The sequence below is a fragment of the Cytobacillus sp. IB215316 genome (assembly GCF_033963865.1).
GTDB classification, from domain to species: domain Bacteria; phylum Bacillota; class Bacilli; order Bacillales; family SM2101; genus Nanhaiella; species Nanhaiella sioensis.
Map to the genome: position 1 here is coordinate 57672 of NZ_JAXBMC010000012.1, position 57671 is coordinate 115342.

Annotated in this window: 62 protein-coding genes (2 of these 62 cut by a window edge); 20 read left to right on the forward strand and 42 right to left on the reverse strand. The window is 34.4% G+C overall.

The annotated features are described in order from the left end of the window. From SLH48_RS16910 to SLH48_RS16925, 4 genes are all read left to right on the forward strand, one after another. Nucleotides 1–320, forward strand: the 3' portion of a protein-coding gene (locus tag SLH48_RS16910; RefSeq protein WP_320259118.1) for an HD domain-containing protein. Its footprint begins 220 nt before the window's first position; 320 of the gene's 540 nt are visible here — the last part of the coding sequence; its start codon lies off the left edge, out of view; the stop codon is at nt 318–320. 216 nt (nt 321–536) lie between these two features. Then, nucleotides 537–1265, forward strand: coding sequence for an esterase family protein (locus SLH48_RS16915; RefSeq protein ID WP_320259119.1), 729 nt, complete (start codon nt 537–539; stop codon nt 1263–1265). Nucleotides 1266–1475: 210 nt separating this feature from the next. Next, complete coding sequence (locus tag SLH48_RS16920) at nt 1476–1991, forward strand: YjcG family protein (RefSeq protein WP_320259120.1); 516 nt, start codon at nt 1476–1478, stop codon at nt 1989–1991. A gap of 4 nt (nt 1992–1995) precedes the next feature. Next, entirely contained in the window at nt 1996–2421 is a 426-nt protein-coding gene (locus SLH48_RS16925; RefSeq protein WP_320259121.1) for a GNAT family N-acetyltransferase, read from the forward strand. Between the two features lie 357 nt (nt 2422–2778). Here SLH48_RS16925 and SLH48_RS16930 read toward each other — a convergent pair whose 3' ends face one another. Beyond that, complete coding sequence (locus tag SLH48_RS16930; protein ID WP_320259122.1) at nt 2779–3255, reverse strand: GNAT family N-acetyltransferase; 477 nt, start codon at nt 3253–3255, stop codon at nt 2779–2781. 1227 nt (nt 3256–4482) lie between these two features. Here SLH48_RS16930 and SLH48_RS16935 point away from each other — a divergent pair. Beyond that, nucleotides 4483–5157: a DUF421 domain-containing protein gene (locus SLH48_RS16935; RefSeq protein ID WP_320259123.1), complete on the forward strand. Its 675-nt coding sequence runs from the start codon at nt 4483–4485 to the stop codon at nt 5155–5157. Nucleotides 5158–5332: 175 nt separating this feature from the next. Further along, nucleotides 5333–5908 (forward strand): TetR/AcrR family transcriptional regulator, encoded by a 576-nt coding sequence (locus SLH48_RS16940; RefSeq protein WP_320259124.1) that lies wholly within the window; start codon nt 5333–5335, stop codon nt 5906–5908. A gap of 848 nt (nt 5909–6756) precedes the next feature. Here the strand turns inward: SLH48_RS16940 and SLH48_RS16945 are convergent. After that, on the reverse strand, nt 6757–7656 hold the full coding sequence (locus SLH48_RS16945; RefSeq protein WP_320259125.1) for an MBL fold metallo-hydrolase: 900 nt from the start codon (nt 7654–7656) through the stop codon (nt 6757–6759). 21 nt (nt 7657–7677) lie between these two features. After that, a complete protein-coding gene (locus tag SLH48_RS16950; protein WP_320259126.1) occupies nt 7678–7920 on the reverse strand; it encodes a hypothetical protein in 243 nt (80 codons plus the stop codon). 444 nt (nt 7921–8364) lie between these two features. Between SLH48_RS16950 and SLH48_RS16955 the strand changes: the two genes are divergently transcribed. Beyond that, on the forward strand, nt 8365–10635 hold the full coding sequence (locus SLH48_RS16955; RefSeq protein WP_320259127.1) for an ATP-dependent helicase: 2271 nt from the start codon (nt 8365–8367) through the stop codon (nt 10633–10635). Nucleotides 10636–11188: 553 nt separating this feature from the next. Here the strand turns inward: SLH48_RS16955 and SLH48_RS16960 are convergent. Beyond that, a complete protein-coding gene (locus SLH48_RS16960; protein WP_320259128.1) occupies nt 11189–12028 on the reverse strand; it encodes a hypothetical protein in 840 nt (279 codons plus the stop codon). Between the two features lie 664 nt (nt 12029–12692). After that, the gene (locus tag SLH48_RS16965) at nt 12693–12947 is read right to left on the reverse strand and encodes a stage VI sporulation protein F (protein ID WP_214483339.1); all 255 of its coding nucleotides are present in this window, start codon (nt 12945–12947) and stop codon (nt 12693–12695) included. 133 nt (nt 12948–13080) lie between these two features. Between SLH48_RS16965 and SLH48_RS16970 the strand changes: the two genes are divergently transcribed. Continuing rightward, the gene (locus tag SLH48_RS16970; protein ID WP_320259129.1) at nt 13081–13770 is read left to right on the forward strand and encodes a Crp/Fnr family transcriptional regulator; all 690 of its coding nucleotides are present in this window, start codon (nt 13081–13083) and stop codon (nt 13768–13770) included. 390 nt (nt 13771–14160) lie between these two features. On the opposite strand, the gene SLH48_RS16975 is transcribed toward SLH48_RS16970, so the two are convergent. The 10 genes from SLH48_RS16975 to SLH48_RS17020 all read right to left on the reverse strand — a co-directional run bounded on the left by SLH48_RS16975 (nt 14161) and on the right by SLH48_RS17020 (nt 22554). Further along, nucleotides 14161–14295 (reverse strand): YjcZ family sporulation protein, encoded by a 135-nt coding sequence (locus SLH48_RS16975; RefSeq protein WP_214483337.1) that lies wholly within the window; start codon nt 14293–14295, stop codon nt 14161–14163. 252 nt (nt 14296–14547) lie between these two features. Further along, the gene (locus SLH48_RS16980) at nt 14548–14784 is read right to left on the reverse strand and encodes a hypothetical protein (protein ID WP_214483336.1); all 237 of its coding nucleotides are present in this window, start codon (nt 14782–14784) and stop codon (nt 14548–14550) included. Between the two features lie 84 nt (nt 14785–14868). Then, complete coding sequence (locus SLH48_RS16985) at nt 14869–16296, reverse strand: dihydrolipoyl dehydrogenase family protein (RefSeq protein ID WP_320259130.1); 1428 nt, start codon at nt 16294–16296, stop codon at nt 14869–14871. Between the two features lie 15 nt (nt 16297–16311). Next, on the reverse strand, nt 16312–16893 hold the full coding sequence (locus SLH48_RS16990) for a CDP-alcohol phosphatidyltransferase family protein (protein WP_320259131.1): 582 nt from the start codon (nt 16891–16893) through the stop codon (nt 16312–16314). Between the two features lie 31 nt (nt 16894–16924). Continuing rightward, nucleotides 16925–17575: a TVP38/TMEM64 family protein gene (locus SLH48_RS16995; RefSeq protein WP_320259132.1), complete on the reverse strand. Its 651-nt coding sequence runs from the start codon at nt 17573–17575 to the stop codon at nt 16925–16927. A 194-nt stretch (nt 17576–17769) separates the two neighbouring features. Next, complete coding sequence (locus tag SLH48_RS17000) at nt 17770–18744, reverse strand: ABC transporter ATP-binding protein (RefSeq protein WP_320259133.1); 975 nt, start codon at nt 18742–18744, stop codon at nt 17770–17772. A 14-nt stretch (nt 18745–18758) separates the two neighbouring features. Beyond that, entirely contained in the window at nt 18759–19547 is a 789-nt protein-coding gene (locus SLH48_RS17005) for an ABC transporter permease (RefSeq protein WP_320259134.1), read from the reverse strand. Then, a complete protein-coding gene (locus tag SLH48_RS17010; protein ID WP_320259135.1) occupies nt 19547–20416 on the reverse strand; it encodes an ABC transporter permease in 870 nt (289 codons plus the stop codon). The genes SLH48_RS17005 and SLH48_RS17010 overlap by 1 nt, the downstream gene beginning before the upstream one ends. Beyond that, entirely contained in the window at nt 20394–21632 is a 1239-nt protein-coding gene (locus tag SLH48_RS17015; RefSeq protein ID WP_320259136.1) for an ABC transporter substrate-binding protein, read from the reverse strand. Before SLH48_RS17015 ends, SLH48_RS17010 begins: the two co-directional genes overlap by 23 nt. Nucleotides 21633–22329: 697 nt before the next feature. After that, nucleotides 22330–22554, reverse strand: coding sequence for a glutaredoxin family protein (locus SLH48_RS17020; protein WP_214483328.1), 225 nt, complete (start codon nt 22552–22554; stop codon nt 22330–22332). A gap of 192 nt (nt 22555–22746) precedes the next feature. On the opposite strand from SLH48_RS17020, the gene SLH48_RS17025 reads away from it, so the two are divergent. Then, a complete protein-coding gene (locus tag SLH48_RS17025; protein WP_214483327.1) occupies nt 22747–23058 on the forward strand; it encodes a thioredoxin family protein in 312 nt (103 codons plus the stop codon). A gap of 106 nt (nt 23059–23164) precedes the next feature. Beyond that, nucleotides 23165–23299: a hypothetical protein gene (locus tag SLH48_RS17030; protein ID WP_284730469.1), complete on the forward strand. Its 135-nt coding sequence runs from the start codon at nt 23165–23167 to the stop codon at nt 23297–23299. Nucleotides 23300–23399: 100 nt separating this feature from the next. Here the strand turns inward: SLH48_RS17030 and SLH48_RS17035 are convergent, their stop codons facing one another. From SLH48_RS17035 to SLH48_RS17085, 11 genes are all read right to left on the reverse strand, one after another. Next, nucleotides 23400–24260: a DUF421 domain-containing protein gene (locus SLH48_RS17035; protein ID WP_320259137.1), complete on the reverse strand. Its 861-nt coding sequence runs from the start codon at nt 24258–24260 to the stop codon at nt 23400–23402. A 24-nt stretch (nt 24261–24284) separates the two neighbouring features. Beyond that, entirely contained in the window at nt 24285–24491 is a 207-nt protein-coding gene (locus SLH48_RS17040) for a DUF1657 domain-containing protein (protein ID WP_214483325.1), read from the reverse strand. A gap of 12 nt (nt 24492–24503) precedes the next feature. Then, on the reverse strand, nt 24504–24860 hold the full coding sequence (gene spoVAE / locus SLH48_RS17045; protein ID WP_214483324.1) for a stage V sporulation protein AE: 357 nt from the start codon (nt 24858–24860) through the stop codon (nt 24504–24506). Next, nucleotides 24857–25873, reverse strand: coding sequence for a stage V sporulation protein AD (gene spoVAD / locus SLH48_RS17050; RefSeq protein ID WP_320259138.1), 1017 nt, complete (start codon nt 25871–25873; stop codon nt 24857–24859). Before spoVAD ends, spoVAE begins: the two co-directional genes overlap by 4 nt. Beyond that, nucleotides 25874–26356: a stage V sporulation protein AC gene (gene spoVAC, locus SLH48_RS17055; protein WP_214483322.1), complete on the reverse strand. Its 483-nt coding sequence runs from the start codon at nt 26354–26356 to the stop codon at nt 25874–25876. It abuts the gene before it with no gap. Between the two features lie 13 nt (nt 26357–26369). After that, the gene (locus tag SLH48_RS17060) at nt 26370–26846 is read right to left on the reverse strand and encodes a hypothetical protein (protein ID WP_214483321.1); all 477 of its coding nucleotides are present in this window, start codon (nt 26844–26846) and stop codon (nt 26370–26372) included. Nucleotides 26847–26929: 83 nt separating this feature from the next. Continuing rightward, complete coding sequence (locus tag SLH48_RS17065) at nt 26930–27133, reverse strand: DUF1657 domain-containing protein (RefSeq protein ID WP_214483320.1); 204 nt, start codon at nt 27131–27133, stop codon at nt 26930–26932. A 138-nt stretch (nt 27134–27271) separates the two neighbouring features. After that, nucleotides 27272–27559 (reverse strand): hypothetical protein, encoded by a 288-nt coding sequence (locus SLH48_RS17070; protein ID WP_214483319.1) that lies wholly within the window; start codon nt 27557–27559, stop codon nt 27272–27274. Between the two features lie 312 nt (nt 27560–27871). Next, entirely contained in the window at nt 27872–27994 is a 123-nt protein-coding gene (locus tag SLH48_RS17075) for a hypothetical protein (RefSeq protein ID WP_284730468.1), read from the reverse strand. An 86-nt stretch (nt 27995–28080) separates the two neighbouring features. After that, nucleotides 28081–28431, reverse strand: coding sequence for a DUF1360 domain-containing protein (locus SLH48_RS17080; RefSeq protein ID WP_320259139.1), 351 nt, complete (start codon nt 28429–28431; stop codon nt 28081–28083). Between the two features lie 94 nt (nt 28432–28525). After that, nucleotides 28526–30811, reverse strand: coding sequence for a hypothetical protein (locus SLH48_RS17085; RefSeq protein ID WP_320259140.1), 2286 nt, complete (start codon nt 30809–30811; stop codon nt 28526–28528). A 210-nt stretch (nt 30812–31021) separates the two neighbouring features. Between SLH48_RS17085 and SLH48_RS17090 the strand changes: the two genes are divergently transcribed. Together SLH48_RS17090 and SLH48_RS17095 are read left to right on the forward strand one after the other, a co-directional pair. Beyond that, nucleotides 31022–31708: a hypothetical protein gene (locus tag SLH48_RS17090; protein WP_320259141.1), complete on the forward strand. Its 687-nt coding sequence runs from the start codon at nt 31022–31024 to the stop codon at nt 31706–31708. Nucleotides 31709–32037: 329 nt separating this feature from the next. Beyond that, complete coding sequence (locus SLH48_RS17095) at nt 32038–32610, forward strand: hypothetical protein (protein WP_320259142.1); 573 nt, start codon at nt 32038–32040, stop codon at nt 32608–32610. 253 nt (nt 32611–32863) lie between these two features. Here SLH48_RS17095 and SLH48_RS17100 read toward each other — a convergent pair whose 3' ends face one another. Both SLH48_RS17100 and SLH48_RS17105 read right to left on the reverse strand, forming a co-directional pair. Continuing rightward, nucleotides 32864–33337, reverse strand: coding sequence for a hypothetical protein (locus SLH48_RS17100; RefSeq protein ID WP_320259143.1), 474 nt, complete (start codon nt 33335–33337; stop codon nt 32864–32866). A 108-nt stretch (nt 33338–33445) separates the two neighbouring features. Then, the gene (locus SLH48_RS17105) at nt 33446–34261 is read right to left on the reverse strand and encodes a UTP--glucose-1-phosphate uridylyltransferase (protein WP_320259144.1); all 816 of its coding nucleotides are present in this window, start codon (nt 34259–34261) and stop codon (nt 33446–33448) included. A 190-nt stretch (nt 34262–34451) separates the two neighbouring features. Between SLH48_RS17105 and SLH48_RS17110 the strand changes: the two genes are divergently transcribed. After that, on the forward strand, nt 34452–35612 hold the full coding sequence (locus SLH48_RS17110; RefSeq protein WP_320259145.1) for a glycosyltransferase family 4 protein: 1161 nt from the start codon (nt 34452–34454) through the stop codon (nt 35610–35612). A gap of 643 nt (nt 35613–36255) precedes the next feature. Here SLH48_RS17110 and SLH48_RS17115 read toward each other — a convergent pair. The 4 genes from SLH48_RS17115 to SLH48_RS17130 all read right to left on the reverse strand — a co-directional run bounded on the left by SLH48_RS17115 (nt 36256) and on the right by SLH48_RS17130 (nt 40148). Further along, nucleotides 36256–36495: a hypothetical protein gene (locus SLH48_RS17115; protein WP_320259146.1), complete on the reverse strand. Its 240-nt coding sequence runs from the start codon at nt 36493–36495 to the stop codon at nt 36256–36258. A 418-nt stretch (nt 36496–36913) separates the two neighbouring features. Continuing rightward, nucleotides 36914–37909: a hypothetical protein gene (locus SLH48_RS17120; RefSeq protein ID WP_320259147.1), complete on the reverse strand. Its 996-nt coding sequence runs from the start codon at nt 37907–37909 to the stop codon at nt 36914–36916. Between the two features lies 1 nt (nt 37910). After that, nucleotides 37911–38969: a CotS family spore coat protein gene (locus SLH48_RS17125; protein ID WP_320259148.1), complete on the reverse strand. Its 1059-nt coding sequence runs from the start codon at nt 38967–38969 to the stop codon at nt 37911–37913. A 48-nt stretch (nt 38970–39017) separates the two neighbouring features. Beyond that, entirely contained in the window at nt 39018–40148 is a 1131-nt protein-coding gene (locus tag SLH48_RS17130; protein WP_320259149.1) for a glycosyltransferase family 4 protein, read from the reverse strand. Nucleotides 40149–40388: 240 nt separating this feature from the next. On the opposite strand from SLH48_RS17130, the gene SLH48_RS17135 reads away from it, so the two are divergent. Next, a complete protein-coding gene (locus tag SLH48_RS17135; RefSeq protein WP_413785438.1) occupies nt 40389–41477 on the forward strand; it encodes a CotS family spore coat protein in 1089 nt (362 codons plus the stop codon). A gap of 52 nt (nt 41478–41529) precedes the next feature. Here SLH48_RS17135 and SLH48_RS17140 read toward each other — a convergent pair whose 3' ends face one another. The 6 genes from SLH48_RS17140 to mgtE all read right to left on the reverse strand — a co-directional run bounded on the left by SLH48_RS17140 (nt 41530) and on the right by mgtE (nt 48382). Beyond that, nucleotides 41530–41985: a CotO family spore coat protein gene (locus tag SLH48_RS17140; protein ID WP_320259151.1), complete on the reverse strand. Its 456-nt coding sequence runs from the start codon at nt 41983–41985 to the stop codon at nt 41530–41532. A gap of 126 nt (nt 41986–42111) precedes the next feature. After that, nucleotides 42112–42678, reverse strand: coding sequence for a hypothetical protein (locus SLH48_RS17145; protein WP_320259152.1), 567 nt, complete (start codon nt 42676–42678; stop codon nt 42112–42114). After that, nucleotides 42675–43625 (reverse strand): hypothetical protein, encoded by a 951-nt coding sequence (locus tag SLH48_RS17150; protein ID WP_320259153.1) that lies wholly within the window; start codon nt 43623–43625, stop codon nt 42675–42677. Before SLH48_RS17150 ends, SLH48_RS17145 begins: the two co-directional genes overlap by 4 nt. 529 nt (nt 43626–44154) lie before the next feature. Next, nucleotides 44155–44931: an enoyl-ACP reductase FabI gene (gene fabI, locus SLH48_RS17155; protein ID WP_214483305.1), complete on the reverse strand. Its 777-nt coding sequence runs from the start codon at nt 44929–44931 to the stop codon at nt 44155–44157. 209 nt (nt 44932–45140) lie between these two features. Further along, entirely contained in the window at nt 45141–46994 is a 1854-nt protein-coding gene (locus SLH48_RS17160; protein WP_320259154.1) for a monovalent cation:proton antiporter family protein, read from the reverse strand. 17 nt (nt 46995–47011) lie between these two features. Then, entirely contained in the window at nt 47012–48382 is a 1371-nt protein-coding gene (gene mgtE, locus SLH48_RS17165; RefSeq protein WP_320259155.1) for a magnesium transporter, read from the reverse strand. Nucleotides 48383–48768: 386 nt separating this feature from the next. Between mgtE and SLH48_RS17170 the strand changes: the two genes are divergently transcribed. Both SLH48_RS17170 and prpE read left to right on the forward strand, forming a co-directional pair. Then, nucleotides 48769–49923, forward strand: coding sequence for an FtsW/RodA/SpoVE family cell cycle protein (locus SLH48_RS17170; protein ID WP_320259156.1), 1155 nt, complete (start codon nt 48769–48771; stop codon nt 49921–49923). 836 nt (nt 49924–50759) lie between these two features. After that, nucleotides 50760–51521, forward strand: a complete 762-nt coding sequence (prpE, locus tag SLH48_RS17175; protein WP_320259157.1) for a bis(5'-nucleosyl)-tetraphosphatase PrpE — start codon at nt 50760–50762, stop codon at nt 51519–51521. A 98-nt stretch (nt 51522–51619) separates the two neighbouring features. On the opposite strand, the gene SLH48_RS17180 is transcribed toward prpE, so the two are convergent. The 4 genes from SLH48_RS17180 to SLH48_RS17195 form a co-directional block, all read right to left on the reverse strand. After that, a complete protein-coding gene (locus SLH48_RS17180) occupies nt 51620–52519 on the reverse strand; it encodes an RluA family pseudouridine synthase (RefSeq protein ID WP_320259158.1) in 900 nt (299 codons plus the stop codon). Nucleotides 52520–52526: 7 nt separating this feature from the next. Continuing rightward, nucleotides 52527–53321, reverse strand: a complete 795-nt coding sequence (locus SLH48_RS17185; protein WP_214483299.1) for an NAD kinase — start codon at nt 53319–53321, stop codon at nt 52527–52529. A gap of 31 nt (nt 53322–53352) precedes the next feature. Next, entirely contained in the window at nt 53353–53988 is a 636-nt protein-coding gene (locus SLH48_RS17190) for a GTP pyrophosphokinase family protein (RefSeq protein ID WP_214483298.1), read from the reverse strand. Between the two features lie 95 nt (nt 53989–54083). After that, nucleotides 54084–54461, reverse strand: a complete 378-nt coding sequence (locus tag SLH48_RS17195) for a hypothetical protein (protein WP_320259159.1) — start codon at nt 54459–54461, stop codon at nt 54084–54086. Between the two features lie 126 nt (nt 54462–54587). On the opposite strand from SLH48_RS17195, the gene SLH48_RS17200 reads away from it, so the two are divergent. The 4 genes from SLH48_RS17200 to SLH48_RS17215 form a co-directional block, all read left to right on the forward strand. Continuing rightward, nucleotides 54588–55175: a CYTH domain-containing protein gene (locus tag SLH48_RS17200; RefSeq protein WP_214483296.1), complete on the forward strand. Its 588-nt coding sequence runs from the start codon at nt 54588–54590 to the stop codon at nt 55173–55175. A 391-nt stretch (nt 55176–55566) separates the two neighbouring features. Beyond that, on the forward strand, nt 55567–56175 hold the full coding sequence (locus tag SLH48_RS17205) for a lytic transglycosylase domain-containing protein (RefSeq protein WP_413785439.1): 609 nt from the start codon (nt 55567–55569) through the stop codon (nt 56173–56175). A gap of 367 nt (nt 56176–56542) precedes the next feature. Next, nucleotides 56543–56956, forward strand: coding sequence for a globin (locus SLH48_RS17210; RefSeq protein ID WP_214483295.1), 414 nt, complete (start codon nt 56543–56545; stop codon nt 56954–56956). A gap of 20 nt (nt 56957–56976) precedes the next feature. After that, nucleotides 56977–57671, forward strand: the 5' portion of a protein-coding gene (locus SLH48_RS17215) for a ClpXP adapter SpxH family protein (protein WP_214483375.1). It continues 157 nt past the right edge of the window; only the first 695 of its 852 coding nucleotides appear in the window; the start codon lies at nt 56977–56979; its stop codon lies off the right edge, out of view.

Genomic DNA, 57671 nt, shown 5'->3' on the forward strand with positions numbered 1-57671 from the left:
GCCAAAATGATATACATGCGATCAAAGGAGCTGAACGTGCACATAAACTATTAATCCGATTAGGAGAAAAACCTACGAATGCCAAGCAAATTGCATTAGCAGTGTTGCTACACACAGATTCTTACCTTCCTGAAGGCAAGCTAAATACAGATGACTTACAACAGGTTGTAAAATTAGCTGATGAGGCTGACGAAGAACCAAATGGGAAACATCACTATCGAACAATCGAGAAAAAGCTGGCGCTAGTAAAAATCAAAAACTTAGATTCACTCATTGATCGTTATTTACAAAATACCACTAATTTAAAAGAAGCCAATTAATGACAGCAACTACTTCAATTACACACCGTCATATACATGTCGATTAAGCGGGCATACCGATGGTGTTCCTTTCCGCTTCCCTTTTTACTTCCCTTAACTTTATTCTGTCATTTATGATCTATCACACCCTCCTATCATTTTAACAGCATTATACCGTTGTTTATGGTACAATTTGATGATATTAACGTACTATGACAGCTGTAGGAGGTTTATCACATGAACGGTATAAAAGGCAAAATTAAAGAAGTGACTTTAACGAGTGAAGCCCTTAATGAAGAAGTACAAATTCTCATATATGAACCTGCGAATTTTTCACCATTGTATAAGTATCACGTATTAATCGCACAGGATGGCCAAGATTACTTAAATCTAGGTAAAATTGCCAGAGTGACAGATCATCTACTCTCTATAAAACAAATAGATAACACGATTATAGTAGCTATACCTTATAAAGATGTGACCGACCGAAAAGAAAAGTATCATCCAAATGGACAAAAACATCAGCAATATATACGCTTTCTAGCAGATGAGTTAACACCATATATTGATAAAGAATATCCAACATTCAATATGGGTATGGGGCGTATACTATTAGGTGATTCATTAGGTGGAACTGTATCTTTGTTAGCTGCATTAACATATCCACATACATTTGGAAAAATCATCATGCAGTCCCCATATGTGAACAGCCATGTAATTGATAAGGTAAAAGATTTCAAACTTCCTCATCAATTGGAGCTTTATCACGTAATTGGAAAACAAGAAACAGAAGTAAAGACAACCGATGGACAAATAAAGGATTTTGTATATCCGAACAGAGAGTTACATGACGTGATGAAGAAGAAATCCTATCCGATATTTTATGATGAATTTGATGGGGACCATACGTGGACTTATTGGCAACCTGATCTTAGTCGCGCACTTAAAATGATGCTGTCTATGTGACAAGATAATTCTTTAAATAGCTAATATATATAATTTTCACTTATTTTGCTATAATAGAAATTATTATATTCAAACATTTTAATAGCATGTAGTCAAAGAGGTAGATGCATTTTTTCTAATTGATTGTTTCGGAGCCTGCCGATGTACAAACATATGTGTAAAAGAAGAGTATAATTAAAGAAATCCATTTTAAGAAAAGGAGCTGAAATCATGAAATACGGAATTGTATTATTCCCTTCAAAACAACTTCAAGATAAAGCGAACTCATACCGAAAGAGATATGACCCTAATTATTCACTTATTCCGCCACATATTACGCTTAAAGCGTCATTTGAATCAGATGATAACGATATGAAAGAGATGGTTGAACAATTAAAGGATATAACAGAAAAAGTTCAGCCGTTTAATCTACACGTGTATAAATTTAGCTCGTTTTCACCTGTCAATAATGTCATTTATTTAAAAGTTGACCCTACACCTGAATTATTAAATCTACATGAAATGCTTCATTCTGGCTTATTTGCAGACGATCCTGAATATGCATTTGTACCTCATATTACGATAGGACAAAAACTATCGAATGATGAACATTCTGATGTTTTTGGTAGATTAAAAATGACAAATGTAAATTTCGAAGAAAAAATTGACCGTTTCCATTTATTATATCAATTAGACAATGGACAATGGACTGTTTATGAAACATTTCAGTTTGGAAAGGATTGTTAACTGATTGAAAGTAAAAATAGCTACTACTAACGAAGAATATAACGATGCATTATTGGTCCGCAGACAGGTCTTTATCGAAGAACAACAAGTTTCTGAAGAAGAAGAAATAGACAACTTAGAAAATGAAGCAACACACTTTGTTTTGTATGATCAAAATCAACCAATTGGTGCGGGTCGCTTTCGCCAATTAGAAAACACTGGTAAAGTAGAGCGTATTTGTGTTCTTTCAACTAGCCGTAAAAAAGGTAGTGGAAAAATGATTATGGACAAAATTGAACAATTTGCCATTGATCAAGGAATTGATAAATTAAAGTTAAATTCTCAAACCCATGCAGAACAATTTTATAAAAAACTTGGGTATGAAACAGTCTCTGAGGTTTTTATGGATGCAGGAATTCCTCACGTAACGATGGTTAAACAATTAACATAATGTCTATAAAATACAATGTACATTACGCTAATAACGAGAAATGGTTATTAGCGCTTTTTTATTTAAATTCCTTACAAAAAGCGATGTTTTCAGGTTAGATTTTAACTATGTTACCGATGTTTAATAACCAACCAAATTATATAAAATTCCTTCGGATGCGACTTTCGCTAAAGCTTCAACAATAGAAAAGCTTTCCCTTTTTACTATTTTTCATCATAATGATTTTTACCTATGATTTTATAGTTTTGGTAATAAATTTCATCTATTTTTCAATATTTAAAACCATTGAAAAAACTCTTTAATCCAATACAGAAATACACCAATTGCTGAATAACATTTTTTTACAAATGGTGGATATCACAGCGATAATTTCATAACAAACTGTTCCCCAATTGGACCACTTTTTCGCGTGCCAGTGTCTTCAAACCCTACTGTTGCATACAGCTGTTGAGCAGGAACATTTTTATGATTCACTGCTAAAACAATTTCATCACAATTAGGAAATTCAGCTTTAACAAAATCCCTTAAGACGATCATACCTTGTTTGGCGTAACCTTTTCCTTGATGCGCATGGTCAACAGATAATGCGGTTAACAACATAGCCTTCGGATTAACTGAATACTCCTTTACTCGTTCAGTTGAATGCAATAAAAAGAAACCAACAGGTACATTATTATTAACAATGATAATTCGATGTTGTCCTTCTGTCACCTCCAAAACCTTACTTGGTAATGCAGTAAATTTTACTTGTTCTTCAGGGAGTTTAAAAGAAGATAAGGTTTCCAAATATTCATCAGAAAAATGTTTTAACTCAATGCAATTAATTTTATCCATAGTCTTTTTTGCTCCTTATTTTCTTTATATTTTATCATAAGCACAATAACAAGAACATACATTCGTTTCAATATTATAATATTACTACAAGTTCTTGTTCAGCAATTCTAGACGATGATGATATGATTAGACTACTCTTTCCTATCCAAATGACTCTACTTCGATATGACGACGACAATCATCTCAAATTCCATTTTTCGGACTAATTATTGTAAATTAACGAAATTTAATAAAGACTATTTTCTGGTTGATTTTCGTACATAAATATAAACACCTAAACATATTGAACCAGATAAAGAAATCTTTATCTCCCTGTTTATATTGTGTTTTACAAGTCAAATTCTGTGTTTTTCGGGCCAAATCCAGCATTTTATCGGTCTAATACCGTTATTTTCGGGTCAAATACCGTGATTTCCGGGTCAAATCCGGCATTTTATCGGTCTAATACTGTCATTTTCGGGTCAAATACCGTGATTTCCGGGTCAAATCCGGCATTTTATCGGTCAATACTGTCATTTTCGGGTCAAATCCGGCATTTTATCGGTCAATACTGTCATTTTCGGGTCAAATACCGTGATTTCCGGGTCAAATCCGGCATTTTATCGGTCAATACTGTAATTGTCGGGTCAAATACCGTGATTTCTGGGTCAAATCCGGCATTTTATCGGTCTAATACTGTCATTTTCGGGTCAAATACCGTGATTTCCGGGTCAAATCCGGCATATTATCGGTCAATACTGTAATTTTCAATCTAACACGCTTGAAATTCTATGTTTAGAGTCTAATGTCTTTATCTCCCTGTTCCTTTTCATAAAATTAATAATAAGTGCCTTTCTATTCGTCTACTCCAAAATAAAGCCTTTGAAAAGATCATAAAAAATCCCTGTCTGTACATCATAATAATGAACTTATAGGAATAGCAGAGCGACGTTCTTAATAATCATTCGTACATACCCTTGTCATTTTGAAACGCTGTTTCTGACTTAAGAAGTTACAATTAAATATTATTTTTTTTATAAGGTATTATTGCATTGATTGTAATTTTTCGTACTTAAACATTAACATAAAAATGATGTCAAACAGCTAACAAATCATTTTTTGCCGCTATAATATTGTCACGTTAGTAACAAAATTTATTAAAAAACATATCCACTAATAGCAATTGCATAATACCTAGTTAACTATAAGCAGCATATTTTTTGATTCATATATAAAGGTGTGCATAACATGGATTATTATCATATTACAATCGAGATTTTTTTTGGCTTTATTGCGTTATTTTTGGTCACAAAAATGTTAGGGAAATCACAAATCACTCAAATTACTACTTTTGATTTCATATCTGCACTTGTCCTCGGCGAATTAGTTGGAAACGCACTATTTGATGAGAATACAGGGTTAGGGCAAATTATTTATTCGGTTGCAATTTGGGGGTTATTAATTTACACGATGGAAATGATCACTCAAAAATGGAAGAGAACAAGAGCTTTTCTTGAAGGTAAGCCATCAATCGTTATTAACAAAGGACAAATTAATTACCATGAATTAAAGAAAAATAAACTCGATATTAATCAATTACAGCACCTTCTACGAACAAAGGATGCATTCTCTATTCGAGAAGTTGAATACGCATTACTAGAAACAGATGGAACTGTTAACGTTCTTAAAAAATCCAAATATGCAGCTCCCACACGTGGTGATATGAATTTATCTAAAGAAAATGTTGTACTTTCAAACACACTAATTAGTGACGGGGAAGTGCTATGGGAAAATTTAGAGGAAGTTGGCTTCGATACAAAGTGGCTTCAAGGGCAAATTCAAGTTCACGGTGCAACAAAGTATTCAGAAATCCTATACGCAGAATGGAAAGAAGGAGAGGGATTACACGTTCAGAAGTATTAATGCCTCTCCTTTCTATTAGGCAACTTAAAACAAGTACTTTCTGTTCAATTTTGACTGTCTATACTCAACTGACTATCTGCTTCATTTATTCCATTTTTCCACTTCAAAACAGCTACAAACATCAACATCAAACTCACTACTCGACCCCAACCTAATATACCTAAGCCATGATCAAATGATTTCTTTCCAGAACACGAAAATTAATTGGAGAGACTTTCTTAAGTTTGATCAAGCTAAAAGCTTTGACAGTATCACCATCCAAAATATTGCAGATGAAGCAATGATAAATCGTGCTACTTTTTATTTACATTACCAAGATAAATATGATTTATTAGATCACATGATTGAGCATGTGTTGTTGGAGATTGAAGATGTATATGATCCAACAAATCATATTAAAAATAAGCTATTACAAACCAACAAGCTTCAAGCAACAATACTGAGAGTATTTGAACATGTTGAAAAACACCGCTTTTTTTATCAAGTGATGTTCGGTGAACACGGTGTATATGATTTTAGACATAAAATTGAGCATGTCATTCGCAACAAATTCAAAGACAATTTAACGGAGCTAGGTAAGGAAAAAAATGACCTACTCCTTCCTGAAGAACTGCTTCTTCACTTCGCTAGTTCAGCTTTTATAGGTGTTCTCACTTGGTGGCTAAAAGAAGAACCTTATCCATCACCTGGCCATATGTCTAAACAAATCCTACGAATTATTCTAAAAGGCCCCCAAGTGCTGCGGGGTTAAAAATAGATGTTCAAACCGACAACTAGTTAGACGTATTTGCGGACGATACTTATCACTTACTAAGTATTTTGTTATTGTATTACACTGCATAGTTCTGCTTAATGCCTTTGTTAAATCAGTTTTCTCCGTGACTAGCTTTTCGCTCTAATAGATAGACACGTATAACCATAGGCTTCGTGGCATCTTTTCTACTTTTACATTTATTGAGGATTTATAAAAACTATTCATACCGTCCATTTTTTATAACAATAGCAACAAAGTATACGAACAGAGCCTAGACATAAGAATATTTTAATTACACTCGTAGTATTTTTCTCAGCTTTTAAATACACCTCCTTTAGTTTTTTTTAATTAGCAACAAAGTTTGTAAAAGGAGATATTTCAAATATTCACACAATTTCCCATCATCGTCACATATTTTTCTCATCTTTATAATGTATCTTATTTGATATGAACGGTATTTAAGACACACCTCTCTCTTAGAGTCCAATAGATATTGGACTTTTTTTGTAGTCAATAGATCGTTTTCTTACATGTTCCTGTCTTTCGAAGGTTGATTTCGCACTACTAGCCTCGTACACAGATGCCCCCCTACAAATCTAGTCGTGGCGTCTTTTCTCATATATTACAAGGTCCATTTAATATATTTCAAAAAGAGACAAGCATAAATAGTAACGCCAATAAATGCAACAATACTTATCACATCATAAAAAAGTATTAGCTGTATTATTAAATAACAGCTAATACTTTGCTTTCTACTGTATACGAACAGAATGTTAATTTCAGCAAACAACAAGTGGCGGAGCACATACAGCACTTTGGATTTATTAAGCTAGTGCAAACATTCACTAGCTTTTCCAGTTAAATGATAGCGCAAAATCTTTTATTGATAACTCTACTAAGTCGTCTTTTACTAGCTTAGTTGCGTACGCTGTTATCGCTGTACGATACAGCATCCACGATGATACGAATGGCAAAGAAACCTCCCAGGCCTCACATGCATCTCTAACTAATTCTTCATGACTAACATTGGCTTCTTTCAACTTAAAGTAGTCACTCATCCAATCTAATATTTGATGGTGGTATACGATATTGCCTCTAATAGTCCGTTGAAAAGCAGTTTCAAATTCGCCGTGTCCAGGTACTGCCCCGTAACAATCAATTCCCAAACACTTCTCTAATGTATTTATTGTATGTTGGCAATCTACAATATAAGGAATTTTATGTTTTTGAAGCTGCTCTATACTAAAATAAGCATCACCACAATATAAAATTTCATTGATTTTTATACCCATTTGATTTTCACTATGCCCTGGAAATGAGATACATTCAAACGTAAAAGCATCTATTTCATGGTTACCTTCATTTAGTACTTGGTCAATTCTGATAGCTTCACCTTCCAAGAACTTATTTCTCATTTCTGGTAAAGGATGGTTTCCTTGAAATAAATATATTGGCTCCAAAATAGGATACCGTAAAACCGCCTCCTCAAGTGGTGGAGCCATCGTAAATACGTCTTTTGTTTTTTGTAAATGCGCAGCACCTCCAAAGTGGTCCGCATGTGCATGAGTAATAAATAGGTGAGTAAGAGGTAACTGTTCTTTATCAAGCTCTTTAATTACTTTTTTTATTGAACTCTTATCGAGACCTGCGTCAATTAACAACCCTTGGTCACCCGCTTTCACATAACCAATATTGACCGCAGCATGAAAATAATAACTATCTTGTTGAATGTTGCATAACTTCATTTAGTAGTACGCCCCCATTATTCAGACTAGTTCATTTATATATTTCCCTTTACCAGTAATTTCGTAATATCGTTTTTCATCATTTTCTTTCACTTCGTATTTTCTTTTTTGAAGTATCGAAATTGGAAATAATTGTTCCTGTAGCCGTGCATCTATTGTAGACTTATAAACTGGATTAAATTTCATCATATCTTGCTTGAACGGAATGGTGCGAAGTGCGTATAAACTGTATTGCTCATGATTAATAGGTGCAATTAAAGTCATAGCTATCACCTTCCTTTATATATAAACATTCGATAAGATGCAAGTTTTTTCCTTTAATAACTCATAATATTCCAAAACTTCTTACTTAAACACAACTCATTTGATTGCTCTTTTTCGCACCACATATACTTAAGATGTTCATGTACTTTCTTCTGCAAAACGTGCAATCGTATAAAACTACTTCTTATGATTGTTTTCTAAATCAACAATGTTTACTTCAAACAGAGACGCTCAATTAAAGCATCCCACACCTGTTTACTAAGAATGGAAAATCTCTACAAAGTTTTAGGGCCAAAACACGTAGCTTAACATGTTGAAAATAATAGAAATAGCTTGCAAGTAACCCAGAAGTATCAACAAATTCTACAATTCAACTTTTCCTCCATTCATCATTTTGTTATGATAGAAAGGTTAAAAATATACAAGTCATTAGGAGGGTCCTTCATGGACTGTGCAATACATCATGATCGCCTTATTGAACTAGATTCTCAGCATAGAGAAAATCTCCAGCGCCTCTATGAAAATAGTCTTCGAGGAGAAATTACGTGTAAAGATTGTGGCGCAGAAGTCCGATTATATCTAGGCATGTCAAAGCAACCACATTTTTATCACAAAACGACATCCTGTCAAAACGTCAAGGTGGTACCAGTTCATCAACCAAAAGAAAACGAAGCTGATAGCACTTTTAATTTTGTTGAACAAAATGGATTTCGCATACCAAAATCACGTACTATTTCATCAACGGTCTTGGAAAAGCAAATGATATGGCAGCCTGCAAAAACCGTAAAAGCAATCCAAACATTTAAAAATGATACAACAAAAGAGTACGTTAAATACGCAACCAACATTCAGCTAGATTCATTACAATGGGATGCGGTAAAGCATACAGAAGGTCCACTTCTTATTCTTGCTGGTGCTGGGAGTGGAAAGACTCGTGTCTTAACTACAAGAACACTCTATATGATTAAAGATAAAAAAGTAGATCCAGCTAGCATGATACTCGTTACATTTACAACTAAAGCGGCAAAAGAAATGAAACAACGCCTACTTTCTTACGGGATATCATCAGCAACGATCAGTCGCATGGTAATAGGAACTTTCCATAGTATTTTTTACAAAATTCTTCTACACCACACCCCTGAGCAATGGCAAAGCGACAAACTCATCAAATGGGAATGGCAAAGAGAACAGCTTGTTAAACAAGCGGGGATGGAAATCAATTTAGATGAAAAGCAGTTTGCTTACGATGAAGCCCTTCAAAAAATTAGTTATTGGAAAAACACATTGTTGGAACCGATGGATATAAAACCTACAGACGAATGGGAAGAAAAGCTAGGATTTTTATATTTGCGCTACGAACAATTGAAAAAGGAAAAATCATTATTCGACTTTGACGATATGCTTGTTGGTTGCTTACAGCTTTTCCAACATAATGAACAACTGTTAAAAAAGTATCAGCAACGCTTCCACTATTTTTTAATCGATGAATTTCAAGATATTAATAAAGCCCAATACAAGATCATTCAATTGCTCTCAAATCATACGAAAAACCTTTGTGTAGTTGGGGATGATGATCAATCTATTTATGCCTTTCGAGGAAGTGACCCATCGTTTATTTTACATTTCTCTACAGATTATCCTAATTGCAAAACAGTTATATTAGCAGAAAACTATCGTTCTACACATCATATTGTCCAAAGTGCAAATACGGTAATATCAGAGAATAGTATTCGTCATCAAAAAAATATGATATCACAAAATAATAATCAACATGTACCAACTGTTTTTTATCCTTATGATGAAGAAGAGGAAGCGACAATGATTGTCACTGATTTAAAAGAAAAAATTGCAAATGGGGCAGGGCCAAATGATTTTGCGATCTTTTATCGAACCCACTCCGCTTCTAGAGCCATATTTGAGAGGTTGACACAGTCTAGCTTACCTTTCATTATTGAACAGGATAGTGAATCTTTTTATCAAAAGAGAACTGTTAAAAGCTTAGTTGCACATTTACGCTTAAGCTTAGACCCAAATAATAGCAATGCTATTCGGGATATCTTAACTGCACAGTTTTTAAAGCAATCAATCTATCAAGATTTGAAAGCAATTACTATATTAGAAGATTGTTCATTTGTAGATGGACTAGCATACCTTCAAAATGTCCAACCTTTTCAAAAAAGAAAGTTACAAAAAATAGTTCCTTTGTTTAAAACGTTAGCTAACCTACCACCTATCCAAGCTATAGAAAAAATCGAAAAAGAGATGGGCTTTGCTGAATTTGTTAAAAAAAGAGGGAATGAAGGCAATGCTATTGAAAGAGGGTCAGATGATGTACGTGACTTAAAGGTTGTTGCTAAGAAATTTACAAATCTTCCCCAACTCATTGAGCACATTGATCACATGATTGCAATGAATAAAGAAATGAAGGAACTTAGTAAGCAATATAACAACGCAATTACTTTATCAACTATCCATCGAGCGAAGGGGTTAGAGTATAAAAACGTATACGTGTTAGGGGCTGTGGACGGTAGCCTTCCACACGATTATGCATTAGAATCGTTTCGAAATGGCGATATTCGTATCCTTGAGGAAGAGCGACGCTTATTATATGTTGCAATGACACGTGCGCAAGACTCTTTATACTTGTCTATACCTCATATGCGACGTGGTAAAAAAGCTAAGCGTTCACGTTTCTTAGCTTCAATAATAAGATAATAAGCTTTTTAAACTTTTTTGTCATTTATAAAATGACTACCATTGAACAAGACTTTATGCGATTTTCATGGTTCTAAATAAAAATAACAACTGCTACGAAATCTAGTTTCATCTTGTTTATTTCTTAGTACGAAAAATACTTTTAAATGTGAATACAACCAGAGATTACAAACATTTGATTGAGCAACTACCAATACGCAGCAGCTCAATTGTGCTTGAAAGCAATATAGTTATCACTTGAGCACCTTTTGTCTTATCCACCTAGGAGGTAGTCATTGGAGCTGTAATACTTAGTCGTCATCTAAGAGCTTATAGTTTTGAAAAGAAACCAAAAGAGCTAGTGATCTAGTCATCCTAGCTCTTCGTTCTTTAAACATGCACTTGGTTACCTTCATATTCTAGGACACATCAGTCCTCTTAATTTCATCAATATTTATATCTTTTACCTTATACATACACCTTTGTTAATATTCCTGAATTAGATATACACAGCTAGATGAAGGTATAATTATTTCTTACTCCTTACATTAAGATAAACTATGTGAGCACTGCGTTAATAAAAGAACGGGAAGCCGAAGCGTCTTATTCCATAGAAAGGAAATCCAAAACGACCAAATCTACGGAATCTTCGTGGATAGCCTCCAAAACCACCAAAACCGTAGCCAAATCCTCCATTAGGGTCGTTAACAAATTGTTGTTGCTCATCTCTGTTCGCAACTTCCCCCATTGGAACTAACATCACTACTGAATCTCCTTGCGTACCTACAATAATTCCGTCATAATGGCGTCCATCTTTCATTTCTACACAGACAAAGTGGTGCTTATACTTTCTACAGAAGTCCTTCATTTCTTCGGGACTGTGAGCTGGCATTACTTTCTCGTGTGCTGGCATGACGTTTTCTTGCATTGGCATTACATTTTCTTGTGCTGGCATGATGTTCTCTTGCATCGGCATTACATTTTCTTGTGCCGGCATGACATTCTCGTACATCGGCATTACATTTTCTTGTGCTGGCATGACGTTCTCGTACATCGGCATTACATTTTCTTGTGCTGGCATGACGTTCTCATACATCGGCATTACATTTTCTTGTGCTGGCATGACGTTACCGTACATCGGCATCACATTTTCATGCGCTGGCATCACATTTTCATGCGCTGGCATCACATTCTCATACATTGGCATTACATTTTCATGCGCTGGCATCACATTCTCATACATTGGCATTACATTTTCATGCGCTGGCATGACGTTCTCATACATCGGCATTACATTTTCATGCGCTGGCATGACGTTACCGTTCCAAGGCATCATATTCCCATGCCAAGGCATGACATTTCCGTGCATTGGATTGTGCATCTGGTTATGCATATGTGGATAATAATGATTCAACAGTTCATACCTCCCTTATATTTTTCTATGCTATTTTATTCAAATATTGGGGAGTTGACACAGGTTTTCACAATTTCATGTAGAGAAATAATACACAAGGAATAAATCGCACACTAAGCTGCACTTGTATATGTGAGGTTATACATGTAAACTCTAGCTCGATAATATAACTAAATAAAAATTGGTTTCTATTGATTAAAAAATATGTAAACATATATCGATACAAATATAACCTTTTCTTATTCGATACGCATAAACTATAACGCCACTACTACACGCCGTAATTTAGTATAAAACAAAATTTACAAAGAAAAATGCTCATACGTGCTCTATAACTAATGAAAATTATGTGTGTCAAAAAATTTCGTCGTCACTAAAATATAATTATTAATAAGCGCGCAAGTTTTCAACTATAAGTTAGGAAAGGACGTAGAACAACTATAAAGAAAACTTATTTAAGATTTAGTAAAAATCCGTTACCTCCCTTTGTCTCAACCTCTTTGAATGATGTTATAAAAGTATGCTAGGAATAAAACAAAAAAACTTCCAACTGGAAGGGAGTTTAATTATTGATGAGGATCATTACTCATTAAATAGTTACAACTTAAAATCAGGTGGAGCTTGTTGCCCACCTGAACGTAAAGTTAGTTTAGCTTGAAGGAAGTCACTTCTTGTTTAACATATTCGCTATCGTTCCAAAATCAATCTTTTTCCCATCATTAATAATAGAACTGACGATTTTATCCTCAAGTTCTTTTGGAACGTCACGTCTAGCTAACTCAGCTACTCTTTTCACAATTTGCCTAACTTGTTTTTCATCTTGGAAGTTTGCATGTTGTACTGAATTGGCTAATTCGAAAACATCCTTCATTTTAACTCCTGTTTTCTTCTCAATATTTTTAAATAAATTATTATCCATCCCTAAGCCTCCTAACGTGATATATCATATGACTTGATATGCTCAGGTGTGACCGTCACTATAAATGTTCTGTTCGTATCATCAAAATTTTTGTATACTAGAAAATATACTTTCAAAGGAAAGTGGGACTCACATGGATAAATTATTGTTCTTATCTCAAATTAGTTTGTTAGAAGAATTATCAAATGAAGAGTTGCAAGTAATTGATGAATTAAGTTCGATGAAGCCAGTCAAAAAAGGAACAATTATCATAGATCCTAATCTTCCGATAAAAGCTTTGTTTTTTTTAAAAAAGGGACAAGTTCGCCTATATCGTATGAATGCACAAGGAAAAGAGTTTACGTTAGATATTTTAACTGATGGAAATATTTTCGGTGAAACATCTACCCTCTCTCTTATAGATGACCAAGTATATGCACAAGCAATGACTGACACATATTTATGTGTGATGGGGAAATCAGAATTTGAATCATTTATCGAGAAAAACCCGAAAATTGCCTTGAAGTTTATTTCAATACTTTCTGCTCGGTTAAAAGATGTTTACGAAATGAGTGAAAAAATAGCACTCGGCGATGTAAAATATCGTGTCTTATATTTATTACTGAAACTTAGTGAAAAATCCGGAAAAAGAAAAAACGAGTGGCAAACAATTGAAATGAAACTTACACACCAGGATATTGCTACAATGGTCGGATCGACTCGTGAGACAACAAGTACAATCATAAGCCAGCTTAAGAAAGAAGGGTTTCTAAAGAAAGGAATTCGTTCATTAGCAATCCATGTCGACAATGTAAACAAACACATTAATAGTCAGTACCTATAAAGAGGGCTAATATAATTTTTTTGTTGCTACAGCGATTCAATTAGAAAACAAAATAGTTGTATTCGTGGATTTAAAGCTTTTAGTGCATTTTTGTCTTACATTTGTGTTGCTGATGATAGGATTTTTATAATCTTTAGAAAAGAAAAGGCTACCCGAAAACCTAATTGTATACGTGATTATTCTTTAGAATAAAAACAACATTCCATACGAAAACAGCAATTTGTTTTCTAGCAAGAGGAAGAGCAAAATAAATGTTAAAATAATAATAGACGGATGAGATTTTTTATCTCATCCGTTTTGATGCTTTTTATAAAGGTACGTCTTATATATAACCTAAAAGAGGTAGCTTCTAATGGACTTACTTACCATTAGTGTTTTCCAACCTTTAAACTAATACATAAATACGGTCGCACCTACGATTATTAATAGGATAAACAATATTACAAGTAATACAAATGACGACCCACCGTATGGTCCACCATATCCATAACCAGGATATCCATAACAACCAGATCCGCAATACATACCCTTTTAACACCTCCCTGTATATCATCACTATTACTGTATGATGACTAGTCAAATAACGATATGGATAAACGCGGAGATGTCTAGGAATTTTATAAGTTGATGTAAAGAATGTAAAAAGAGGCTTTAATATTTGCTGTTTACACTTTTAAGATGCTTTTGATACTGAGACATTAAAATTTATGAATTCAGTTAGCTGTTCTCATGTAGTGAAAATTGATACTAAATATACGAGAAAAAGATATAGGTTGTTTAAAACTTCCTATCTATTTCATTTTGCTTTTGCTCAAAGTACCTTTCTCCCTTTTCCATCATATTCTCAAATTTTCTCCAAAAAGAATCACTTGTATTGTCAAGTTTACCTAAATCTGAATCAAGCTCCCTTGCCCACTGATCAACTTTAGGAGGTGGTTTTTCGTTTGTTTCAGCTTCTCCTGTAATATCTGATAGAAATTTTGCTAACTCCTTCCAAAAATCTGGCACATTCATCACTCATTTCCTGTAAAGTTACCATAATATATTCGTGATGAATGCAGGTTGTTCAATAAATTATAATTGTACATATTCATTACACTATCGAAACCATTTTATATACTTTTCTGTAATTTTCGGTAACGAGCTATTAAACAGCTTTTCACGCCAATACAAATCAGTTGTCCGCTGTACAGCTGCAGCATGGTTTGGATATGGATGTATAACTTGAGAAACTGAGCCAATTTTTTGTTTATATTGTTTTGCGTACACGATTTCTTGCATCCAATCTCCTGCACCTGCACCTACTGCATGAGCACCGATTATTTTACCTTTGTTATTCGCAATAATTTTAACCATGCCATTTGTGTTATGGTCACTTACAAACCTGTCTACATCAGCCAGAGGTTGAGAGAATACCGAAATATCTCCATATGTCTCTTTTGCTTCCCTCTCAGTCAACCCTAGATGAAACACCTCTGGATCAGTATAAGTTACCCATGGGACGTTATCATAATTGACCTTTTTTGAGATTCCTAACACAGCATTTTGTACGATTAACTTACCTTCCATACCGGCTACATGTGTAAATGGAAACCTTCCATTCACATCCCCAACCGCAAATATATGTTTAATATTTGTTCGTAAATAGTTGTCTACGACAATAGTGCCGCGTTGATTAACTTGGACACCCGCAGCTGATAAATTTAGCTTTGCTGTATTTGGAGTTCTTCCAGAGGCAATGAGAATTTGGTCTACTTGTAACTGTACCTGACCATCATCCTTTTTTATAGAAACGGATATATGTCCAGACTGTTTACTAACCTCTTCTACTGTTGCATTCGTAAAAATCGTCATTTCATCTTCAAGATGTTTTTGTACATACGGAACGATTTCTTCATCTTCTTTTGATAACAGCATCTCACTTCTCTCAACTACAGTAACCTCGCTACCAAAGCGAGCCAAAGATTGTGCAAGCTCTAAACCAATAGGACCTCCACCAATGACCAATAATCGACCAGGAGCTTCTTTCAAAGAAAAGATTGTTTCATTCGTTATATAATCAATATCATTGATTCCTTTGATTGGTGGAATAAACGGCCTTGATCCAGTAGATATGACAACTCTCTTTCCGTACACAACTTCTCCTGTACTAATTTCGATTTCGTGAGAGGATCGAAAGCTTCCGATACCGATATATACGTCTACTCCCATACTCCGAAATCTATCGGCATCATCATGTTTTGCTATCGTATTAATTGCTACTTTTACTCTTGTCATTGCTGCGTCTAGCGATGGTTTCCCTTGTAATTGAAGTCCGAATTGATCAGTTTGCGTTTTCGCATGATGTACGATCTTAGCTGACTCTATTAATGCTTTCGATGGAACACAGCCATAATGCAAGCAATCTCCACCAGGCTGTTCTTCCTTTTCAATCAACGCTACTTTTGCACCTAATGAACTAGCACCCGCTGCGACTGTTAGTCCACCTGCACCGCCACCAATAACTACTAGGTCGTATTTTTTCACTGCTCTCTCTCCACCTTATGATAAAATTCTTTTTGCTTCTAATAACCGCTGAACTGTTGTAAAAATTTCAATCACTAGAAAAAGCAATGTCAACCATACAAGCACATTCGTAAATATCATCATTGCTGAAAAAAGTAAAAATCCTTCTGTTCGCTCTGCTAAACCAGGTTGGTAATAAAAAGATTTAATGCCTTCTTTCTCTGTGACTGCACCGACTGTTAAGAAAATTGTCATTGCAACAATGATTGAAACACTTAATAATAAAAGGCTCCACATCGCTTCAGGGTAACGAAATGCCAATCCTAAAATAACACTAATCTCTACAATGCGATCGAATGTTACATCTAGGACCGTACCAAATGGCGATGGTTTAGTTAGTCGTGCCATTGTGCCATCAACTGCATCTAAAAAACCAGAAGTCCATAAAGCGACCAGTGCTAATACGGTATAATCAAAATAAATAAAAACACCAGTCGTTATACCAATAACAAACGAAATCACAGTTGTTTGATTTGCAGACAAACCTAATTTCAACAAACCTTTTGCCGATCTTTGAAAGATAGGCTGTACGTACTTTCTCGCATGTGTATCAAGCATGATTACACCTCCGTTAATTAATTGAAATTGATTACTTCGTTAAACCTAATCTTTTTTTAAGCTTCTTACTTGTAAAAATCGGAATAATTAATGCGAGTAGAAATACGATAACTGCAATCATAACAATCTTCATATCTCCATGAGCAAAGCTTGAGCCTAAAAAGTTATAAGCAAATGTTCCAGGAATAATACCAATAAACGTTGCTAAGACAAAATCTTTAAACCGAACCTTTGAAATACCTGCGATATAACTAATCATGTCGAAATTAAAAATTGGCAACAGGCGTAACAATAAGACATATATAAAGCCTTGTTTTCCTATTTGAGTTTGAATAGACTTCGCCTTTCCAGTCCATTCTTTATTACTAATATTTTTTCCTAGCTTACGGGCAACCCAAAATGATAAAGCGGCACCACATGTTGCTCCTACTACTGTATAAATCGTGCCATTAACAGCACCAAAAGCTAAGCCAGCAGCTAACGAAAGAATAGATGCTGGAAAAAGGATAAGTGGACGTACAGTATATAAAATGACATAAATAACTGGCGCAAACAGTCCAAATGATAATATCCATTCTCTTATTAACGTCGGAGTAATATTTAAATAGTTGTTATTGATCCATATTAAAGTAATAAGAACAGCTATTAATAATATGATTTTTACGATCGTTTGCTTTTTCATTTGCTTCCTCCGTTCATTTCATTTTTAAAAAAGCTCTTTTCGTAAATTTTGTTGCTAGTTACTAAAATTGAAAAGATGCTCCGAAACCTAGTTGTATACGTGCTTATTTGTTAGTATGAAAAGCAACATTCTATAAGAAAACAGCCTCTTTGAAAAGCAAAAGTTATTGTGAAAACAGCATAAAAAATACACTTCTAAGCAAGGAATGTGTGTACGTTACTTCGGTTAGTCACTAGCTTTACTTTTTCTCCTATTTTCACACGACTGTTTGAAGGAACGGTTACACTTTTATTTATTTGATCTACTTCTATTTGATCAAAAAGTTGGCCATGTTTGATAAATCTATTCATTACCTTTCCACTAAAGGCTAGCTTGTGCTGATCAATTTGATTATTGCTCGGAAGCAATTCCAAGTCTTGGATAGGTATAAACTTGTTATGATCTGTGATAAGACCATCACTGAAAAATCTAGCTACTTCCACGTTTACAGGATGATTGTAAACATCTAGTGGCGCACCTAATTGCTGGATTTTATTATCCATAACAATCGCCACCCGATTCCCAATTGTCATAGCTTCTTCTTTATCATGTGTAACAAAAATTGTCGTAATATTTTCTTTCTGCAATAGTGAAACGATCCATTCTCTTATTGATGAACGCAGTTGAGGGTCTAAGCTACTAAATGGTTCATCTAATAATAACAGCTTCGGTTTAGTCATTAATGCCCGTCCTAATGCAACACGTTGTTGTTGGCCACCTGACAACTCATAAGGATATTTCTTTTCATAATGTATTAATTCAATTTTTTCTAGAAGCTGTCTCGCATGATATATTCGATTTTTTCTTTGGTTATACAGCTTTTTTGCACCGTACATGACGTTTTCAAGTACTGTTAAATGGGGGAAAAGGAGGGCCTGCTGAAACATCATGACAATAGGTCTATTTTCCGCTTTCACATGAGTTACATTTATACCATCTACCCATATTTCTCCTGTAGATACTTGCTCTAACCCCGCAATACTGCGGAGTATCGTTGTTTTTCCTGAACCAGATGGTCCAACTAAACTAAGTATCTCTCCTTTATCAAGTTGAAAATTAATGTCGTCAATTACTGAAGTATTACCATACTGCTTTGACACGTTTATGCAAGATACAAATGATTCATCCATTTCATAGCACCTCTTTATCTTTTAGCAATATATATAACTGTTCTTAAGACTAGTTCAATACATAATATAAACACGATAGGGAGGATCGCAAATAGAATAGAAAAGCTAGCAATTACCGCATCATCTACTGTAGTAAAATAAGGGTAGTAAATCGTCGCTAACGTCACTACCGTACCACCTCCGATAAGTGCTGTTAAAACGTATTGACTTAACGAAATGACAAATACGAGAAATGACGCGGTACGTACACTAGCAGATAGTAATGGTAAAGTAATCGTAAGAAATATTTTTAACGGTGATGCACCTAACGATTTAGCTTGTTCTTCCCATTTCACTCCAATACGTTCGTATCCAGCTCTTAAAATTCTAACAGTATAAGGAACGGTTGGAATTAAATGAACAATTGTCACACCTAACCAATGGTCGGCTAACCCCACTTTAATAAAAGTAATGTGTAATCCCATTGCTACTGCTAAACTTGGAATTAGAATAGGAAGTAATAGCAGTGTTTCAAACATTGATTTACCAAAAAAATTCTTTTGTGCTAGCCCTTTCGCAGCAGGAAACGCAATGATAAAGTTTAGAATTAATACACCTATTCCAATTTTTATAGTCGTGTGAAGCGCCTCAATCAGTTTTTGATCTTTAAACAATGTCATCCAGCCTCTAGCCGAAAAATGTTCAGGTACAACTTGACCAAAACGCCAACCGTATGCAAAGCTATTTACTACAATTAAGGAAACTGGTAAACATACAAGGGATATCATAATAAGTAATCCGATATTTTTAGTGAGCTTTGTCATTATATTTTTCCTCTTATAAGCCTTGTTCTGAGCCTTTGTATACTCATAAAACTTACAGCTGTTGTGACCAAAATAAGTAAAGTTATACAAATAAAAGCAGCGAGTGCAAGCGGACGATTACTCCAATCACCTTCGAAAAACCACTGATAAGCAATAATTGCAATCATTTTCGGGTTTGTTGCTCCAACTAGAAAGGGTACTTCGTAAGCTGCTATGATAAACGCAAACAAGATAATAAATGTCTCAATGATAACTGGGAGAAGCCATTTCCATTCGACTGTCCAAAATACATTCCAACTATTGCCACCAAGAGTACGTACAACATCCTCATAGCGATTGTCAATTTCATAAAAAACAGGAATGAGCATGAGAATTACAAAGGGAACTTCCTTCCATATATAAGTCATCATTATACCTAAACCATCTCGATCCATTGTCAATACTGGAAATTGACTTTGATCACTAATTAGCTCAACTGAGTAAAAAATAGAAGCAATAATACCACTAGATGAAAATAAACTAAATACCATGTAAGCTGCAACGAAATGTGGAAAAATCATCGGCAGCCATACGAGTAACTTTAAGTGACTTTTTTGCAACAAATGATAAATAAACTTTGCACTAATAAGGCCAATTATTAATGACATGACAGTTGATACCATTGTTACTCTTAAACTAAACTTGATTGATTGTATAAACACTGTATTGCTAAATAGCTCTTGATATACTTGCAGTGATACTCCACCATCAGTCGACTGTAACGATTCAATAATTCCGTGAAGAACTCCATACGATATCAAGAGAATTGAGAACAACGTCACAGGAAAAAATAATAATAATGTCTTGTTATGGCGTTTGTACCACTTCATTTTGCCATGTCTCCTTCACCCAATTCACATATAGAGAATCTACTTCTGGTAATAAGTGATCCTTCAAGACTTCTGAAGATAGTACAGAATCCCCTCTGTTGACATGTCGTAATTGCTTTTGTAAGTCCTCGGAAAGCTTTGTAGGGTCTAGTGCCATATTCTCTCCCCACATAGAAGGCTCCATTTTCTTTAGTTGGGCTTCAGGTGATAATAAATAATTAATTGCAACCATTGCCCCTGTCACGTTAGGACTGTTGTATGGAATCGTTAAAAAATGTGTATTCCCAATCGACCCAGAGTCAAACACAAATGTTTTTGTTGAATCTGGAAAGATCCCTTTTTCGATCAAGCTCTCAACACGTGCTTCATTATAGCCCATTGTCATCCATACCTCACCATCACTGTACAATCGATCTAATGCAGCTAAATCTTGAGGGTAAGTTTCTCCTGATCTCCATAGAAAAGGTTTAATATCTCGTAAATAAGTCCACATTTCTTGACTTTGAGTATAAATATATTGCTCATCAAAGCTTCGAGATAACAATTGATCTACTCCACCTGCTGCTTCATACATTAAATGGCGTAAAAACGCATTACCTGTAAAGTCACTCGCTTCTGGATATGTGAATTTTCCTTCGTTCTCCTGCACCCACACCTTTAGTTCCTCAAAAGTTCTTGGTGGTTCAGCTATATTTGCTGAATTGTAAGCTAATACAAATTGTACTTTCCCCCATGGTGCTTCCATGTTTTCTGTCGATGTACCAAAATCATATTGCACATCTAAGCTTTCTAAATCGACATATTGCTGGACATTCGGTAGCTTATTAGAAAATGCTCCTAGTAATAACTCATTTTCTTTAGCATTTTTAAAATTTTCACCATTAACCCATATAACATCAATTGTTCCTGAGTCTTTGCCTGCTTTTTTTTCAGTTAACAATTTTTGAAGAATATTCTCTGTATCCATCGGTGTGCGGGTTAAAATAATGTCATGATTCTCAAGTAGTCTAGGTGCTACCCAATCATCAATGTAAGAATTAATCCCTTCATCTCCACCCCACATAAATATATTCACTTCTGTACCACTGGCAAGTTCAATAATATCTTTCCATTCTTGCTGAAGTAAATTCTCAGCTCCGTGTCGGTTAGGTTGATTGTTGTTACAAGCAGATAGTAGAAAGAGAAAAATAATTGATAAACCCTTCAAACTTTTCATATATTGTCCTCCTAGAAAAATATAATATCTTCACTTTCAAGGAGGATCTTACTCGGTATTCTCCCTGATTTTCCTGTTAGCTTATGGCTGTTTTCACATATGTTGTTGTTTTTCGTATTTTTTAAAAAACACGCACACTACAAGAGTTCTTGGCATCTTTTCTTCTTTACAACGATGACTAACATATAAACTTTTTATAGTGCTAATTTGATAACAATAGCAACAAAGTTCACAAAAAGAGCCGGAGCTATTACACTACCACTATGTGTAAGCTTTTCATTATAGTAGAGTAGCTTCACATTACATTTACCAATGTACAACTATTAAGTAATAGTGCATTGTCAATTACTCTTTACTCTTCGATTTGTTAGAACAAAGATAAAAATACGTAAAAACCCAGTTTGATTTTTAGCCAGTAACATGATAACAATTCACTTCTTACTGCCCTAATTTAGTACCAATAGTAAGAAAGTTTATGGAAAGAGCCTTGTTAAATGCTATTATCGCATAGACTATTATCACTCTGAATAGGGCGTTGGGCATGCACAAAGGCACCTTTCTTTAACTAGATTATCTTAATTGCCCACAATTTGCATTGTTGTTCCAACACAATTAACGACAACAACCTTAATCAAAGATTAAAAAAAGAACCTTATGAATATATAACGAATATATTAACAATTTATTAAAACCTCATCTACGTTGTAGGAAACATTTTCAAAATGTCTTTACCAATAATCACTTTATCATCTAGATGTAATATTGGTAATGTTATTTCATTAATGAGTTGTTGTAACTCAAGTAAATACTCTTTATGATGAAAAATATTTTTTTCTGTAAATGGTATATTTTTCTTTCGTAAAAAACTCCTTGTATACTGACAAGATGAACACCCATCCATTGTATATAAAACCGTTGTCAACTTTCATTCCCTCCTTATAATGTCAATTCTAATGACATCATTACTCTTTTTCAGTAAGACAGCTTACATACAATCTACCCATCTAAGGATATACTTTGGGGGAAGAACAAACACAAATCAAATTTGTTCTTTATCTTATCTATTTATGGTACATTGAATAAGTCATTTAATTATGAAAGGGAGAGATCATACATGGAGAAAATCACATCACTTGATCAGTTCAACGATATTACAGCGAGGGACGAAAAATCTATCATCAAATTTTATACAAATTGGTGCCCAGATTGCAGACGTATGGACATGTTTATCGGTGAAATTATTGACGAAAATCCTTCATTAAACTGGTTCGAGATAAATAAAGATGATTTCCCTGAACTAGCGGAAAAATATGATGTAATGGGAATTCCAAGTTTGCTAATATTTAAAAATGGTGACAAACTTAGTCATCTGCATAGTGCAAATGCTAAAACACCTGAACAAGTAAGACAATTTCTAAATGAATAATAATGAGTAGAGCCATTGCAGAATTTATGCAGTGGCTTTATTGTAGTATATATTTTGTTGTTCTTCTCATACTACAAGTAATGCTTACTAAGGGGTTGCTCATATAATGGATCGATTACAGGATAATAAAAAAAGTAATAGTAAAGTGGACCAAGAAAAAGAATTTATTCAACAAACAAACACAAAAAGCCCAAACCAACCTTCTCCACAGCCTAAAGATTATGAAGATATAGAATATTAACGGGATCGTACAAGCGCCTATCTGCATAGACCTTATCTTCATAAGGCGCTTTTTTTTTGAGTGAAATTATGTGGTGTATCATGAACTCAAACCTACTGCTTTAGTGCTCCAAATATGCTGTTAATTTTATCTGCATGTCTTGAAGCTTTTGTGCATTTCTAGCATACATGTCTTTTGCTGTACGATTTTCAGTTTGTAGTGCAAACAATTCAAAATCTGCTTCACATTTTTTTATAGAGGCTAATAGCAATTGCTTTGCTTGTGGTTTAGGAATTTCAATTTTATCGTCATAAACATCTATGGTAAGCTGTCCATAGGAGTCGACCTGTGCAAGAAACACATTTTCTATAGCTACTCCTTTTTTGTCTAGTTCTTCCTTTAACCACCTTCTATTTAAGCCTATCGTCGTAAGGGGCTCATCAAAGATTTGCCCATCCATAACAACAGTTTGCGGCTCCTTTATAGCAGGAGGATTATTAATAACATCCTCAACTGAAAGTGGCTGCTTTTCCTTTTTTAGTAAAACGCTTAAATCTCCATTCGTTTCTAATGTAGCAAATTCAACATCAGCAAATTTAAAGACGTCTTTCTTCCTCAGTTGCTCTAATAGCTCATCTAGCGTATATTTTTCCTTTTTTAAGTTATCCTCCATGATTTTTCCGTTCTTAATGAAAACTGTAGAGTTTCCTTCTACGAAATCTCTAAACTTCTTATTATGTAAAGATAGGAATGAAATAGCTACAGGAAACATTGACCAAATAAAAATGCTTATTAATCCATGCATGACGTTTAGGCCAAGATCCATCGAGAGAGTTCCGGCAATATCACCAATTGTAATCCCAACTATATATTCAAAAAATGATAATTTGGATAATTGCTTTTTCCCTAATATTTTTGTGATGACAAATAAACCAATAATGATTGAAAAAGAACGGATGACAACCTCTATCCAATCAAGCATAGTGTTAGCTCCTTCTCGTAAATATTAAAAACCTCTATATTGAGGCTCTTCCCCTTCTAACTCTCCTACACGTACTTTGATTTCTTCAATAATGTCTTCAGTTAATAGCATCGCTTCATGAAAATTACGTTTAGCCTCACCCTCTACTGATGTTAGTGCTAAACTTTGTAATCCTGCATGAATACCCTTTAAACTTGCTAAGCTTTGCTTTACTTGTGATCCAACGGTCATATCTATCACCTCCTATCCTTTTGGTTTAAAGAGTAACGCTCCGATAAATCCGAATATGATAGCTGCCGAAATCCCCGCACTAGTTACTTCAAACATACCTGTCAGCACTCCTATGATGCCATGTTTTTCAGCTTCTTGTAGCGCACCGTGAACGAGAGAATTCCCAAAGCTTGTAATCGGAATAGTTGCACCTGCACCTGCAAAATCAATAAAAGGTTCGTATAAACCAACGCCATCAAGTATGGCTCCAGCAACAACTAATATACTTAAAGTATGTGCAGGAGTTAACTTAAACACATCAAACATAATTTGTCCGATAACACATATTAAGCCACCAATCACAAAGGCCCAAAAGAAAGTTGCAATCATTCATTCTCATCTCCATTCTCTATGGCTACTGCATGCGCTATGCAAGGAATTGTTTCTCCTTGTTGAAATGAAAGAGGAGATAGTAATGCACCTGTAGCAATGACGAGTATTCTTTTCAGTTCACCTGCTTTCATACGATTAAGTAAATAACCGTACGTAACTGAAGCTGAACAACCTGCCCCACTTGCGCCTGCCAATACAGGCTGACCCTCCCGATAGATAAGTAGACCACAATCTTGGTACTTATGATCTTCGATAGCTAGTCCATGTTTTTTTAATAGATCGAGCGAAATCTCTCTTCCAATATGTGCTAAATCACCTGTAATAATTAAATCATAATGATCTGGTTTAATATTCATATCCTGAAAATGAGCCTCTATCGTTTCAACAGCTGCAGGTGCCATTGCTCCGCCCATATTAAAAGGATCAGTTAAACCCATGTCAACGACTCTTCCTATCGTAGCTGAAGTAATTCGCGGTCCTTTCCCCTCTTTACTCACTAATGCAGCACCTGATGCAGTTACAGTCCACTGTGCTGTTGGAGGCTTTTGTCCTCCATATTCGGTAGGATAACGGAATTGTTTTTCCACGGCAGAATTATGACTTGTAGCACCAGTTAACACGTAATTTGCACCTTGATAATTTACAAGAAAAGCACTTAATGCTAATGCTTCCATTGAAGTTGCACAAGCACTAAAAACACCTAAGTATGGTGCACCAATAGACTGTGTTGCAAATGTTGTGGGAGTCATTTGGTTAATTAAATCACCACCTATAACAAACTGTACCTTGTCCTTTGGTAAATGAGCTTTTTCAAGAGTTTTAAAACATGCTTCTTCAAATAATATTTTGTGAGCTTTTTCATAAGAGTCCTCACCAAGCCACAAATCTTCGTGTAATAAGTCAAAATGATCCGCTAGCTTCCCGTTTGCTTCGAATGGTCCACCTACGGTACCTGTTGATATGATGACAGGCTTATGATTAAACACCCATGTACGATGACCTTTCAGCATTTATAGGCCACCCCATTGTGTAACAATCGTTTTAATTAATCCAACGACAAATGCGGAAAATGTACCAAACAGAATAACTGATCCTGCAAGCTTAAACATATTCCCTCCTACACCAAGCACAAAACCTTCCGTACGATGCTCAATACACGCAGAAATAACTGCATTACCAAATCCTGTAACCGGAACTGCACTTCCGGCACCTCCAAATTGTGCAATCCTATCATAAACTCCAAAACCAGTTAAAAGCATCGATATAAAAACCATTGTTGCGACTGTAGGATGTCCAGCGGTTTGCTCGGTAAAATTAAATTGATAAATATAAAAAAGTTGAATCACTTGACCAATGATACAAATAAATCCACCTACGAAAAAAGCTTTTATACAATTCATCAAAACAGGACGCTTCGTCTCTCTTACCTTCTCAAATTGTTGATATTCCTGTTGTGTTGGTGTCAAGTTTTTTAGTTTATTATTTGCCACCATATCTCACCACCTTTTAAGCTTCTTCTTTTGATAATAAAGTTATGTCATTTAATTCTTTTTCAGCTTTCTTTTTATCAAGCTTATCTTCATCAATTTTCTTTTTAAGCCGCGTCAATTCAATGAAGATTTTTAAGTCCCTAGAAACGGTAATTTTGTAATCTGGAAACTCTTTTTTTAACGCTTTTTTTGCTTTCGCTTCTATATCAGCTAGAAACCATCTGTGAACATGTTTCACCTTGAAACTAACGACAACTTCTTCATCAATATTTACAGCAATAGCTTGCGTAATCCTATCCTGTTTTACTATTTCCTTCATAACTCTTTGTGAAATTGTTTGATCAATCACAATTTGTTCGGGAGGCCTTTCCTTTGATGTGCTACTTAATTTTGTTATCATTTGGTTATCTTCGTTTGACTCTTTTTCCGTCATTGTACAGCTTGATGCTATTATGGTAATGATCATTAAAAAAAGCAGTCTACTTTTTCTCATTCAAAACCAATCCATTCTTTATGTAATGCTTAATTAGTATGTTCAAGCACTTCTTCTAAAAAAGGCTGGTATTCAACCAACCTTTATTGCCTGTACTGAGGTTCCTCTTGTTCAATTTCTTGCATGCGTGGATTGACAAGGTCTACAATTTGTTGTGCCTGCTGTGCAGCTTGCTCATATAATTGTTTAGCTTGTTGATTTTCAGTTTGTAATGCAAATTGCTCAAAGCTCGCTTGTGCACTTTTTAAACCAGCTATCGTCTGCTTAACTTGTGTTGCAACAGTCAAAATAATGTCCTCCTATGCTGGAAATTTCTTTTCACTGCTTATCTTGTATCGTTTACGCATTTTTTATAATAACTTTTTTTACCATCATGCCTTCATATAAAGTAAAACAGAGCTCTTGTAAGGAGCTCTGTTTCAAAATTAAAACCAAGAAAACGGTCTTCTTTGTTGGGGTTGCTCAACATTTTCCTCTTCAGTACTTTGGTCATCTTCATTTACTTCTTCTGTATCAGTTGCTGTTTCATCTGCTTCTTCAGTTGCTACTTCTTGTTGTCTTCTTGGACGAAATCCCCAAGGATCACGGAAAGGCCTTCTTTCTTCCTGTGGCTGTTGTGACTTACTACCTTCATCTTGGATAATTACTTCATTTGCCTTAATGATTAAATTTTCTACATGAATTTCTTTCGGTTTCCGTTTTTTTTCTGCCATTTTCTACCCTCCTGAGAAAAAATCTTTACTCGCTTCTAACATATGCAATATATGATATTAGTGTATAGGCTTTTCAATTAAACAGATCTAACTAATTTATATTTTGAATATTTTTGCTTTGACAGTTGTTTTTCTCACCTATAGTAACAAGCGTTTAGTAACATTTTTTCTAGAGAATTATGAAATAATAGTAATAAAGCTCATATACGACAACAACATATTACAAATATTTCTTAAATTTGTTAAATAAGCTAGAAATCACTCCACCTCATTCACTCATAACTCATACACTTTATGTTAAGCTTTATCAGACTATCTTCTCTTCCCACAACCACAACCACCAGTTTTTTTGTAAACAGGAGTCGCAGGAGGTGGGGAAGCTACGTATTTACCTTGTGAAGGTTTATTTACTGGCTTCATTATGATTTTTTTCACCAAAACACCTCCAAATTCTTTGTGCAATATTATATGCTTAACAAATAAATCTGTTGTAGTGAAAACGAGCAATTAATGCTCTTTCTCTACTCAAGTAGTCTCGAAATAATAACTTCAATGATGGCAGCACAGCCTGCAATGGCAAAAATAAAAATTAATGGTTTGAATAAAAAAGGCCAGAACAAATAACCTACATAAAAAAAGGTCGTACACCATATACCGCTACACCAATAACAACTAAGCAGCTCTCCTATCCAAGCTCGTAACCCAGTCCCCTTCACCTGCATGTACGTTACAATAGCTCCATTTGGTTGCTCTTCCTCGATCACCTCATGAAATGGTTTACGAAGAAATGCTGTAATTGTGTCATAAATGATTAATCTTGTAAGCCGAAAGCTTGCAAGAAATAATATAACGAATTCAAATACAGTTAACATTCATTTCACCTTTGCTTTATCTTAATTTTTTAAAGCTGACTTAATAGCATTTCTGGCACCTTGTCATCTGTAGCAAAAGAGGCAATCTCACAAACTATTTGTTATATATTTTTATTTTTTTTAAGAATGAAACAAACCAAGATTTTTTGTTTTGCTTTTCTTGAGAGCTATTATTTGGGTTGTCAGTTGAATAATGATTTAATAGTTTATCTTCACTTCTTTTAACTAGTTCCTTATTGCTAAGACTCGTTTCTATTCGCTCTATTTCATCAACATGATCTTTAAACTGTTCTTTACTAGTATAAATCGTATGATGCATTGTTGTACCAGCAGTATTTTCAACTTGGTCTGTACTTTCATCAGATTCTTGAGCATGTTGTGAACTAACTGTTGAAGTGTTCATGTAAGTTGTATGTTGAACGTTATCGACATTTTCAAGTTGTTGTTCATCTAAATCACCTTGATTTTTCTGATCCATCACTTCATCATTTGCATTATAATTTTCATCAGACTCTACGTTTAATTCAATTATTGTCTGTTGTTTTTTTCCCATTTCATTTTCAACAACTGAATTACTAGTCATTTCTTCTTTGAGCTGTTCACTACTTGCCTTTTGTTCTAGATGAAGGGCTTGATTAACATGTTGTTCTTTTTCCATGTCTATTTCATTAGAAGATACTTGTTGCTCGTCAATGCTAACCTCTTCCACTTGAAGGTTTTCAATATCAATTATTTCATTATTCTTTTGCTCGAGGTGAGAGGTTGTATTGGCATGTTGTTGTTCCATGTCAATTTCATTTGTAGATACTTGTTGTTCATCAATGCTACTCTCTTCTTCTTGAAGATTTTCAATATCAACTATTGTGTTATTCTTATGTTTGAGGTGAAGCTCAGCGTTTGTATGTTGGACATCAGAATCCGTAGCACTGTTAAGTTGAAAGTCATCATGATCTTGTGTACTTAACATATCTTTACTAGCTTCTATTTCTAGAGCTTCTTCCTTAACGTTTTGTTCACTATACTGCTGATGAATTAAATTATTAGTCTCTAACTTCTCTGAAACAGTATGTTGAGTTACTCCATTTTGAGCGATGTCTTCAGACACATGTCCGTAAGTACTTAGTTGTTCAGCCTCTGAAGGTGTCATTTTTGTACTTTGCTCTTTACTTATTTTCTCCTCTGCAACAACATTTTCTATTTTGTGGGTCATGTCATTATTGTGTTGTTCTTTACCTTTTATCTTTAGCTTTTCCGGGTTTATTACCGCTTTTTCGGGTTTATGTTTTTTTTTTTGTTGATTTAATGACTGATTAGTTTCGTTGGACTGTTTTCTAAGACGCGTTAACGGATCAACATAATTTGCATTCTTTAAACTTGGCATTTTATATTTAGGTACCACATTTTTTTGATGACTTGTTCTTTGCTGTGATGATTCAACCTGATCTTTTTGAGTCAATACAATAGTTTCTGGAGAATTTCGTAAAATTTCACTTAGTTTTATAAAGCTATTTGTAGTAGTAGAAGTAGTAGTAATAGAATCTGATTGTCGACCGTTTTTTTCCTTAATCAAGTTTGAAGTATTATTTACTTCCTGTTCCTGAACAGGTACACTTACATCAGATTTTGTTTGGGGTTGGTTGGTTTGTGTGCGAGCTGATTCAAAAAGCTCTTGTTCATCTTTTTCATTACTATGCGGTTGAATATCTTCTTGTTTTAGCTTAGAAATTTTATGTTCCATATTATTGATTTTCTCTAGTAAGGTCTTGATTTGTTCATTTATACTACCTTGTTCCTCGTGCTTTATTTTATCTGCCACCACTTTTTTGTTTTCTTGTAATTGCAGTACATTATCCTGTTGGTTTGCGATAATTGAAAGTAATTGATCGATTTTCCCACGTAGGTTCTCATTATCAGCTTGTAATGATTCACTTTCCTTTTCCATTTCCACCAGCCTCTTTTCATAATCTTTCTTTTTTAGTTCTATTGATTCGAGTTGATCTACAAGTGTTGATTGAATACCTTCTAATTTTTCACATGTATCTGTTAAGGAGTGTATTTTATTTTCGTACATATCTCTTTGCTCTGTTAATTGATTCAATACTTCTTTAATCATTGAAAACTGTTCAAGCAAGTCCTGTTCAACATTTGCAAATTGAGAAGACATTTTTATATAAAAGTCAGATAATTGTTTTTGAGTTCGTTGTTCATCTTCATTTTTATTTTTATCTGACTGTTCATCACTAAACTTTTTGACATCCTTTACATTTAATCGTTCCTCGTTCATTTGAATTAATTCTTTATATACTTCATGCATATATTGTAAGCCTTCTAATTGTTTTTTTAAGTCTTCATTTTCTTGAATGATATCATGGTTATCCAAGTTCCTCCCCCCCTTTATAAGTGCAATTTTGTAAAAGGAAATATGTTTTTTACACTTAACCTTACCTACATTTTATGCACATTAATTTAAATGTTTACATCATTAAGTGCACATGCTCAAAAATAAAAAAATAGTCATTTATCTTATCACATACTAACTGTCAATTCATAAGATGAAGTAGATTCAAAATTTATGGAAAGGAAGATTTGTATGGCAATTAAGCTTGACGATTCTTGGAAGGAAGAATGTATACATGTTTGTAAAGTGTATGACTGGACCACTTTACTAACAAAGCTTACAGACAGAGAATTACAGTTAACGACTTCAAATTCTCCAATTGACTTATCTATGGCAACAATCGACAAAACGATGTGTGATGTGTCACTTATCGCTTGTGAAGAGCCAGATCCAGATGATCGTACAGAAGTGTTATGTTACCATGACGGCAGAGAAATTCGCTTATGGAAAGTCTCGTTAAAGAAAACTTTTTGTATTGATATAACTGTAGAAGCAACAGGGACGAATGCAAGCGGTATGACAGAAACGGTTTGGGTAACATTTGACACAGTAATGGTTTCTACTTGTGAGGAAGTTCTTCTATGTGCACCTCCTGGAACAGAAGTATGCTGTGATCCGTTTGAACTAGAGGGTCATAAAACTTGTAAAGTCGAACCAATTATGAATATTTCATGTACGCAAAATGCTGATGGAACTTTTACTTGTTCTGCAACAACTTGGGTTTGTCTTAAATCTTGCCAAAACATCATGGTGAAATTTGATGTTGTGTTGAAAGTTTGGGCTCAATTCTGCGAACCTAGAGGAGAAATTAAGTGTGACCTAGATTGCATACCACCAGCGAATCCTCCACAATGTGATGAACTGTTTCCGTTGTGTTGACAACATTTCATAACCTCTTGATACAAACTTGTGAGCTAACATAGTTCTGACGATATCAACGGAAAGTGCCTTACTATATTTGAAGGCACTTTTATTTTTTAGGCCATTTTTATAAACTTTGTTGCTTCAGCTCCTAAAATAGAAGATAAAGATCGTTTTATAGAAGAAACTGCCACGAAATCTATTTTGGAAAACACTCGTCCATAAAATAGTTTTAACTACGACTATATTTTTCACTTGTTAGACAATCTTATTTTTCATACATATATATTGACTTCAATTACTTTCTTGTTATGGTTAGCACTTTTATCAAAAGGAGGATAAAACAAATGAAGGAATCGTTTCGTGAAATTGAGCAGCGACTTGCGCAGTACGAAGCTGATTTAAAGGCTGTTAAAGAAGAGTATCTCTCAGCTAAAAATCAGCTTGACAACAACGAAATTGTATCCGTTATTCCTTATTTTCAATATTCAGTACTGCTACCAAAGGATAAAGAAAATACAATAAAAGTATTCGGATCATTCGTCATTAAAAATATTGGTACCGTTGAAGTGAATGAGCCGATTATTTGCTTACTCGCTTCTCCTTCGAATGACATTTTAATTAGCGGTAAGATTGGTGAACATATAAATTATGACCCCCACGACAACCCATATCAATTAGAAGCTTGGGATTATGTAAATGACACACTTAAGAGGAAAGTAGAAGACAATGGTGAGTATTGGTTAAAACCAGTAAGAACAAAACAAATCCGACCAGAAGAACAACTATCTTTCGCAAATTTCCATATATCCTATCACCTAAATCAGAAAGTCCCTATATTTAAGGTAAAGGCATTCTTTTATAGCCAGGAATTGAAAAAAGGAGTTGCCTCCATTAATCAGATTATCATTCAACACTAAAGTATAGTTAAAAAAATTACATTAATTAGGTTGCTAGAACTATTTTACTAACAACTAAATTAAAAACTAAGAGAACGTGACCTTACCTTACGTTCTCTTAGTTATGGAGCTTCCGTGTATGTTGTTATTTTTAGTACTAAGAGGTGGCATCCTTTCATCTTTCAAGATAGAGCTATCCATTAAGGCAAGTTCTATATGTTCTAATAATAGTAAAATATATACAAAGTTTACGAAATGAGTCTACTTTTTAAACTCATCCTTTTTGAAATGTTGTTACATTTAAGCTTTGGCAATTACTGGTGATTCCAGTATTAAGAGCTGTATTAACATCTTCAATCGTAAGTCTATACATATGACAGCCGACTCCTGGCTCATCACAAACAGTATTGTTTGGTGTTAATGTAAAAGTACTATTCATTCTGTCATCAGTAACAGTGTACTCACATAATACTACAGGAGTAGCCATACTACTAGTAATACGTTCAACTCTGTAAGTTACGCCTATTCCAGTCTCATTCGCTGTTGAAGCACCGGTCACTACTTGTAGGTCAACCATTGTATCCACTTTGGCAACCCAATCCTTTTCAGTGACTCGTATCATTGGCGTAGTCAATTCGATATTCGTAAAGTTACTCATACCAGCCGTTTTCACTAACAAATTTGCAACATTTGGATTCACGCAATAAATTTCATTTTCTCTTTTCCCTTTGCATTTACAACCTGACATCCGATTTCCATCCTTTCGGTAGTATTTTTAAAGGTATGATTTATACCTGTTTCTAATTTAGTAAATGCAAGTTATATTAAAATTGAAACGGACAAGAGTCTACCATTTTTACCCATTTTTTATATCACTGTAAACAAAATTTAGTAATTTCATATAATCATCCATACTACCAATATCGTATCTTTTTCCTTCTATTAATTTGCCGTATATATTTTCTGATTGCAACAATGCTTTCATGCCATCTGTCAACTGATATTCACCGCCAATACCTCGTTTAATATTATCCAATTGCTCAAAAATCATTGGTGTAAACACATACCTACCTATGACTGCTAATTGAGAAGGTGGGTTTATCTTTGGCTTTTCAACAATATCAGTCAACCTATAAGTATCGTTACTATGCTTTTTTCCTTTTATTACGCCATATTGATTTAAGTATTTTTCGTCAACCGTTTGTAAACCTATGACACTCTCTTTATATTTCGTAAATACATCAATTAATTGTTTCAGACATGGTGAATGTTTATGGAGAATGATATCATCTGGTAATAACACAGCAAACGGCTCGTCATTTATAAATGACTTTCCGAGACGAATGGCATCCCCTAGACCTTTCGCAATAGGTTGGCGAGTATAGTGAATTTGTATATCAGGTATATTAGGAGCATCCATCAAATGCATTTTATTTTTCCGCTCAAGAAATGCTTCAAGTTCAAGTGAATGGTCGAAGTAGTCAACGATAAGGTTTTTTGATCGAGAAACAACCATTAATATTTGTTCAATTCCTGACTCAATTGCTTCTTCCACTACGTATTGAATGGCGGGCTTAATGCCAATCGGAAACATTTCCTTGGGAATAACCTTTGAGATTGGTAAACTACGTGTTCCATATCCTGCTGCTGGTATGATCGCTTTTTTAATCACGTCAACCTCTCCTCACTTCCTATCTTTCCGTTAGATAATTACCTTCCTATATGTTATGCGAGAAACCTCTCCCTGCAAGTTGACCATGATAATATTACTTACTTGCACTATTTTTGGGCTCCGCATTTGTCACAAAAATAGCCATAACAAGAATAAAATATGAACAGACACGGAAGGAGGGATGGATAAGGTGAAGATTTGCTTTATTTGTACCGAAAAGCTTCCATCACCATCAATTAGAGGAGGGGCGATCCAGCTGATGATTGATGGGGTGCTTCCATATTTAAAAGATGATCATGACATAACAGTTTTTTCAATCACTGACCCTGATCTACCTGATAAGGAAGAGCGTAGTGGAGTAACCTTTATACGTTTTGACAGAGAGCATTATAGGTCACTAGTAGCAGAAGAATTAACTAATCATACCTTTGATGTAATTCATGTATACAACCGCCCTGCAAATGTGCCACTATATAAGCAAGCTTCTCCATCTAGCCGCTTCGTCGTTAGTCTTCATAATGAAATGTTTGCAGAACATAAACTTCCCTTTGATGAAGGTCAACAAATTGTACGTGACGTTGATGCGATTACGACTGTAAGCAATTATATTAAACAAACAGTGCTAACACGATTTCCAGAAGCTGAAAAAAAAATAAAGGTCGTCTATTCTGGGGTCGATTTACAACAGTTCATTCCACTATGGTCTTCTGAAGGCAAACGCATCCGCCAACGATTACGTCAAAAGTATAGTATTGCTCAGCATGAAAAAGTCATATTATTTGTGGGCCGCTTAAGCCAATCCAAAGGCCCTCATATATTACTCGAGGCAATGAAATATATATTAAAAAAGAATGAACATGCTGTTCTCGTTATTGTTGGGGGAAAGTGGTTTAGTGATAATAATATGAATGGCTATGTGCGCTCATTGTACAAACAAGCACTTCCATATGGAGATCGCATCATTTTTACAAAGTATATTCCAGCTGAACATATTCCACATTTATTTCTAATTGGAGATGTATTTGTCTGTAGTTCTCTTTGGAATGAGCCATTAGCGAGGGTCCATTATGAAGCGATGGCTGCTGGTATTCCAGTAGTTACTACTAAGCGGGGTGGAAATGAAGAAGTTATGATTGACGCAATGAACGGCCTACTTATTTATGACTATAACAATCCTTTGGAATATGCCAAATCAATCAATTTTATTTTATCACACCCATCCATTGCGAGGGGGTTTGCTAAATTAGGCAGAAAATTTGTTGAAGTTAACTTCCAGTTTCACCACGTTGCAGATCGGCTAGAAAGGGTATACAACGAAGTATTGTATGAAGAAAAGCAAAATAGCACCTAAAAATTTTGCCCTCGTTACGGAACAACTCCAACAATTTGAACTCAAAACAAAAAGCGGCATATTGCTGATTTTTGTTTTTTGCTATTTATCGCATTAATTTCTTTTTTTTCTTCTTAGCCTCCTTTCGTAAACTCTGATATTATGTAAATTTGCGAAACTACTAAGTATCATATAATTTTACAGGCTTTTGAGAAGAAAAGATGCTACGAATATAAGTTATAATCCTGTATAGTTCTAATTACGAAAAGCAACAATTAATACAAAACAGCTTCTGCATAAAAGCTATGGTAATCTTTAAAGGCTCTTTTCGTAAACTTTGTTGCTATTGTTATTAATTTAATACCAAAAAAGTGGTTTTTTTATTGTTTGTCATCATTGTACAGAAGAAAAGATGCCACGAACGCTATCTGTGTACTGTTTTATTTCTTAATACGAAAAACAACAATCAATGTGAAAACAGCCTCATCAAAGACCGTCTTTCTATTTAAAATAAAAAGCAACACAAATGTCAAAACCACCAACTCAACAATTATAGTTAAAAAGGTCAAATCTCCAAATTCTATAACTTGTGTTTTGAGATATTCCCTCTTTTACAAGCTATAGAAGTAAAGATCTGACCTTACAGGTTGTAATTTACAGTAGTTTAATCTTCTTCGTCATCTTCATCTTCTTCGTCTTCATCTTCATCTTCTTCGTCTTCACCTATGACATACTCATAGACATTACCATCTTCATATTCTAGTTCAATTTCTAGCTCTTCAAATGATAAGTTCTTAATTTCTTTCAATACAGCCTTCAAAGCCTCCTCAGGACTTACATTATGTGAAAGCTCAAACCCTTCTTCAAAATCAATATCTACTTTTACTGAAATGACTTCACCCAATTGTACTCCTCCTCACCCGAAATTCATTACGCTAACATGATATGCATCTTGCATTAAATTATTGACAAAATAATATTGAATTTTTGAGGGGTAAAAGATTTACCAGCCCATAGAGACCTAATTACTAAGAAAAGGCTCTTTTTCATAAACATTGTTCTTATTAAGACTAAAATCAGTCATCAATTAATAGTTATAACCTGATTTTGCATGTGAAAAGATGCCATGAATACTTGATTTTTACATATTTAGCTTAGTATGAAAAGCAACAATTAATGCGCAGACAGCCAATGACAAACATCGCAATATAGAAGCAAAGATGGGGACTTTATTTGTACAAGGGTTTATTTTTTAGTATAAGAAAAAAAGACAGCCTAAAAATAAGAAAACTGCATGACTATATCTAATTGCCAAAATAAGTTTAATCATTGCTTATATATATGGATGGTTTAGGTAAAGGGTCGGTTGAAGCAATCATTATTACCTTTTCTTCCTTAAGTATTTCTTGATCAACATTGGCAGTATCGTTCACTGTTATTTCTTTAGTTTTCTCTGAGTCTTCTTTCACATTGTCAACTTTATCGATACCATCAACTTCATCTGATGACAAACTACTTAATGGCTCTGTTGAATCATTAGCCTTCTCATGAGTAACATTCGTTTTTAAATCTGGTGATTTATCTACATTGCCATCTTTTGAATTTTCCTCATCAAATAATTGGTGTAAACCCTTTTTTGATTGCTGTTTGCTGCTCTGATTTTCATCATCCTTGATTTGACTCTTCGTATCTTTACCAATTGATTGTGTTTTTTCTTCTACGAGCTTACCGCTAGATGAGCTTTCACCTTTCCTTTCCTTTAAACTATTTTGGTTACTTGCACTAAAAATGGGATATTCACCGAATTCTTCTTCTAAAAGAATACGATATAACGCCTCCTTAGATCCCTTACGAATGTTCTTTCCTTTATCATCATGACTATGACTACTTCCTTCCATTACTTGAAAATCGCCAGATTCCTTTGCATGACTATCGAACTCCTCATGATCATCAGTAATCGTATCTCCATTGGTCGTTATCTCTTGTGTATCGACACTTTCTTCCAGAGCAGGTATTTCACTACCAATTCCATCTAGTTGCTCGTTCTTTATAGCTGATTCCTCATCACTGTTTTCTTGGATTACTATATCATCTGTCACTGTATTTACTGTCGGGTATTCCTGCAGGATTACTCCTTCAAGTGAGGATAAATGATTTTTTACGGCTAGTTCATTTAAGACAATTTGATCTATATTATCAAGGATTTGTTCATACTCTGTAATACTCCATCCCATCGGTCCGGGTGGTGAAAATGTAAATTTTGCTAAATCAAGTTTTGGTATCTTATTATTCGCTTTGTCAGATTGATTTTCAACCACATCATTCACCTCCTTTTCCTTCCTTTATACTACTAACTATTTCTCGGTACTGATGTAAAAACTGTTCTTTTGAATCTTCCACTGCAATAATATTTTGTAACGCCCAAATATACTTTTCATTACCCCAGGATCTTTTCTGGCTTAAATAGTATTTGTGTATAATTGAACAGAATAAATACGGAAATTCTAAGTCGGCCCATAACACTTTATATTGATCTGGAGTTAACGGATTAACAGCTTCATATGAACTTAGTAACTCAACAGCTAGATCAGTATCCCACACCGATAATTTTTTCATTAATTTATTTAGCAAAATGCGTAAATCTCTTGATGGTAGGTCATAAGTAATTGAATGTAACTCTCTCATAAATGGATTTCCGTCAATTTCTGTAAATCTAGCTAGTGTAAAATCCTGTTGACAGTAGCTCCTTTCCTCAATTGAATTCTTTGTCCACTGTTCATACTGGCCGTTATCAAGAGCTCTTAAGGCATTTTGTCCTCGTTCAAGCATTTTGTCAGCATACATTAAAAATAACTTAGAAAATTCGTCCTCAGGATAAGACTGTGCTAACTGCTTGTTACCCGCTAATTCTTGCAATTTCCATCGATATAATTTATGCCATTTGTCAAGTCTACTACGCTTTTTACTTTCCGAGGCTGGAACATACCCTTTTGAAGAAATATGAAATTGTGCGGCAAATGCAAATGTTTTCTTCATCTGATCCTTGTTGTAATAAATCATTTCATTTCCTACTACTTTATCGTATAACACATATGAAAAATCTTTTGCTCCGAGACAAATTGCACCGCTTGATGTTTTATGAATTGGTGTTATCGCCAAACCATTTTTATAGAGATGATCATGTGCTCCAGCGATAAACAACATTCTTCTCGGTTTCATTTGTGCCTGTTTTAATATTTTTTCACCTTCATTTGTCTTTACTTCCCAAGTTGTCCTTCCACTCCGACTTTCGATGAGATGAATGTCTAATATATCAAATGGATAGAACTGTAAAACTCGGTTCAAATAAGAGATGTCTTGAGTATACTGTTGTTCCAAATACTTTCACCCTTTCAGAAGAGGATTCGTTTTAGTTAGTGAATTAGCTCATGCTTGTTCATACACATGTAACAAATTCTCGGCTACTCGATCCCAGTTAAAGTCACGCTCAACGATTGAACGACCATATTTACCCATGCTTCTACGCGCATTTCCGTCATTTAACAATAGATTGATTTTCTTTGCATATTCAATAGGGTTTTCAAAATCATCAATGATATAACCATTCTTACCTTCTTCAATGACTTCTGGATTTCCACCACGCTTACTCGTTATAATTGGTAAACCAGCAGCCATCGCTTCATAATGTACACGTGCAAGTGGCTCTTGCCATTGTGAAGAACAGACAAATACATCTGACATTGCATATAACTCTGGAATATTTTTCGGTCGCACAAACTTAATAAACGTCACATGCTCTTTGTACATGGCACCAAACGTATATAAATGACGTACATAATTGTTAACATTATCGTCACCGAACCATTTGGACCCGATAAAAACCATCATGATATCTGGATGTTTGTCTATGATGTACGGCAAAGCTTGAAGGAGTAAATGTGGACCTTTAACTTTACTTAAACGACCTACGAATAAGACAATTTTTCTACCTTGTAAATTTAATTCGTCCCGAATTCGATTTCTTGTACTCTTACCATTTCCTGTCCATGCAGGATGATAGTGGTCTATATCTACTCCTGAATAGACCGTCGATGTTTTATTTACGGCTTCTGGAAATCGAGATGTAATTGTATTTCCAATAAAATTACTAACCGTTACGATTTTTGAAACATTTTGAATACAATCTAGACCCTCAATGTCAGTCATTTTTTCATAATCGAACATTTCATTATGCACACTTAAGACAAATTTAGTTTGGGGTGAGGCAGTAGCTAGAATTTTTATCCAATTTGGACGATTACATAAATGTATGACATCATAATTTTCAGCTTTAATATGAGCTTCAATTTGCTCAACATATCGATCTGCACTAAACCGAACATATTTCACACCATTTGTTTGTTCAAAATCAAGTAACTCAGAGTCTGTAATTGAAATAACTGTTACATTATGCTTTTTAGCAATGATTGACGCAACCGATTGTAAATATATTTGAATCGCTCCACCTCGTATTGCAGGTACAGGAAGTTTCTCTGTAGCGATTAAAGCTATTTTCATAATCAACCTCCATTCATTTACACTTAGTAAAATTGAGATAAACTATCCTTATTTATTTATGATACGAGTTTGTAAGGACCGTTGTTCCTAATTACTTTTCATTTTTTTAAATGTAGGCACGTTACCTAGCTACAGTGAAAAATACTAGAACTAGGAAAATACCTATTTTTTTATGAAACTGAGAAAATTGTTGGCAACTTATGTTGGATAACCATACATTAATCATACAAGGATTGGAGGATGGTGACTGGATTGATTGAGGATCAAATTATAGTTGATCAGTTTGAAGAAGAAGAAAGTGAGTATGTATTAACACCAGAAGAAGAAGAAAAGCTGTTAAAACTTGCAGAAACAATTATGCCTTATTGGGATTTTTCAATAACTAATATTGAAGTTATCCAAGGGGGGCAAATGGCACTGGTTTGGAAAATCCATACAACAGAGCAAGTCATTTGTTTAAAAAGAATACACCGCCCTGAGAAAAAAGCGCTTTTTTCTATTTATGCCCAAGATTACTTAGCACAGAAAGGTATGAGGGTTCCAGGAATTATACCTAATAAGCATGGTGAACTCTATTCTAAACATGGACCATTTTTGTTTGTTGTCTATGATTGGATTGAGGGCAGACCATTTGAATTAACCGTTACTGAAGATGTCGAATTCATGATGAAAGGGCTTGCAGAATTTCATTTAGCATCGATAGGTTACTTGCCACCACCAGGTGTTCCGGTATTTAAAAAGCTTGGTAGATGGCCAAATCATTATATTAAAAGGTGTCAACAGATGGAAACATGGAAGCTAGTTGCGCAAAGATTTCCTGATGATCCTTTTTCACAAACTTATTTAGCTGAAATAGATGCATTTATTGATGAAGGACGTAATACATTAAAGAGACTATTTGAATCAGAGTATCAAACATGGGTGCAAAGTATGGAGGCTACACCTACTTTATGTCACCAGGATTATGGCACAGGTAATACATTGTTAGGAATAGATGAGCAGATCTGGGTAATTGACCTTGACACCGTATCGTATGATTTACCAATCCGTGATTTGCGCAAAATTGTCATACCACTGCTGGACACTACTGGTGTTTGGAATGAAGAACAATTCAACATTATGATAAATGCTTACGAATCAATTTCACCTCTTTCTTCAGCACAAAAACAAATTATGTTCATTGATATGTTGTTCCCTTACGAGTTATACGATGTGATCCGTGAACGATATGTACGTCAATCTCCTTTACTACCCGATGAATTAACAGGAGCATTGGAATATGAACGAATTAAATCCACCGCATTAAATAAGTTGATTGATCAAATATAACAAAAGCTCTAAATGTCTACACGACAATTAGAGCTCCTACCATACCATACAGCTACGACAATCCTACCATCGTTATTAGTTCAACCTCATCGATATTAATCGTAATTGTTTCGCCAGTATCTATCAAATGCATTGAAATTTTTTCATCCGTTTGTTCAATAATCGTACCTTCAAACATATCATTGATCGTTTTAATTTTACATTTTACACGTGGTAGTTGTTTTGGCGGGTTTGCTAAAAATTTCACTTTTTCTACTAGGTCCATTTCTTTAAAAGGTTTAATTGAAGATTTTTTAGCATATTTTCTCTTTTCTATTATATGTTCAGGCTGTTCTATTTTTTCAACACTATCTTTGTTATCGATTTTATTTATGTCAGTTACAATTATAGATTCATTATTATCCACCTTGGCTATAAATGTTTTTTGCATAGATGATTCAATTGTACTTAAGTTGGGTTGTATAATATACATAAATGGTGTATTTTTAATTTTTTGCTTTTCTTTCATGCTCTTTCACTCCTTAATTCGATTTCCATCAATATATATTTATGCACTTCGTACAACAAATTACCTAAATTTAAGAAAAAAAACCTTCTTTTCATTTGAAAAGATGGTTATTAATGCGATATTTGTTTAAGATGTTTGAGCCATCAGATCTATACTTTTAAATCTTTTTAATAAAAACAAAAATATAAGTTGTAATGTTATCCCAATTAACCCACCCGCAATGTTATAAAATAGAAACATATTTGGTGTCATGTTTATCGTAAATGTTCGGATAATGTTGATTGTGATCATGATGGTAAAATATATCTTAAAAGTCCTAACTGTACGTAGAATTAACAGTTTATCACCAAATTGTTGTACAATTTTTATCATTAGTTGAAATACATAATAAACTAATATTAAATACATAATTTCTAGTACAGAGTAATATACTGACCACCAAGATAAAAGAGGCATGTTCCAACTTGGATTATTGCTGAAATTCTGAATGAACACAGAAGGAATACTTACAATACACAATAAAATTGTTAAGTAAACAGCCTTCCTACTCTCTGGAAATTCACTTAAAAGCAATTTAAGCCCCCTATATATAAGATAATATCCAAGTGGATCAGGAAGAATATCTATGAATATATTAATGTCTAGAAGAACAAATAAAAAACCTAAAAAGAGCTTATTAAATGGGCGCTTCATTTATTTGCCCCCCCTTGTTTCATTTCAATAATTTCATTAATACTTTGTTGATCTAAATATGGATCATCAATAATTCCATTTGTATAAATAAATTCATCGCCAGCTTCTGTCATCCCCTCAATAATAACGTTAATTTGATAATAACTGTCATGATCTGGGTTATGTTGTATATAAAGCTGCATCCAGTCCTCTGCTGCTAATTTAAATGGAAATAGTCCATCACTTACATATGCACCTGGCTTGTTCTCTATTTCCAAATTTCCTTCATCTTCAAACCATTGCGGTGGATCTTGCCCTTGCCTTACTATTTCAAATTGCTTCAGCTTTTTTTGATCAAGATCGACTTTGATCTTAACTTGATCATCCAACTCCTTGCTAAAAGAAGTTTTAATGTCTTGTATGATAATTGGTTCATTTACAACCAAAAGGTCAAAATCATAATGTTGATTACTACCTCCACTAGCACGTCTATGAAATATGTTTGTATCAGGCTGTCCTATATTGATTTTCACTGCACCAATATTTGCATTTACCTCTTGGTTATTATTAAAAAAAACGATCATATCCTCAAAAGTCCAAATACCTGCTGAATTCTCTAAGTTGGATAAAGACTTAATAGGGATTGAGAATATTACTGATTTTAAATAATAATGGGTAAACTCCTGCTTATATTCAGGTAGATTATCGGACCACATATTGAATTGTCCATCTCTCCTAGGGTACACTTCAATACCGTTGATTAACGCAAATTTAACCGTAGCATCATCATTTTTATTCGTTAAATAATAAAATTCAAGCCGTACCTCATTATCATTATAAACTTCAATATCATAATAGTGATCTAAAAAAATCGGATCTTCTAATTGCTTAGATTGATAATATATATAATTACCTACAAAACAAATAACATAGATTGTTAAGCCTAACCAAAATAGATATTTTTTCATTTCCCTCACCACTTATCTTAGCTTTAATTGATTGCTCAATTAATTACGTTTTTTTCAAACAGCCAATATAAATAACCTATGATTAGATTTATTTGATTCATAAAGCCATTAAAATTACATCAATACTATACTGGAACTAAAACAGCCAAATAAAAAAACACGTATATTTAAGTAACGTGCTTTTTACATAGCAATTCTTTCGTTATATTTTTAGAAGGCAGCCATATTTACACAGCTTTACTATCCTGCGACGCGTCCTAACTATCAAGGCCACTTCACCTACACATAAACCTTCATGCGCTTTGGCTCAAGTGCTCGTCTGTGAGAATCAGAATGACTACACTTCACCTTATTCACACAGTATTTGATATTCTTAGAGCAAATGAGCTTAATCACTTTTCTAGTTGTCAAAAGATAGCGGCTATCTCTCCGAGTCCTTCACTATCGTACTTAAGAAGCAAATAGCTCCTTCTCGTACTGTAATTTCCAGTACTCACCTGAAATAAACAGCCGCTTCTACTTTTTTTATTTACCTTGCTAGAATGTGATATCCAGAATCTACGTGGATATTTTCACCAGTAATACCTCTTGAAAAGTCACTGAATAAAAACGTAGCTGTGTCACCAACCTCTTCTTGTGTTGTTGTCCGACGAAGAGGTGCACGTTCTTCAATTTCTTTTAGAATAGAGTTAAAATCACTTACACCTTTTGCTGACAATGTTCGGATTGGACCAGCGGAAATTGCATTAACACGTATACCATATTTCCCTAAGTCATTCGCTAAATATTTCACACTAGCTTCAAGTGATGCTTTTGCAACACCCATCACATTATAGTTTGAGACGACACGTTCTCCACCTAAATAAGTTAAAGTAATAATACTTCCACCTTCTGTCATAAGGTCCTTTGCTTCTTTTGCGACAGCTGTTAAAGAGTATGAACTGATGTTATGTGATAATAAGAAGCCGTCTCGAGATGTATTAAGAAAATCTCCAGTTAGCTCTTCTTTATTTGCAAAAGCTATACAGTGAGCAATCCCATGTATAGTACCTACTTCATCTTTTATCTTGCTGAAACAATTAGCAACTTCTTCATCGTTTGTAACATCACAAGGTAAGACGAGTGTATCATTCCCTTCCAACGTGTCAGCAAGATCTCGGACATTCTTCTCTAAACGCTCACCTGCAAAAGTAAAAATAAGTCTTGCACCAGCATTATGAAGTGAACGAGCGATGCCCCATGCTATGCTACGTTTATTTGCAACGCCCATTACAACGTATGTACGTCCTTTTAAAGAAAAAGACATGTATATCCCTCCTGAATTATTACAAGTTATTAGTACCTAGTAATAAAAATAGTATAACATATTTTTGAGCACATTCATAATATATTTCTCATAAGCAAAGGGCCAGCTTCGTATACCCTATGGTCTGTATCATTTATAGCAATATTGTATACAGAATATAGAGTATAGATTCAGACCCTTTTTTTAATCAATATTTATGAATAGCTTTATTATTCACCAAATTCAAGTACTCTTCTTAACTCTTCAACATACTCTCGTGACCCTGTTACAATGAGCCTGTCACCCATTTTCAGTTCAGTATCCCCGTGCGGTACGATCGAATCTTTTCCTCTGAACATTCGAACGAAAATCACATCACCAGTAAAAGGAAAATTACGCAGCATTAAACCGTCGTATTTAAGATTATTCATATTGATTTGGTATAACGCAGTATCTTGATTAGTTAAGATGTTCATGACACTTGGAGACTCAATTAATGCCTTTAACAAGGCTTTCGTCGATAAGAATACCGAGAACACATCGACATTTCTTGCCTTTAGCTCCTCGTCTAAGTTCGGTGACTCAACCCTCGCAATGACACGATCCACACCATACTCTTTTGCAAAGATGGCTACTTCAGCATTTATTGTTTCTTCACCAGTTGTTGCTACAAAAATATCTACATCAAATACATCGAGATTCTTTAATGATTCAATCGAATAGTCAGATACTTCAACAATCTCAAACAATGAATCAGCAATTTTCTTCTCAATTTTCTCTTGTGTAACATGATATAAAGTTGACTCATATAAAGCTGGGTTTAATTCTCGTGTCACAGTTAGAGTATGTTGATTCGCTCCAATAAAGGCAACCTTTAATTTACGCATTTCTCCTTCCTGTACTGGGAAGATCTTTTTAAATGCAATTGGAGAAACAACACTTGTTATAACTGCTACTAAAATAAATGCATCTGACATTTGTTGACTAATAATTTCCATCCGAACACCAATAGTTCCTGCGGCAATTACTAAGGACAAAGTTGATGTTAGAAGAAAACCAGAAGCAAGAACTGTTTTTCGATCATACCAAATTCTTAATATATAAATAGGGATTATTTTTGAGATAAACAAAGCTCCTAGCAATAACGGAATAAACAATAACAATTTAGGGTGTTCAAATAAGGACCAGATGTCTAAATTTACCCCGACCATGACGAAAAAAATTGGTATTAAAAAGCCATAACCGAATGAGTCTAATTTATGGACTAAATCTGCATTTGGTGCTAAAAGGGAAACAAGTACTCCAGCTAAAAATGCTCCTAATATATTTTCTGCACCGATTGTTTCAGATAATGCCACTAATACAATAATTAATGCAAATACCGCCCGTGTGCCAATCTGAATTGTCCCTTTAGACATCGTTTCAAGAAAAGATTGGTTTCGGAAATATTTCCCTAATAAATAAAAGATAACCCCAACACCAAACAAGATCAGTAATAACCATGTGCTACCTTGTCCAGTATCATATATAGATACAAAGACAGCTAATAAAATCATTGTCACTAAGTCTGCAATGACAGCTACTAATAGGATCGTTTGCCCGATTGACGACTTCATAATTTGAACGTCTTTGAGTGTAGGAACAACAACCCCTAGGGAGATTGTAGAAATAATTAATGTCATTAAAAATGCATTTTCAATGATACCAAACCAGACAAATATGTATGAAAGAACTAAGGATATGCCAAAAATACCTACAAAAATAAGAAATCCAACAAGAAATGGATTTGGTGCATCTTTTCCACTGCTCAATTTTTCCTTCTTTTTACTTCCAGCAAATGCTGAGAAGTCGATTTCTAAACCACTTAAAAACATTAAAAAGATGAAGCCTAACATCGACAGCGTTTCTAGCCACATGTCAGGATGTACGATATTAAATCCACTTTTTCCAATAATTAGCCCCATCACAATTTCTGCAACGACCAACGGAATGAGATTCAATCGCAGTCTATGAAGTAAAATTGGAGTTAAAAATGCAATGATTATTACGATAACTAGCGAAGTGACAGAAGCATGTTGCTCCATATAATATTCCTGCCTTTCTAAAGTAAATAGCTCATAAATAGTGTTGCCATTCCAAAATAAATTAAAATACTTAATATGTCATTGATAGTAGTAATAAATGGACCAGATGCTACAGCTGGATCTATTTTTAACCTGTGCATAATTAAGGGGACTAATGCACCTGCAATCGTAGCTACGATCAAGGTCGCTAAAATTGAAAGTCCGACGAGAATACCTAAAAATAGATTATGTTGCCAAAAATATACGATTATTGTAACAAGTACTCCACACGTAACGCCAGTTATTAGTCCAGTTCCTGCTTCACGGATAAGTAATTTCCATTTACTCTCATGCTCATGATCTCCTGTAGCAATTCCTCTCACTGCAACCGCCAATGCTTGTGTTCCAGTATTACCCGCCATCCCTGCAATGAGCGGAATAAACATAGCTAAGATTGCAACTTGTTCAAGTGTTCTTTCAAACTTACCAATGAGGTTAGCAGTCATCATTCCTAATAGAAGTAAAATAATTAACCAAGGTAACCTTTTACGTGCTGCAGTTAAGGGGTTTTTGTCAAAACTGTCTACATCGGAAATAGCTGCTAATTTTGAATAATCTTCAGATGCTTCTTCATCCATTACATCCATAATATCATCTACAGTGATAATCCCTAAAAGGTGATTTCTAAAGTCTACCACAGGTACTGCTAAAAAGTTATAGTCCTTCATCTTTTTAGCTACCTCTTCCTGATCTTCTGCTACAGAAACTGCTAGCACGCGATCATACATCATATCTCCTATCATCGTTTCATCATCAGATATAATTAAATCCCTTAATGATATGACACCTACTAATTGCTTCTCTTCATTGATCACATATACATAGTAGATCGTTTCTGCACGCGGTGCCTCTTTTTTCAAAATATGCATCGCTGAACGAACAGTTTGATTTGCATGAATAGCAATAAATTCAGTTGTCATAATACTTCCAGCTGTAGATTCTTCGTAATGAAGTAATTCTTTAATTTCTCCAGCTGACTCGTCATCCATGATCGTTAAATAGCTAGCTGCCTGATCTTTATCTATTTCATTCAACACGTCAACGGCATCATCTGCATACATTTCCGCAAGCATGTCAGCAGCAAAGTTTGGATTCATCTCAGATAATATCCGTTGATAATCTTCTTCTTCAATTTCAATGTTCTCGAAAATTGCAGCCATCTCTTTAGGTGATAAAAAACGATATAATAGCATTCTAACATTTTTGTCTAACTTCACGAAAAATTTGGCTTGATCATATGGATGTAAGTCAAAAAACTTTTCTCTAAAATATTCAATATTTTCTTCTAACAGTAACTGAATCAGCTCATTAAAGTCTCTCAACGTGTCAAATTTTTTATGATCACTCATTTTAGTTAACCCCCTCTCTAGTCTAAAATCATAATCCCTTACATTTTTTAAATGTAAAATAAACCCACTTAATATCTACTACACGAAATCTTATGTATCGGAGGATGCTCAAGTTAACAAAAATTATGATAAACTAATTACACTGAATGTTATTCAGTACTTTTTTAGCAATAGCATTAACTAATTATACTTACTGTTAATAAAAGGAAAACGAGTCACTGTTCTCTTATTGAACACGTGTCACTACATCCTTACGTTAACAATAAGACTTACTATTGTAACAGGAAAAAATTTTTATACACATTATACTAGCAAATGTATAGTAAAATGTCGCTAGTTATGTCAAAATATATCGAAGAGAGAATAACTAGAAGAAGGTTTATACAATGGAAAAAGAAAAGACTCAACCAAAGATAGATTATATGATTGTGTTGTTAATGATACTTTTTGTAATATATAGCTGTATTGCTATTTATAGTGCTAATTCAGCATATGTGACAAAACAAATTGTTTGGTATGTGATTGGCTTAGTAGCTATTCTTGTGACGATGATTATTGATTTTGACCGCTTCAGACAAATATCTTGGATTTTATATGGTCTTGGCATGCTTCTTCTGCTCGGCTTAGAAATTATTCCAGAAGGAGATTTTGTCAAAAATATAAATGGAGCTACAAGTTGGTATCAGTTTCCTGGAGGGCTTGGAAGCTTTCAGCCATCTGAGGTGATGAAAATCTTCCTCATCATTCTATTAAGTCAAATTGTGTTTCGCCACAATGAAAAATATCCTATTCGGACACTTAAAGAAGACTTATTGCTATTTATGAAAATCATGCTCATTTCGGGGCCACCTCTGCTACTTGTTATGATGCAACCCGATCTTGGTACTGCAATGGTATTATCCGCTATTATCGCATCTATTATCCTTGTATCTGGAATCAAATGGCGCTATATTGCAGCATTGTTTTTTTCAGTAATCTTAATCATAAGTGTCGTTGTTCTAATATACTTCCTAAACTTTGACTTTTTCGTCGAATATTTCTTAGGAGGAGATAGTAATTCATACACATTAGGCAGATTTTACGGATGGCTTGCTCCGTACGAATATCCTACCCAAGGGTTCCAGCTATTACAATCTTTATTGGCTATTGGATCTGGGGAGCTAGTCGGACGAGGGTATATGACTGAAGGTGTACGTATTCCTGAAGCACATACAGACTTTATTTTTGCAATTATAGCAGAAGAATTTGGTTTCATTGGTGCGTGCTTGCTAATCTCTATTTTCTTCCTGCTTATCTACCGGATCATTCATACCGCTCTAGAAAGCAATGACCCTTACGGCAGCTACCTTTGTACAGGAATTATAGGCATGATTACATTTCAAGTTTTCCAAAATATTGGTATGACAATAGGACTTTTACCCATAACAGGAATTCCTCTTCCTTTTATTAGCTACGGTGGAAGCTCCTTGCTTACCTACATGATTGCTATAGGAATAGTATTAAATGTGCGTTCGAGAACAATCAAATTTATGTTCGATTAAGATACAGGTTACTCAAAAAAAGTTGCCATTATTACTCCACTCTAGCAACATGAAGAGGTTTTTCCTGTTGGCTTGCTTTTAGGAACATAAGCTGTCATCATTATTAGCTTTAGAACTTGCGAAGACACCCCTACACAAGCGTAATATTCCGTTTGAAGGTTTTGGAGTAGAGTGAAAATCACACAAAAGCGAAGCTCATTTGAAAAGAGCTTCGCTTTTTAGTTATGGATAGTTAGTCATTCAAACATCTAATGTTGAATGATTAACACCTCAACCAAGAGGAGATTCCTTTAGCGTAGCACAAAGTTATTTTTAAATTTATTACCTAACCAACATCATGAATGTCGTACTTGCACCTTTGTTGCCATAACCTATAATCCTACTTTCACATTCGCATCCTTTATTGTCCATACCATTAGTTTACTGTCGCAACCGCCTCCTTTATTTTCTAAAACTATAGTCTTACTGTCCCATTCGCACCTTTTATTATCCAAACCTATATCATTAATGTCGTACTTGCACCTTTATTGTCATAACCTATACATTCGCATCCTTCATTGTCCAAACTAGAAGCTTTTTCTGACTCATCCGCAGCTTTTTTAGCTGCTCTTATTCATTTGTGTTAGACTTTGTCATATTCGTAGCATGATGTATTTTTATATAACGATCTGTTTGGAATAGTGAAATGCAATGTAGCTTATTATAAAAGAAGAAAAGTTCTATGATGTTTTTTCAACACACGTCGAAATTAACTCGATTATAGATGACAATTATCTGAAGAAAAAATCACATTTGAGATGGAGAGTTAAAATGCTTATTGTTAAGGAGAGTACATAATGGACATTGACGTCATTGGAGATATACATGGGTGTTATAACGAATTCAAGCTGTTAACAGAAAAACTTGGTTACATATGGTCATCTGGGGTACCATTACATCCTAATAATCGTTGCATAGCATTTGTTGGTGACATAACAGACCGAGGACCGCATTCCATTCGTATGATTAACATCGTTTATTCTTTAGTAAAAAATCAGCATTCATTTTATGTACCAGGTAATCATTGTAATAAACTGTATCGTTTCTTTTTAGGAAATAAAGTTCAAGTCACCCATGGATTAGAAACGACGGTCGCTGAATATAATCAGCTTAATGTTTATGAACAACAAGAAGTCAAATCTAATTTTATTGAGCTTTATGAGAATGCACCATTATATTATAAAATTAATAATAGCAAACTAATCATTGCACATGCTGGTATCCGCGCTGATTATATTGGAAGAAACGACAAGCAAGTCAAGACGTTTGTACTGTATGGAGACATAACGGGAAAGTTCAATGACGATGGGACACCAATTAGAAGAGATTGGGCTCAAAACTACAATGGAGATAGCTGGATTGTATATGGCCATACACCTGTCAAACAACCTAGAATCATTAATAAAACGATAAATATAGATACAGGTGCTGTATTTGGAGGGAGCTTAACAGCCTTTCGTTACCCTGAGATTGAAACTGTCGCTGTACAATCAACTATGCCATATATTGCTGAGAAATTTAAAACCTTTGAAGAGGACGAGCAACAAAATAATACATGATCATAATACGCTAAAATGTTAAAGTTAAATCTCAAAATAGATCTGCAATCAGGTGAAGGCTTTCTTCACCTGATTGCCTATAAGGGTAGAGTACTCTCTTACTTATCAAATTCAGTCGTAAGTGAATGCATATCATCAGGTAAATTTTTTTGAAAGACTAATTCCTCATATGTAACCGGATGACAAAATGTTAACTTGTGACAATGTAGAGCTTGCCGTTTAATATGTTGCACTGTCCCACCATATAGAGTATCTCCCTCTAATGGGTGACCAATATGCGACATATGAACCCGAATTTGGTGCGTCCTTCCTGTTTCTAAACGTAATTGTACCAATGTATAAGTAGAATACCTTCTTACTACTTGAAAATGAGTAATTGCCTTCTGTCCATCATCCCTAACTTCCCTTTCAATGATACTATTACTTTTCCTTCCAATTGGTGAAGTAATCGTTCCACTATTTAATGTCACCAACCCGTTTACTATAGCGTAGTAAACTCGTGTAATTTGTCCTAACTGTTGTTGTTGTGACAGCAAATGGTGTACATGACGATGCTTCGCTACCAAAACCAATCCAGATGTATCACGATCAAGTCTAGTGACAATGTGAACGGTAATTTGTAAGCCCTGCTCCTTATAATAGTTCAACAAACCATTTGCTAGGGATCCTTGAGGATGTTGACGTGAAGGAATAGTCGGCATATTAGGTGGTTTGTTGATAATTAACAGATACTCATCCTCATAAATAATTTCTAAAGGGATATTTTCCGCTACTATACCTTTACCAATTGGTTCTATTGGGAATACAACTACTACTTGATCACCTTGCTTTAGCCTGTAGCGAACATTCTGAGATTTTCCATTAACAATAATATCTCCACCTGCAAACTTGATATCAGTGAGTGAAGCCTTTGAAATATGTTGCTGCTTCAAAAAATCACGAATGAGCTTATAGTGATCTTTTTCAGAAATTATCCATTGTAATTTAAAGTTTTTCAAATTGTAGTCATTCCTTAACAAATGAATCACGAACACGTTTCCAAAATGGAAACGGTCGAAAGCGAGCAAACCTTATTTTCTCATGAGCAACCCGATATTGTATAGATTTAACCTCTTTATGAAGTAGTGTTAAATGATCTATAGTGATTTGAAAATCTACATCATTTACGGGCTTAAACAAGCATGTATGGTGCCCTGGCAATATTAAAGGTGAGCCAATCGTACGAAACACTCTATTGTTAATAGAAGCCATCTCAGCTACTTGTATAGCCTCTAATGATGGATGTAAAATAGCACCGCCTAGTGCTTTATTATATGCTGTACTGCCTGACGGCGTTGAAACACATAACCCATCACCTCTAAATGTCTCGAAATGCTGACCTTTTATTTCCACGTCCATAACAAGAGACCCCTCAACACTCTTTACAGTACATTCATTTAGGGCTAAATACCTTTGTTCCTTAGCTCCATCTAAGTAACGAATAATTACTTCTAATATTGGGTACTCAATCACTTGATAAGGTGTTTTTGCAATAGCTATAACAAGCTTTTCAATTTCATCTGGAACCCAATCCGCATAAAAACCTAAATGACCTGTATGAACACCTACAAATGCAGTTTTATCGAGTCTGCTTTTATAACGATGGAAAGCATACAATAGCGTACCATCTCCACCTACAGAAACGACTATATCTGGCCGATCCTCATCATATACTAGATCAAAATCTAATAAGTATGTTTTCATTTTATGCATTAATGTATTTGATGTAGTGTCACCTTTTGAAGTTACAGCAAATTTCATTATCAACATCCCTTTTCAAGTAATCAAATGATTAATCTGAATCATGTACTTCCTTTTTCTTAGTAAAGAATGCTTGTGCCTCTTGAATTTCTTCACGGATTAAGGACATCTCCTCATCTAATCTATATGCTGCCTCAGCAGCACTCTTTAAACGAAGCTGGATGTCCTCTGGAAATTGACCACGATATTTATAATTGAGTGAATGCTCTATTGTAGCCCAGAAATTCATCGCTAATGTTCGTATTTGTATTTCAATAAGAATTTGTTTTTCACCTTTAATCGTTTGCACAGGGTATCGAATAACTACATGATGAGAGCGGTATCCACTCTCTTTATTTTGATTTATATAGTCTCTCTCTTCAATAATTTCAAAATCATTGCGCTTTTGTAACATTTCTACAACTATTTTAATATCATCAACAAATTGACACATAATTCTTAATCCAGCGATATCTTGCATTTCCTCACTTAAGTTACTGAGAGGAATATTTTTTTTTGCTGCTTTATCTAATATACTCGCAATTGGCTTTACACGCCCTGTTACAAATTCAACAACTGAATGCTCAGAATGCATAACAAACTGCGAGCGCATTCCTTTAAGTTTTACTTTTAACTCCTCGACTGCTTGACGATAAGGAGCTAAAAACACGTCCCAATGTTCACCCATATTAAACACCACCATCTACTCTTACGCTGAAAGATTTAGCTCTTTATATATATGTAATAGTATAAAAATCTTTGAGGTTTAACTATGTAACCTAATCAGTTAGTTAAAAATATTTCCTCCACTTTACTAACCATTTCGTCACCATAGTTTGTATTTCCTTCAATATTATTAATTAAGTACTCTAACTCTTCTTTCATATTTTCAAGTTGAAGACGTTGATTCCCCACCTGTAAAACAGCTTGGTAATTATGTAAGAGAAGCTGCTTTAACCCTTTCCAACAAGCATGTGGAATCTCTATATAAACATACTCTTCATCACATTCAATGATATAAATAAAGGCAGTCTGATCTGAATCAACAAGCATTTGCTTCGTATCTTTTCCTTCTGTAATATTAATACTTGTATCATTTGAGCATAGTTGTATGATTTGCTCATTTATTTCGTAACTAGTTATCGTAATTATTTTTCGCATGATGCTCTCCTTCTATAGTGAATGTTGGTTTTATTTTATCACACTCTTGTATATGAAGATAATAATTGCGATTGTCATAAATTAAAGAGATAATGTAATGATACAGGTAGAAGGGACGTATTCAAAGTGACTCAAGAAATTGAAATTGAATTTAAAAATATTTTGACGAAAATTGAATTTAACAACATGCTAAATGCTTTTTCAATAAACAATACACATTTCAAATCCCAGGTAAACTATTATTTCGATACAAACGATTTTGCGCTTAAAAGTAAAGCTTCTGCATTGAGAATCCGTTTAAAAGAAAACGAATATATGCTAACATTAAAGCAGCCAGCTCAAGTCGGCTTACTTGAGACACATCAACCGCTTACAGATGAACAAGCACAACGATTGCTTCGCAACGATTTTTCCATAAATGGAGAGGTTCTTCAGCAATTAAAAAAACTTCATGTTCCAATTAACGAAATAAAGTATTTTGGTTCACTTTCTACAAATAGAGCCGAAATAATATATGAGGGTGGAACGCTAGTTTTTGACCATAGTCATTATTTAACAATAGATGATTACGAAATTGAATATGAAGTAAGAAATTACGAAACTGGATTTGCTACATTTCAAAAACTGTTAAGTAAATTTCAAATTCCTGTACGTAAAACAGAAAATAAAATTCAAAGATTTTATAATTATAAGATTAACAAAGAAGAAAGTTGACAATGAAAATATTCATTTCACAAATACATAAGGTTGATTTCGAATAAATTGTTGCTTACCTAAGAGCTCACTGTGAATATAGCTAACATTTGGGGGCATCTTTTCTGCTCTAATGGTTATAACAGTTATATAATGACTTCACTTGCTCAACTATAAATGAAAAAAAGCAACAAAGTTTACGGAAAGAGCCATACATAACAAAGAAAAAAAATGAACGCAATGATACCATAGACAAATCAACTAACTTTTGTCACCTCATATTCAATCATTTATATTCTCACAATGTGGCTGATTGGATTTAGCGTTAAAAAAGGACATGCGATCTGTTCACTTTAATAACGTAAGCAACATATTAAAACTTCCTCTTACTTTAGAAAGATAGGTGATTAAATTGAGTATTGATCGTTTAAAAGTTATGATGGAGCTTCAGGCATTGAAAAATTTTCAAGTAAGCTCATCACAAACATCATTAAATGAGTCTCTATTTAAAGAGCTTTTAAATGAATATTTAGTGGATTCAAGTGCTCCAGCAAATGTTTCAGTCCAAAATAGTCAATTAACAACACAAGCATATGCTCAACAACAGCTAAACGGAAGTATCGCAAGTGACAATAGCACTCCAAAAACATATGATGAGATCGTAAATAATGCTGCACAAAAATATAATATTGATCCAAAGTTAATTTTGGCTGTGATAAAGACAGAGTCCAACTTTAACCCAAATGCAGTTAGTCGAGCTGGGGCAACTGGTTTAATGCAATTAATGCCTCCTACAGCTAAGGCGTTAGGTGTTACAAATATATATGATCCGGAAGAGAATATTGCAGCTGGGACGAAATATTTACGTGATATGCTTAATAGATACGATAACGATCTTGAATTGGCTCTAGCTGCATATAATGCTGGCCCAGGAAATGTAGATAAATTTGAAGGTATCCCACCATTTAAAGAAACGCAAAACTATGTTAAAAAAGTAACTAATACATATCACTCATTATAAAATTAAAGTGTTTTTTTCTATTATTAATAGCTAAAAACCTTGATAGTACCTCCTTTAATCAGGATGGTATTTTTTTGTGTACGAATTTCAGTGCTCTTTATTTGAGATAACTGTTATAGATTGCTAAAATAAACATACATTTACTAAGTTTTTTATAAGCGTAAAGTCCTTAGCCCTCCAAAAGTACTATAAGGAATAAGAGACATCATTGGATAAAAAAAAATTAAGATGCTTAACCCTTACAAGTGTTGTAGTGCCTTTTCGACTTATGATGAAAATCTTTTTGTCTTCAGTCGAAAAGGTGTAACAATGAGAGAGGTTAGAACTTAGAAATAATCTATTCTACAATAAAAAAGGAGTAGTCAACATGACCGATAAGATGTTAACACCATTTGTCGCAATAGGTGGCGAACAATTCATTGATAAGCTAGTAGATGAGTTCTATCTCCGAGTGAAGCAACATGCTGAGTTGGCTCCTATCTTTCCTAACGACTTAACCGAAACTGCACGTAAACAAAAACAGTTTTTAACACAATATTTAGGTGGACCAAACCATTATACGACTGAGCATGGTCACCCGATGCTACGTGCCCGACATATGCCATTTGAAATTACACCAACTAGAGCAAGAGCATGGTTACAATGCATGAAAGAAGCAATGGATGCAGTAAACCTTAACGGTCCTGTGCGTGAAGAGTTTTATAACAGATTAGTATTAACTGCCCAACATATGATTAACACACCTGATCAAGGAACAGAGACGAAAGGGGTTTCATTTTGAAAAAGCAACAATCAAGTAATATGCAAAACCATACCTTAAGCTCTCATACACCACAAAGAAAGCCATTAGAATTATACATGTTTGTTGATCCGCTTTGTTCTGATTGTTGGGGTCTTGAACCAATCGTAAAAAAATTAATAATTGAATATGGCCGTTTTTTTTCATTGCGTCATATAGTTAGTGGAAAATTAGAAACTTTACAACTTAGAAGAAAGAAAAGCCATGAAAATATGGCTATGGTTTGGGAAAGGGCAGCAAGCAGGAGTGGAATGTCATGCGACGGAACAATATGGATGGAAGATCCAATTTCAACACCCTATGCAGTCTCAGTTGCGATTAAAGCAGCAGAGCTTCAAGGTCGAAAATCAGGGAACCGATTTCTAAGAAAAGTACAAGAAGTGCTATTTCTAGAAAAGCAAAACATTTCTAACGAAGAAGTTTTAATTGAATGTGCAAAAGATGTAGGACTTGATGTTGACGAATTTATTAAAGATATTCACTCACCAAGTGCTGCAAGAGCACTACAATGTGACTTGAAAATTACTTCGGAAATGGATGTACAGGAAATACCTACACTCATCCTATTTAATGAACATGTGGAAGATGAAGGGTTAAAAATATCTGGGTGCTATTCTTATGATGTTTATGTGCAGGTCATTCAAGATATGCTCGGTAGAAAAGTGCAAGCAGACCCAGTTCCTCCACTTGAAGTGTT

Excerpts from the sequence above, each read along its gene's own strand:
- SLH48_RS16915 (WP_320259119.1), top strand. The coding sequence starts at position 537 with ATGAACGGTATAAAAGGCAAAATTAAAGAAGTGACTTTAACGAGTGAA.
- SLH48_RS16920 (WP_320259120.1), top strand. The coding sequence starts at position 1,476 with ATGAAATACGGAATTGTATTATTCCCTTCAAAACAACTTCAAGATAAA.
- SLH48_RS16930 (WP_320259122.1), bottom strand. The coding sequence starts at position 3,255 with ATGGATAAAATTAATTGCATTGAGTTAAAACATTTTTCTGATGAATAT.
- SLH48_RS16935 (WP_320259123.1), top strand. The coding sequence starts at position 4,483 with ATGGATTATTATCATATTACAATCGAGATTTTTTTTGGCTTTATTGCG.
- SLH48_RS16940 (WP_320259124.1), top strand. The coding sequence starts at position 5,333 with ATGATTTCTTTCCAGAACACGAAAATTAATTGGAGAGACTTTCTTAAG.
- SLH48_RS16945 (WP_320259125.1), bottom strand. The coding sequence starts at position 7,656 with ATGAAGTTATGCAACATTCAACAAGATAGTTATTATTTTCATGCTGCG.
- SLH48_RS16950 (WP_320259126.1), bottom strand. The coding sequence starts at position 7,920 with ATGACTTTAATTGCACCTATTAATCATGAGCAATACAGTTTATACGCA.
- SLH48_RS16955 (WP_320259127.1), top strand. The coding sequence starts at position 8,365 with ATGGACTGTGCAATACATCATGATCGCCTTATTGAACTAGATTCTCAG.
- SLH48_RS16965 (WP_214483339.1), bottom strand. The coding sequence starts at position 12,947 with ATGGATAATAATTTATTTAAAAATATTGAGAAGAAAACAGGAGTTAAA.
- SLH48_RS16970 (WP_320259129.1), top strand. The coding sequence starts at position 13,081 with ATGGATAAATTATTGTTCTTATCTCAAATTAGTTTGTTAGAAGAATTA.
- SLH48_RS16975 (WP_214483337.1), bottom strand. The coding sequence starts at position 14,295 with ATGTATTGCGGATCTGGTTGTTATGGATATCCTGGTTATGGATATGGT.
- SLH48_RS16980 (WP_214483336.1), bottom strand. The coding sequence starts at position 14,784 with ATGAATGTGCCAGATTTTTGGAAGGAGTTAGCAAAATTTCTATCAGAT.
- SLH48_RS16990 (WP_320259131.1), bottom strand. The coding sequence starts at position 16,893 with ATGCTTGATACACATGCGAGAAAGTACGTACAGCCTATCTTTCAAAGA.
- SLH48_RS16995 (WP_320259132.1), bottom strand. The coding sequence starts at position 17,575 with ATGAAAAAGCAAACGATCGTAAAAATCATATTATTAATAGCTGTTCTT.
- SLH48_RS17000 (WP_320259133.1), bottom strand. The coding sequence starts at position 18,744 with ATGGATGAATCATTTGTATCTTGCATAAACGTGTCAAAGCAGTATGGT.
- SLH48_RS17005 (WP_320259134.1), bottom strand. The coding sequence starts at position 19,547 with ATGACAAAGCTCACTAAAAATATCGGATTACTTATTATGATATCCCTT.
- SLH48_RS17010 (WP_320259135.1), bottom strand. The coding sequence starts at position 20,416 with ATGAAGTGGTACAAACGCCATAACAAGACATTATTATTATTTTTTCCT.
- SLH48_RS17015 (WP_320259136.1), bottom strand. The coding sequence starts at position 21,632 with ATGAAAAGTTTGAAGGGTTTATCAATTATTTTTCTCTTTCTACTATCT.
- SLH48_RS17025 (WP_214483327.1), top strand. The coding sequence starts at position 22,747 with ATGGAGAAAATCACATCACTTGATCAGTTCAACGATATTACAGCGAGG.
- SLH48_RS17030 (WP_284730469.1), top strand. The coding sequence starts at position 23,165 with ATGGATCGATTACAGGATAATAAAAAAAGTAATAGTAAAGTGGACCAA.
- SLH48_RS17035 (WP_320259137.1), bottom strand. The coding sequence starts at position 24,260 with ATGCTTGATTGGATAGAGGTTGTCATCCGTTCTTTTTCAATCATTATT.
- SLH48_RS17040 (WP_214483325.1), bottom strand. The coding sequence starts at position 24,491 with ATGACCGTTGGATCACAAGTAAAGCAAAGCTTAGCAAGTTTAAAGGGT.
- spoVAE (WP_214483324.1), bottom strand. The coding sequence starts at position 24,860 with ATGATTGCAACTTTCTTTTGGGCCTTTGTGATTGGTGGCTTAATATGT.
- spoVAD (WP_320259138.1), bottom strand. The coding sequence starts at position 25,873 with ATGCTGAAAGGTCATCGTACATGGGTGTTTAATCATAAGCCTGTCATC.
- spoVAC (WP_214483322.1), bottom strand. The coding sequence starts at position 26,356 with ATGGTGGCAAATAATAAACTAAAAAACTTGACACCAACACAACAGGAA.
- SLH48_RS17060 (WP_214483321.1), bottom strand. The coding sequence starts at position 26,846 with ATGAGAAAAAGTAGACTGCTTTTTTTAATGATCATTACCATAATAGCA.
- SLH48_RS17070 (WP_214483319.1), bottom strand. The coding sequence starts at position 27,559 with ATGGCAGAAAAAAAACGGAAACCGAAAGAAATTCATGTAGAAAATTTA.
- SLH48_RS17080 (WP_320259139.1), bottom strand. The coding sequence starts at position 28,431 with ATGTTAACTGTATTTGAATTCGTTATATTATTTCTTGCAAGCTTTCGG.
- SLH48_RS17090 (WP_320259141.1), top strand. The coding sequence starts at position 31,022 with ATGGCAATTAAGCTTGACGATTCTTGGAAGGAAGAATGTATACATGTT.
- SLH48_RS17095 (WP_320259142.1), top strand. The coding sequence starts at position 32,038 with ATGAAGGAATCGTTTCGTGAAATTGAGCAGCGACTTGCGCAGTACGAA.
- SLH48_RS17100 (WP_320259143.1), bottom strand. The coding sequence starts at position 33,337 with ATGTCAGGTTGTAAATGCAAAGGGAAAAGAGAAAATGAAATTTATTGC.
- SLH48_RS17130 (WP_320259149.1), bottom strand. The coding sequence starts at position 40,148 with ATGAAAATAGCTTTAATCGCTACAGAGAAACTTCCTGTACCTGCAATA.
- SLH48_RS17135 (WP_413785438.1), top strand. The coding sequence starts at position 40,389 with ATGGTGACTGGATTGATTGAGGATCAAATTATAGTTGATCAGTTTGAA.
- SLH48_RS17140 (WP_320259151.1), bottom strand. The coding sequence starts at position 41,985 with ATGAAAGAAAAGCAAAAAATTAAAAATACACCATTTATGTATATTATA.
- SLH48_RS17145 (WP_320259152.1), bottom strand. The coding sequence starts at position 42,678 with ATGAAGCGCCCATTTAATAAGCTCTTTTTAGGTTTTTTATTTGTTCTT.
- SLH48_RS17150 (WP_320259153.1), bottom strand. The coding sequence starts at position 43,625 with ATGAAAAAATATCTATTTTGGTTAGGCTTAACAATCTATGTTATTTGT.
- fabI (WP_214483305.1), bottom strand. The coding sequence starts at position 44,931 with ATGTCTTTTTCTTTAAAAGGACGTACATACGTTGTAATGGGCGTTGCA.
- SLH48_RS17160 (WP_320259154.1), bottom strand. The coding sequence starts at position 46,994 with ATGGAGCAACATGCTTCTGTCACTTCGCTAGTTATCGTAATAATCATT.
- mgtE (WP_320259155.1), bottom strand. The coding sequence starts at position 48,382 with ATGAGTGATCATAAAAAATTTGACACGTTGAGAGACTTTAATGAGCTG.
- SLH48_RS17170 (WP_320259156.1), top strand. The coding sequence starts at position 48,769 with ATGGAAAAAGAAAAGACTCAACCAAAGATAGATTATATGATTGTGTTG.
- prpE (WP_320259157.1), top strand. The coding sequence starts at position 50,760 with ATGGACATTGACGTCATTGGAGATATACATGGGTGTTATAACGAATTC.
- SLH48_RS17185 (WP_214483299.1), bottom strand. The coding sequence starts at position 53,321 with ATGAAATTTGCTGTAACTTCAAAAGGTGACACTACATCAAATACATTA.
- SLH48_RS17190 (WP_214483298.1), bottom strand. The coding sequence starts at position 53,988 with ATGGGTGAACATTGGGACGTGTTTTTAGCTCCTTATCGTCAAGCAGTC.
- SLH48_RS17195 (WP_320259159.1), bottom strand. The coding sequence starts at position 54,461 with ATGCGAAAAATAATTACGATAACTAGTTACGAAATAAATGAGCAAATC.
- SLH48_RS17210 (WP_214483295.1), top strand. The coding sequence starts at position 56,543 with ATGACCGATAAGATGTTAACACCATTTGTCGCAATAGGTGGCGAACAA.